This window comes from Psychromonas sp. SP041, from assembly GCF_000470315.2.
In the GTDB taxonomy this organism is placed as follows: domain Bacteria; phylum Pseudomonadota; class Gammaproteobacteria; order Enterobacterales; family Psychromonadaceae; genus Psychromonas.
In genome coordinates this window covers 1-50282 of the sequence record NZ_CBRF02000035.1, presented here as the reverse complement: position 1 = coordinate 50282, position 50282 = coordinate 1, and the positions used below count along the sequence as shown (strand labels likewise).

Sequence of the window (50282 nt, the reverse complement as noted above, 5' to 3'; positions counted from 1 at the left end):
CTTCAATCCATTTAGAATCAATCGCTGTTAATACATTGTCGTAAGCATCTTTATTTTCAAATGATTCATACACCAATTCCATTTCTTGATTAAACAAAAAAAATCCCCAACCTTAAATAAGAGTGGGAATTATGTTCTATCTGCAAGATCGTTCAAGTTTTCTTCTTAGATCCTTAACCGATCGGCATTATCACATTGTTGAGGCATTTTTGTATCCGTTTATCTATTTAAAGCAATCTCTTAATTGCTTACTTTTAAGTATGTAAATACAGCTCCAAGCAACAACCACTAATTGGATTGATGCCGTAACGGAATACATAAAGTGTTCTGTATATAGGTAATAGACTTGTAAGCCTAAGTCTCCCAATACTCCTGCAATGAGCAAATAAAAGCAAAACGGCCAACATTTTAAAGCCCAATTGGATTGAGCATGACGACGCCCTGAGACTAAAAATATAATTAACGGGAATAAGCCAATAATTAAACCCAGATAAAAGTGCACTTTATCGGGATAGAATACTTGTAATAACTTATTACCTGTTTGTTGTGATGCAACTGAGATAATGAGAAGCATCCAAGTTCTAGATAAAAACAATAAAATATACAATAAAAGTGGTGGTGCTTTTAAATCACCAGCTTCCGTATAATGTTGTAATGCATAGAGGCGTTGTTTCATAATTGACTCGATATTTTATAATTATTATTAATCAAATGTTCATTCATACTGTGTCGAATATCCCTATAAAAATACATCCTATAACCGAGTAATGGGGATCAATGTTAAATTTTACAAGTCTAGTCTTTCATCTCTAATACCGGTTAAATTAAATATGTTATCTAAATTTTTCGCTGGAAAAACAGCTCAATTCAAGGCATAAATTGAGCCTTTCGAAGATTAACTTCGTTAACCGGAGAATTAGCCAAAAGATGTTAATGCTTTAATGGCTGTTCCCTTTACGACATTTACAACGAGGAAGTGGGCTGTTTTAACAAGTAAAATAAATAATACCAATCTCAGTAATTATCCAGTCATTGATACTTGTTAAAATGAACCCTCGCTCGTTGTTAATTTTGTAATGAGAAGACTAGTTACTGCAATCAACGCCTTGCTATCATCTATTTTTCCTAACGCCTAAATAGACCATTTATTTATCAAGATTGGTATAAGCTATTTATTGTGATTAGTATAAAACATAAATAGGGAATGAATAGCGGATGTTATCTATTAGCGTCTTATAAAGCGTTAATACGGTAGAGAGTTAACTATGATGGATTAACTGACAGGTTGAAAGAGGTTTTATGTTGATAATAATGTGGGATATATTTCCCACCCATGAGTCATTTAGCATAACGTTGGGTGGGAGATAAATTAAAAGAAAACTATCCGATATTACATTCTTCGATATAACACTATTCGATATAGCATTGGGTACAATATACATAACGACTTTGTGGGTCATTCAGTCTCGTCATAAAGTTTGTTTGTTCTTCTAATTCTGAAAATATGGATATCCATGAGGGTTGTTTAATAACACCACTCGGGAGAAATGTAATAGAGCTTGTTAGTATCTGATTAAAAATGGCTTGTTTAGAAGATACTTTAGGCTCGATAGATATAATATCAAAATCACTTAAATCAGCTAAGTTTGCTGCTGTATTAATAGCAGACTGTAAATCTCCTAGCTGATCGACTAAACCATTTTCTAATCCGTCTACACCTGTCCAAACGCGACCTTGCGCGACTTTATCAACGTCTTCTACTGACATGTCACGTCCTTTTGATACCACTTTTAAGAAGTTAGCATATCCATTTTCAATACCTATTTGAAAGATCTCAGCCAGTTCAGGGCTTAATGGTTGTGTGAGTCCAAACCCTGAAAGAGGGCTCGTTGATACTCCATCTTGATGAACACCAATTTTATTAAGTGATTTATCGATAGTCGCAAACATACCAAATATACCGATAGAGCCCGTTAAAGTTGTTGGTGATGCAATAATTTCATCTGCTGCAGAAGCTATCCAATAACCACCTGAAGCAGTAACTGCTCCCATTGATACCACCACTTTTTTCCCTGCTATTTTTAGAGCAAGTACTTGTTGCCTGATATTTTCAGAAGCAAAAGCGCTGCCTCCTGGTGTATCTAGACGTATCACAACCGCTTTAACACGACTATCATTACGCGCTTGTTGTAACAAATCATTAAAGCTTTTATCTGCAATCGTCGTCCCATCAGTAAATCCGGATACGATTTCTCCGGTGCCGTGTATCACTGCTATTTGATTCTCTTCGCCTGTTGTTTTATATAAAGGAGATAGGGTTGAGCGATAACTGCTGTAGTCGATCACATTAACCGTGTCGTCTTCCGCCTTGGCAAGGCGTGTTAAGTTTGTGACAAAATCATCGTAAAAAGCTAATTCATCAACTAATCCAACGGAAAGTGCATATCCACTTGTGTCGCCAGATACCGCCTGTAATTGCACTTTAAGAGACTCTAAATCAGGATTTATAGAATTAGCGGTTATTAGTTTATTGTCCTTACGTTGCTCTAAGACTCGTGTTATATAGCTTTCCCATAGCTGATCTAACCAATGTTGATTCGCTTCTTTACTATATTGAGACATTTTAGTCTCAGTGAAAGGTTCAACAAATGATTTATAAGTGCCTACTTTAAATATATGTGGTGTTACTAATAACGTGTCGAGTAGATCTTTAAAATATAATCGATTAACCGAGTAGCCTTGTAAAAGCACAAAACCATTTGGTGGCAAGGTAATGTGATCTGCATAAGCGGCTAAATAGTATTGAGTTTGAGTATAATTATCTGCATAAGCAAATACAGGTTTACCATCCGCTTTAAATTCATTAATTGCTTTTCCTATATCAGAAAGCTGATCAAGACTTGCCGATTGTAAATTTGTTAATTCTAATACTAACCCAGTGATTCTAGTATCATGTTTCGCACTTCGAATTGTTTTGATTAATTCTTGTGCCTCGAATTCTTGTGGTATTTCTTGATCTAATCCAGCTAATTGTTTTGAGATTTCTTGCGAAATATTAATTGGCTGTTTTTTTTCTACAATATATCCATTTAAATCTAAACGAAGATATGAATTATCTGCGACTTTGATGGGGTCTTCTTGTGTTCGAAAGGAGATAAAAATAATTAAGAGTATTATTAAGAATAAGCCATTAAGAATGAACAAACGGATAAAGTTAATAAATTTAAAACCCTTAATAAACAATTGTTTAATGAAATTAAATAAGAAAGCCATACTCGGTCCTTGTGAGACAATAAAAATTCAATAGTGAAATAGCTAGCTCAACATATGAGTTACCTATTTGATTCAAGTGGTTATATAATTACACTCATTAACTGATCTATTTTACTTGTTAAAACAACTTATTTCTTGATTATAAGTTTAGTAAAAGGGAACAAGCATTAAAGAATTAACCTTTTTTAGTTAACTCTCCGACAGACGATTAACGAAGCTAATCGTCGAAAGTCTTTAGCTTACAGCTTAAACTAAGTCATTTTCCTGCATAAAATGTAGAACACTTATTTAATATAATTTAGACATGGTAACTTTATTTACCCGTTATCATTCAAGATGCAATATTCAGCGATTCTGAAATGAACAGATGCTAGGCAGAAAGAGGAAGATCTAACGAGTTAAATCGACACTTTCTAACAACGAAGTTGTTTACTTCACCATTTTCCTTCTGGGCCGTTAGCTGAAAACTAACTCTGCGTTGCCACCTTCGATAAAGACTCGTCATTGTCATCATGTTGCGCCTTGATTTAGAGTTCAAGCTAACGCCTGAACAAAACACCTTGAACGGTAACGGGTATATATAAATCAGTGTATCAAACTCACATAAATAATAGATAAAAAAAAGCACCGATTACAAACATAATCAGTGCTTTAAAAATAATAATCAGTCTTTCAATTTAAAAGCTTGATGTGTCCACGAATAGACCAACTTTTAAATCTTCTGCTGCATAGATAACTTTACCATCTACTTCTACAACACCATCAGCAATACCCATTACTAATTTACGCATAATTAAACGTTTCATTGTAATGCGGTAAGTTACTTTTTTAGCTGTTGGTAAAACTTGACCTGTGAATTTAACATTACCTACACCTAGCGCACGACCTTTACCAGGACCGCCACTCCAACCTAGGAAGAAACCCACTAATTGCCACATTGCATCTAGTCCTAAACAACCAGGCATTACTGGATCGTTTGGAAAGTGGCATTGGAAAAACCATAATGCTTTGTCGATATCCAGTTCAGCGATTAGCTCGCCTTTACCGTGTTCGCCACCATTTTCAGTAATACTGATAATACGATCTAACATAAGCATTTTGTCTATTGGTAATTGACAGTTGCCTTCACCAAATAGCTCACCTTGACCACATTTGATTAATTCTTCTTTATTGTAAGAGTTTTTACCCAACTCTTTTTGGGATACGATTTTAGTCATAATCACTTTTCTTAAAATAATTGATAAGGTGAGGTATTAAAATACACATAAAACTTAATACCACGAAATAATGAGCGCCACACTGTATATGAGCGCGTGTAAACAATCAAGAATAATCAATTTCTTGGTTGTTTTTACTTTTATAAACTAATGAAAAATAGAATATTTTATTCTAGAGAATAAACTACTCGCACTTTCTTCCATTTCTTCTTTAGCGGCAATATCGATTCGTAAGTTAATTGCTTTGATAACTTCATCAAAGGTTTTATCTAATAATAATGGGTAAGCTTGATGGCAATGAGAAATAGTATGTATTTCGATTTTACCTGCTTCAATTAAAGCTAACGTATTTGAATTAAGTGTTAAATTAATTTGGTTTGCTTTAGGCATGACAATTAATACTGTGTCAGTAATTAAACCTAACTCAAACAAACGCGTTACAGACTCTATTTTTTGATTAATGCCACCAATGGCCAATACATTACCATGTTGATCAAGCGATCCTGTAACAAATATGTTTTGTTTAACAGGGAATTGTGAATAGCAAGAGCTTGCTGCAATTAAAATAGCTAACGAAGCACTATCACCATCACTTTCTTGATAAGACTGTTCAAAGACTAAATTACAAGAATAAGGAAACGCACTAATATGACTAAAGAAGTGATTTAAATAGCCTTGTACGATGAGGGTACTTTTAGCATGAATATTACCTGCCAATTCAACTTTTCGCTCGACGTCGATAATTTCACCGTCACCAATCATATCACTGGCAGATATTCTAAATACCTCACCAAATTCACACGGGTAACCTAAAAGTTCTACAACAGATAATCCATTAATTTGACCTATGTTCTCACCGGTTAATTGCAGGTTTACTTGGCCTTCAATCAAAGATTGTTCACTGTATTTTCGTGCTAATGATTGTGCTTGATCTACTTCATCAAAGTAAGCGTTCAAATCTTGTTGACTAATTTGTTTATTATCACTGAATAAATTCGCATATTGTAGAGTATGCAGAATGGATTCTGGTGAAAATAACAGTTGATTTTGATGTTGGCATTCAGTTGCTAAAAAATTTAATAGAGTTGATAAAGCATCATTGTCTAAATTATCTAATCCAAGTTGATCTGTCAGGCTATGACAATAACTCACGATCGCATCAATAGATGGTTGTGACACGGGTACTTGACTCGCTAATTCACAAAATAAAGAAGAAACTTGTGAGTATTCAGGGTCAATTTGAATTAACTCTTCAAGCTGTAATCGATTAGCGACTAATATTATTTTTGTATTAATTATCTGTTTAGTCAGATCGGGCAATACTTGTTTTATTTTTTCTGCATTAACCGCATCGCTAGCTTGTAAATGACCACGTTGCAAAACAGATTTCAATTTAAACCATAAACCAGGTTCAACTAATAGCGGGCTTATATTTAGAACTAAAACACCTTGGTTGTATTGCGTTAAGTATCCATCGGCGAAGTCTAACTGCCCATCACTCCCTAATGACAATCGACCAAACAAACTTTCTTGGTTATAACTTAATAAATAACCTGTCGGTAAAGTATCTGCGATCGTTTGCTCAAGCATTTTTTGTGCACTTAACCAATGACGACTATTCACTAACAGTAGCGGAGTTGGTAGTTTTAAATAACGAGATACCACTGAGACTGCATCTGGAAATAATAACGTTAGTTCTGCGCTTTTAGGCTTTTGATAGGCCGTTAAATATTGCTCAAAATGTGTTGTGCATTGCTGTACTGTTAAAGGAATAGTTTTCTCACTAATAGAATTTATAGCACTAGAGACATCGTTTGAAGTTGAAGGGGAAATGTTATCGGTCAAAATGTCTGCTCTAGTTAAAGTTAAAGGAGGGCAATTTATCACATACCTCCCTATAAAGTTAACAATAAAATGCGCTTTATAACTTATAACCTTTTACTTTTTGTTGTTGATATTTTATTTCACAAGCAGTGCAGCGTTGTTTCGTTGGGCATTTAAATAGTTCTTCTATCTCAATTTCCACTTCGCAATCTGAACATAATCCATATAAACCCAGTTCAATCCCTTGTAATGCGGCATCGATATTTTGTATTTGTGTTTTGTACAGGTTCAATGAATGACTTTCACTGTGTATTAAGCTATCAATTAACGTGTCTGCATTCATTGTGTCTACATCTTTAACTAAATCGTTAAGATATTGTTTAGAAGACGCTGTTAATCTCACTTTTACCTTTTCTTTTAACTGCATAAATTCAGCTAATAGATTTTGTTGTAAAAGTTGTTGTTGTTCGGATGTGATTTGATGCATGACAATCGCCCCAATAATTTATAATTATTCATAATAGGTGAGGCGATATTAAAGGTATTGATTTATATCAAGTTTGATTAGTTTGTTAAAAGAAATATGTATTAAGTAAAATGCCTGTTACCACTTTTGTTTATCACCAAATAACATTTCTATATCTTTTTGTTTTGCATTTTCTTTCAATAACCTGTTTTTTTCGTGGTTATTATCATTTGATGTCGATCTATTATCAGATAAGTGAGAGCTAACATCATTTTGATGGTTAACGAGCAGTTGATGTTTCTGCAATAGCTCATTGTCTTTATCGGGGATTGAATCTAATATTTTCAATAGTTTGTCGATCATTTGTTTGGCAGTGCTATATTCTTTCATCGACTTAGCTTGAATAATACGCTTAATACTTGTTTCTAAATTTATCTTTAATTGTATTATTTCTAAATGACGATTCTCAGATACAAAAATATTCGTGTTTATTTTCCCTTTTGCGTGTTCTGAACGTAAAACGGCTCTTATTTTTTTGGTCGCCTTCACTAACGTCACTGCTTCTTTATCATTGGTAGGAAATTGAAAGGAATTTTCAGAAGGAGGAACATAATTATCTTTTATCTGTTTTATTTGCGCTTCTGTATCTGCAAAGTGTTCTTTATAACTTGCTGTGTGAGGAGACATATTCACCATAATAAACAATGCATTGCGTATTCTATTCTTGAGAATAAGTAACAATATTTTAGTAAATGGAATTTTCGTTGCAAATAATAAGAGCTCATCGACTTCGGAAATCACTGCATGCTGTTTCGCCACACTAATACGGCGCTCTGTCTCTACTTTTTGTTTATATTGCTGAATGATATTGTAACCAATCATGACGATAAGCAATAAAGCGACTAAAGAAATTATTAATGGGTACAAGATATAAACTCTTTATGTAAATAATAGAAAAAAGTACATTATATTAATACTTATACGGATTTTGTAACACTAAGGTAACTGTAAAGTGAATATACTGCCACTATTATCTGGTTTATTAGTGAGACTGATATTACCTTTTAGTTGCTTTAATTGGTGTGCTGCAGCAATTTTTTTAGCGAATAAAAGTCCTAAACCACTGCGCCCTTTATTTGCATTAAAAGTAGAGTACTCATCTTGGTCATTTACATTCATCATGTAGTGGGGGTAACCTTCACCATCATCTTCTATTTTGAATATTAAAAAGGGAGTGTCGTAGTGTGCAGAAATGTTAACAAAGCTTTTAGCATGACGTAATGCATTAATAAATATATCACCGATCAAGTAACTTATTAAATCAACATCATAATAACCATGTAAACTTTTTTCAACATCAATGGTTACCTTAATATGATGGCTATTCAAATATAATCGATTACGCTCCAATATATCGATTAATAACTCATTTACTGAATTTTCTTCTATAAAGATAGGTAATTGTTTTTTTTCATCACGGTAAAGTGCTAATAGCTGCATTAAAGTGCTATTAATACGCGATGTTTGATAATGTAAATTAGACACTGATTTGTGTTGTCGAGTCGTTAAGTTATCTGCTAAATCAAGGTCTTCAATGGACTGTAATACCATCGCAAGTGAGTTTTTCATATCATGTATGCTTGTCGCTAATATTGTACTGAAATCAAGCTGTTCATTATTCATATTTTTCATAATTTCACCGACTTATAAAAGGAAATAACATTTCAATATTAAGTATTAAAAGTAACTTGTTATTGGTTCTTAGGTAATTTTTATTGTTTATTAAGTAAAGAGTAATCTACTATAAATTGCTTCTATAGATAAATAACACTGTTATTAATATAGAACTAATAATACACAATACAAAAGTAGGGCTTTGTTAATAGTAGAAGTCTGATAGAATTAAATGGAATAAGCACTAACTAAACATGAGCTGATAACATTATGAAATTGCAACAATTACGCTATATTGTCGAAGTATTAAATCATAACTTAAATGTATCAGCGACTGCTGAAAATTTATTTACCTCGCAACCAGGCATCAGTAAACAAGTTCGTATGTTAGAAGACGAACTGGGCATTCAAATATTCGAACGTAGTGGTAAACACCTTACTAAGGTAACGCCAGCTGGCCAAGAAATTATACGTTATTCAACTGAAATATTGGGTAAAGTTGAAAGTATTAAAGCGGTGGCCAATCAATACACAATGCCTGATCAAGGTAAGTTGAATATTGCAACGACTCATACACAAGCACGATATGCGTTACCTGAAGTGATTAAAGGTTTTATTAAACGTTATCCAAAAGTGTCACTGCATATGCACCAAGGTACACCGACACAAATTAGTGAGTCGGTTGTGAAAGGCAAAACAGACTTTGCGATTGCGACAGAAGCTTTACACCTTTACCAAGATCTCATTATGTTGCCTTGTTATCATTGGAATCGTTCAGTGATTGTGCCAAAGGATCACCCTTTAGCTAATATTAAAAAACTCACTATTGATGATATCGCGCAGCATCCTATTGTTACTTATATATTTGGTTTTACCGGACGCTCAGAATTAGACGAAGCATTTAATGCTGCTGGCTATAAACCAAATGTCGTGTTTACAGCAACGGATGCTGACGTAATAAAAACCTATGTACGTTTAGGACTTGGTGTCGGCGTTATTGCAACAATGGCGATTAATGAAGATGATGATTTCTGCGTGCTCGATGCGAGTCATATTTTTAAATCTAGCTTAACCAGTATTGGCTTTAGAAAAGGTTCTTTCCTACGAGATTATATGTATGACTTCATGGTGAGGTTTGCTCCTCATTTAACTCGTCCATTAGTTGAGAAAGCGATCCAATTAAAATATACAGCCGAAGTTAATAAGTTATTTGAAGATATCGAATTGCCAACCAGGTAGGTTGTATATTCAATAATCTCTACTGTTATTCTTGAATTGTATGTACATCATTAAATTTAGCCCACTTTCGTGGGCTTTTTTGTATTTCAAAGAAAGTGCATTTAAAGAGATTTAAGGGGGTAATGGTGAGTTTATTTATTAAAGCTTACTCAGTATGGGAAGGATTTTACTGATTTTATCAAAACATTCTTGATACTCACTTTCAGCATTTGAGTCGGCAACAATACCGCCACCTGCCCAACAGTATATTTGATGGTGATGACAGACTAATGTGCGAATAGTAATACTACTGTCCATGTCTCCGTTACCATTTATATAAGCGATGCTACCGCAATAAATTTCCCGTTGAAATTTTTCAAGTTCAGAAATTATTTCCATTGAACGAATTTTAGGTGCACCAGTAATTGAGCCACCGGGGAAGCATGCTCTGAGTAAATCTTCACAAGAGTATTGTGCATCGAGTTGCCCTGTTACTGTACTGACTAAATGGTGCACAGCTGGGAAGCTTTCAATATTAAATAAGCTAGGGACTGAAACAGACCCTGGTTTACATACGCGACCAATATCATTTCGTAATAAATCTACAATCATCAAGTTCTCTGCTTGATCTTTCTCAGAGTGTAACAATTGTTGTTTATTCGCTAAGTCTTGTTCACTATTTTGACTACGTGGCATCGTACCTTTAATAGGTTTTGTTTGTACTTGGTTACCGTTTAATAATAAGAAACGCTCAGGTGATACCGAAATGATCACTTGGCCTGGTAAACGTATAAATGCGGCAAAGGGGGCTTTATTTTCTGTTAATAATGCTAAATAAGCTTGGTATTCATTACCTTGATAAACGGCTTGAAAACGTTGAGCTAAATTAACCTGATAACAATCCCCACTTAAAATGTACTCTTGAATTTTGTTAAAAGACTGTTTGTATTCTTGTTCACTGTAATTAGATTGCCATTGTTCAGATAAACTAAATGAGACAAGATTAGTGGGTGCGTTAAATGATAAATTTTCAAGCCATTGATGACGTTGTTGCCATCGTTCAGCGACATCTTGTTCTATGTTCTTAGTGCTTTGTTGCAATAAGTAATATTGTTTTTGTTTGAGGTTATATAAAATAGCCCAATCATAAAAACCACAGTGATAGGGACCTAAATTTAAGCCTGCGTTTTGTTGGTCTTTATTAACACGTTCAAACAGCTCACCCATTTCATAATGGTAAGCGGCAATCACACCACCCGTAAATGGAAAATCAGTGGTTGTTTCTTCATGAAATAATTGTTGTCTAATTTGTAATTGAGCAGCTAAAGGATCTCGTCCCATCTCGTGCGTTGTATTATTAGTTAAATCATGGAATGAAGTACGTTGATTCACATCGGTTAGCGTCGCGATAGGTTGTGCGCTAAAAATAGACCAATTACTATCAATATGTTCTGAACTTCCTGATTCTAAAAACACAGACCAATTTAAACAGGATAATTCCCCCTTAATGATAGTGATTATCTTTTCAGAGAAAAACAATGGTTTTATGAGTGTATTAGCTGATTTATAAGTCATTTTTTCGTATTTAGGCAACATTTTTGTAACAAAAAATTAGGCGGATAAGGCCAACAATATTACCATTGTTTTACAAAAACTGTTTACTATTTACTGGGAGCGACTGATGACAGTCATTAAAGAGCTGGATTTTATTAATAGCGTTAAGAACTCACTGCAATTCATTTCATATTATCACCCACTGGATTTTATCCAAGCAATGGATAAAGCTTACCAAGCAGAGCAAAATCCTGCCGCAAAAGATGCGATTGCTCAAATACTCATTAACTCTCGTATGTCTGCTGAAGGCAAGCGTCCAATTTGCCAAGATACTGGGATTGTGACGGTATTCGTTAAAATCGGAATGAAAGTCAGTTTTGATTCAGAATTAACAGTACAAGAGTTAGTTGATGAAGGGGTTCGCCAAGCTTATAACGATCAATCTAATCCGCTACGTGCTTCTATTGTTGCAGATCCTGCCGGTGCGCGTAAAAATACTAAAGACAATACGCCATCAGTTGTACATGTTGAAATGGTAAAAGGTAATAAAGTTGAAGTGATGGTCGCAGCAAAAGGCGGCGGCTCTGAAAATAAATCTAAAATGGCGATGTTAAACCCATCTGACTCTATTGAAGATTGGATAGAGAAAACAGTACCGTCAATGGGAGCAGGTTGGTGTCCACCAGGTATGTTAGGAATAGGCATTGGCGGCACGGCTGAAAAAGCAGCTGTAATGGCAAAAGAGTCATTAATGGAGCCTGTTGATATTTTTGATCTACAAGCTAAAGCAAAAGCAGACCCAGAATCATTGGATACCGATGAAAAGTTACGTTTAGAGATCTTCAAACGAGTTAATAACTTAGGTATTGGAGCGCAAGGCCTAGGTGGTTTAACAACAGTATTAGACATTAAAATAAAAAGTTGTCCTACTCATGCGGCATCAAAGCCTGTCGTTATGATCCCTAACTGTGCCGCAACAAGACATGCTCATTTCACCTTAGATGGCTCAGGCGAAGCCGTTTTAACTCCACCATCACTAGACCAGTGGCCAGAAATAACACGTGAAGTGGGTGAAAATGTGAGACGTGTTAACGTCAATGACTTATCTAAAGCTGATATGAGCGAATGGAAAAGTGGTGATACGATTTTACTTTCAGGGAAAATTTTAACAGGTCGTGATGCTGCTCATAAACGTATTCAAGAATTGATCACAAGTGGCAAAGGTTTACCTGAAGGTGTCGACTTTAAAGGTCGCTTCATTTATTACGTAGGTCCTGTTGATGCAGTGCGTGATGAAGTAGTGGGTCCTGCTGGTCCAACAACGGCAACCCGTATGGATAAATTTACTGACTTTATGTTAGAAGAAACAGGTTTATTAGGCATGATCGGTAAATCTGAACGTGGTCAAAATACAGTTGATTCAATTGCTAAACACAAATCAGTATATTTAATGGCTGTAGGTGGCGCTGCTTATTTAGTCGCTAAAGCGATTAAAAAATCACGTGTAGTTGCATTTTCAGACTTAGGAATGGAAGCTATTTACGAATTTGATGTAGAAGATATGCCTGTAACTGTCGCTGTTGATAGCCAAGGAAATAACGTTCACGAACAAGGTCCGGCTATTTGGAAAGCTAAAATCGCTGAATTAGACAGCAAATTGTCAGAATAGTTACTAAATTGATTGCTTGAAATAGTGAGGATGGTATAAAAGCATCAACGTAAGTATTTTTCATTATTCATAAAGGAATAAGTATGTTTGAACAAGTAAGTATGGCACCTGCAGATCCAATCCTCGGTTTAACAGATGCATTTAAAAAAGACGTCCGCACAGATAAAATCAACTTAGGTGTTGGTATCTATAAAAATGAAATGGGGCAAACTCCAATTTTAGCGACAGTTAAAGAAGCTGAAAAACGTCTACTTGCTGAAGAAACGACCAAAAGCTACCTTACCATCGAAGGTATTGCAGCTTATGGTGATGCTGTTCAAACATTATTATTCGGTGCTAATGCTGAAATAATTACTTCAAAGCGTGCTCGTACAGCACAAGTACCTGGTGGTACTGGTGCATTACGTACGGGTGCTGATTTTGCAGTGAGCAAATTAGGCATTAAAAAGATTTGGGTAAGTAATCCAACTTGGGCTAATCACGGTAATGTATTCAAAACATCTGGCTTAGAAGTGGTCGCGTATGATTATTATGATGCAGAGACTAAAGATTTAGATTTTGATGCAATGGTTGCTTCGCTTCAATCTGTTGAAGCTGGTGATATGGTGCTGTTCCATGGTTGTTGTCATAACCCAACGGGTATTGACCCAACAGCAGAACAATGGGAAGTGCTAGCAAAACTAACTGCTGAATTAGGCGCAATTCCCTTCTTCGACTTCGCATACCAAGGTTTTGGACATGGCGTGGAAGAAGATGCACAAGGTTTACGTACTTTTGCTAAGCATAACAAAGAATTGTTGATTGCTAACTCATTCTCTAAAAACTTTGGTTTATACAACGAACGTGTTGGTGGTATTACCCTTGTTGCAGAAGACAGTGATATTGCAGACAGTGCATTTAGCCAAATTAAAGCGGGTATCCGTTCTAATTACTCAAACCCTCCATCACACGGTGCTGCGATTGTAACAACTATTTTAAATGACTCAGAGCTTTATAAGCAATGGGTTCAAGAAGTTGCTGAGATGCGTAATCGTATCCAAGAAATGCGTGATTTATTTGTTGCAACGTTAAAAGAAAAAGGTGTAAAAGGTGACTTTAGTTTCATTAGTCGCCAACTAGGTATGTTCTCTTTTTCTGGTTTAACGGTTGAGCAAGTAAATAGATTAAAAGAAGAATTTGCAGTTTATATTGTAGGTTCTGGTCGTATCTCTGTAGCAGGAATGACTAAAAATAATATGCAACCATTATGTGATGCTTTAGCTAAAGTTATCTAATTAACCTTCTGGTTGTTAAATCATTAAACCTTTGTGCATTAATGCACTTAGGTTTAATGTTATCAAACTCACTGCTTTTTAGTTGTTATATAGTTAATGATTAACTATTTCTAAAAATAAATGCTAACGTAGTTGTCCGTTCAATTATTTGAAGATAACTGCTATATCAATACTTTACTTTATAGCGTAGCTTGTATCCGAATAGAGTACTTAATAGTGAAGTTGGTAAAATATGATAGAGATTTATGAGTAAAAAAATTAATCAAAACCTTTCATTTCTAACAAAATTGAAAAAGCTTCCAATATCTGCAGACAATGTAAGATGCTTATTAACGACTAAGGCATTTAAAGCAGAGTTATTTCAGCAGATCAATTCCGCCACTAAACGTATCTATATTGCTGCTTTGTATTTAGAAGCTGATGATGCAGGCGAAGAAGTTTTAGACGCGCTATATCAAGCAAAAAATAATCACCCTTCAATGGATATTACTGTTTGTATTGATTTTCATCGTGCACAACGAGGTTTAATTGGTGCTGAAAAGGGCGGAGATACTAATACGACTTGGTACCAGAAGGTTGCTACATTAAAAGGACGTGGCGTTAAAATTATTGGTTTGCCCGTTAAAAGAAAAGAACTTTTTGGTGTACAGCATTTAAAAGGTTTTATTTTTGATGATGTTGTCTTTTATAGTGGTGCAAGTATTAACAATATTTACCTTCATCAGCAGGATCGATATCGATTTGACCGTTATTGGTTAATAACAGATAGTGCGTTAGCTGATTCAATGGTTGACTACATTCAACAAGTTATTATCAATAGTGAAGCAGTTGTAGAACTCAATGCGCCTGTTGTACCTAAGTTCAATGAATTTAAAAAAGAACATAAAAACTTAAGTCGTAACTTAAAACTATCAGGCTATCGATTTGACCCTATTGGATTCAATGGCTTGGCTGTTAGACCTCTTACGGGAATCGGTACTAAGAAAAACTTATTAAATAAAGTGATTAGAGCTATCTTTCACTCTACCGAAAAAGAATTGATTTTATTTACGCCTTACTTTAATTTACCCACTGCATTATCTCGAGATATCTCAGCACTGTTAAAGCGTAAAGTTAATATTACTATTGTTGTTGGCGATAAAACCGCAAATGATTTTTATATTCCTGAAGATAAACCCTTTAAAACGATTTCCGCTTTACCTTATCTTTATGAAGTAAACCTACGTAATTTTGCTAAGAAGCATCATACTTCTATTTTGCAAGGTCACTTAAAGTTACATCTATGGAAACATGATTCAAATAGTTTCCATTTAAAAGGTATTTATTCAGACCAACGTTTTTCATTATTAACAGGCCATAACCTTAACCCTAGAGCATGGCGTTTAGATCTTGAAAATGGATTATTGATTGACGATCCAGAAAAACAATTATCTACTCAGTTTAATGAAGAATTAACCAATATTCTTTCTCACACGCGGTTGGTTGAAAGTTATCATGACATAGATGATATGGAAACTTATCCAGACAAAGTGAAACAGCTTATCTCTCGTTTAAAAAGAGTTAAAGCAGATAGAATTATTAAAGGAATTATTTAGTGCTAGTTTTAGTCTGAATATAGCAATTTAATATTTGTCCTTAATTTAGAAGGGTGGTTTCCTACCATCCTTTCTTTTTAAATTTTATTTCTCATTTGCTCTTCAATTATTACATCTTCATTTTTCGTGCTTTAATATCTCCGTTTTGCTCATAAACTATTCTTTATTTTAAGGTCCTTGTTGTAAATAATTATTTTCTTTTTCTGATTAATACATTTCATTAATTCAATCCTTGAATGAGATGAAAGCAATTTAAATTCTACTCATCTTTGGAACCAAACATTACTGTACTCAGATTACTTGTTTGTTTTAACAACGATTACGTTATTTATTTTTATATCGAACAACAATATTGAATAATATTAACTAAAATCGCTGACTATTTAATCGCTTAGACGTATATTACTCATTTACCTATTGAATTATATTTCTGCTTACGTATAATTCCTCGCATCAAGTGTTAAGGCTTGATGCAGTGACAATGGTAGGCCTCTTGGTTTCTCGCATTGATAACTTATTAACCTGGTCAGAGCCGGAAGGCAGCAGCCATAGTAGGTGATTCAAGTGCCGAGAGTTTGCTGGGAGGTCTACCACCCACCCAAATATCTATATATAATACAATCATCCTAAGCTCTTAAAGGTCTAACTATGACCCAATATAACTCTCGTTTCGATACATCACTTAAAGCAAAGCATTTTCTTCCAAAATACTGGGTGACTTGGTTACTATTAGCTTTATTATTTATTTGTAGTTACATTCCTGTTTCTGTAAGAGATAAAGTTGCAGCATGGCTCGCAGATAAACTCTATAACGCAAATTTTTTGAAGAAACGTAAAAAAATTGCATTTATCAATATTGGTTTATGTTTTCCTGAATATACTGAACTCGAAAAAGATGCGCTGATGCGTGAAAACTTTCGTTCAGTTGCCCAAATAGCATTTTCCTTAGGTGAAATTGCATTCAGAAGTAAATCATTTTTATATAAACGTATTAATTTTATCGGAGAACACTTTGTAAAAGAGGCAGAAAGTGAAGGCCAAGCAATCATCTTTTTAGCGCCACATTGTTATGGTGTTGATTTTGCTGGTGTCGCTGCTATTTCTGCTCGTGGTTATCCTTTATCTAGCATGTTCAATGATTATAAAAATCCAATTTTTGATTGGTTTGTTACCAATTACCGAACGCGTTTTAGTCGATTAAATGACAAAGGGACACTTTATCATCGTAGTGAAGGTTTAAAACCTTGTATTAAGAGTTTACGAGATAAAGCACATTTTTATTATTTACCCGATGAAGATCATGGGCGTGATAGCAGTCTTTTCTCACCATTTTATGCCACTCAAAAAGCAACACTGCCAGTAATTGGACGTTTAGCTAAATTAGGGCGTGCCGTGGTTATTCCTACTTATACATCTTATAACGCTAAAACAGGTAAAGTTGATGTGATTTGCCATGCGCCTTTAAAAGCGATTCCAAGTGGTGATGAACAGCAAGATACGGATTTAATGAATGCAGCGATCGAGAAGGTGATCAATGAAAATAGAGCGCAATATATGTGGACGCTAAAATTATTTAAGACAAGGCCTGAGGAAGGGTTAAAAATATATAAGTAACCACTAAAGTTTGTCGCACTCTCTTATTTACTAAATAAGGCAGCCTAGCTGCCTTTTTGTTTGTCTGTCAAAAAGTAACTACTTTAATCCCATGCCACTAAAAAATACCAAAAAAACATGTCGGGGATGAGAATGATTCATTCTAGTATAGTCGACTCACTGAGCGTTGAATCGTTGCCCTGTTACTTTAATGCTGTCATTTCCTAATAAATATAAATACACCGCTAAAATTTGTTCTGGTGTTTTAAGTAAACTGACATCTTCAGCAGGGTAGGCACTTGCTCGCATTGCAGTTTTAGTTGCGCCCGGATTAATCGCATTAAAGCGCAGAGAGCTATTTTCATATTCATCAGCCACGCATTGCATCATACCTTCCGTTGCGAACTTAGAAACGCTGTATGGCCCCCAGTACGCTCGACTTTTTAGACCGACACTTGACGTAGTAAAGATAGTACTGGCATTTTGAGCTTTTTCTAACACAGGAATTAAATGTTTAGTCATTAAAAATGCGGCGTTAAGGTTTGTTTGCATCACCTCATTCCACATTGTATTTTCAATTTGTATGAAAGGACTTAGTACACCCAGGTGGCTTGCATTATGTACCAACCCATCTAACTTTCCATATTCACGTAATATCGTATCGGCCATATCACGATAATGCTCTTCAGTGGCACCATTTAGGTCTACAGGTAAAATAGCCGCAGATTTTTTATTTAATGCTTCAATTTGATCGTAGACAGCTTCTAGCTTCTTAACTGTTTTTCCTAATAGGATCACATTCGCGCCCAATTCAGCACATTTGATTGCGAGTGCTTTGCCAATACCAGCCCCTGCGCCAGTGATCAGGATAGTTTTATCTGCCAATAAATTATCAGGTGCAATGTAATCCATTTAATAGTCTCTTCTCAGTAAAAAGTGGCATGATAACTTTTTTTTAAAAAAAACACTCAAACTCTTTTGTACGTTGGGACATTTTTTGTCATGATAAGCGCATATATTATATAAAGAGGATTTATTTTGGATTATTTATTGCAGTACGGGCTATTTTTAGCCAAAGCTATTACATTTGTTATTACTATTGTTGCTATTTTAATTGCAATTATAGCTTTAACCAGTAAACAAAAAGCCAAAAAAGGTGAGTTAGAAATAACAGATTTATCCGAACAAATTAACGATACAAAAAAATCTATATCAGAACAATTATTAACCTCTGCACAGTTAAAAGCAAAACAAAAAGAAGATAAAAAAGCACTTAAAATAAAGCAAAAAGAAGAAAAGAAATCTGCAGGTAAAACGTCACAACCTGAAAACTCACCACAACTTTATGTGGTTGATTTCAAAGGAAGCATTGACGCAAAAGAAGTCGCGTCATTACGTGAAGAAGTCACTGCTATCATAAGCGTGGCATCTGAGAAAGATGAAGTGTTTGTACGCCTAGAAAGTGGCGGTGGTATGGTCCATGGCTACGGACTGGCAGCATCACAATTACAACGTTTAAAAGATAAAAATATTCCACTTACTATTTCAGTTGATAAAGTGGCGGCAAGTGGTGGTTATATGATGGCTTGTGTTGCAGACAAAGTTATCGCCGCACCTTTTTCTATTATTGGTTCAATTGGTGTCATTGCTCAAATCCCTAATTTTAATAAATTACTTAAAAAACATGATGTTGAGTTTGAACAACTCACTGCGGGTCAATACAAACGAACGTTAACTATGTTTGGTGAAAATGATGATTTGGGTCGTGAGAAATTCAAGCAAGAGTTAGAAGAAACACATCAGTTATTTAAACATTTTGTGAGCGAACATCGTCCACAATTGAATATTGATAAAATTGCAACCGGTGAGCACTGGTACGGTTCACAGGCGTTAGATTTGGAACTCGTTGATAAAATTCAAACAAGTGATGATTATCTACTAGAACAGCTCGATTCTAGACATATTGTGCAAGTTCGTTACCAAAAAAGTAAAAAATTAGCTGAAAAAATAGGAAAAAGTGTCGCTTCGTCTGTAGAATCCAGTTTTTTAACTATAATGCAAACGAATGTATCAAGAATGTTTAAATAACGTTATGCATTAAAATATGTTAAAAAGCCGACTTTTAACGAGTCGGCTTTTTATTTGTATCTTCCAAAAATAAAAGAAATAGGTTGCTATTAGTTAAAACTTTGGATTATATAAAAAAGAGAAATTCATTGGACGAGTTAACATTCTTTCTGAAACAGACTATTTATTAGGTACTAAAGCAATATGAGCAAATCTCTGGTTATCGTAGAATCACCTGCCAAAGCAAAAACAATCAATAAATATTTAGGCAAAGATTTTATTGTAAAATCAAGTGTTGGACACGTACGTGATTTACCAACAAGTGGTAGTGCTAAAAAATCTATCGATGCTAAAAAGAAAAAATCTTTAGCTGGTTTAACCCCCGCACAAAAAGCAAAAGAAACAGCAAAAAGAACACAAGCTGCGTTAGTTACTCGAATGGGTATAGACCCGAAAAATAACTGGGCTGCAAATTACGAGATATTACCCGGCAAAGAAAAAGTTGTTGATGAATTATTAAAACTTGCTGAAGATGCTCCCACTATCTATCTCGCAACCGATTTGGATAGAGAGGGGGAAGCAATCGCTTGGCACCTTAGAGAAATTTTAGGTGGCGATCACAGCAAATATCAACGTGTGGTCTTTAACGAAATAACAGAAACTGCTATTCAAGAAGCTTTTAAACACCCTACGGAATTAAATGTCGATGGTGTCAATGCACAACAAACACGTCGTTTCTTGGACCGATTAGTTGGCTTTATGGTTTCACCATTACTTTGGAAAAAAGTAGCGCGAGGCTTATCTGCTGGCCGAGTTCAGTCTGTGGCTGTTAAATTGTTGGTTGAACGTGAACGTTTAATCAAAGCATTTAACCCTGTAGAGTTTTGGGACCTTCATGCTCAAACTATCTCACAAGACAAAACCTCTTTACGTTTAGAAGTTTATAAACAAAATGATAAAACCTTTGCGCCTGTTAATGAGCAAGAAACATCAGTTGCAGTAGAAGCATTAAAAGATGCGACTTATAAGCTGCATTCTCGTGAAGATAAACCAACAACCAGTAAAGCAAGTGCGCCATTTATCACTTCAACTTTGCAACAAGCCGCGAGTACACGTTTGGGTTTTGGTGTTAAGAAAACCATGATGCTTGCTCAACGTTTGTATGAAGCAGGTTACATTACTTACATGCGTACCGATTCAACTAATTTAAGTAAGGATGCTGTGGCATCGGCGCGTGAATTTATTGAAAAAGAATTTGGTAGTAATTATTTACCAGAAAATGCAATGTCATACAGTAGTAAAGCAGGGGCTCAAGAAGCCCATGAAGCAATCCGTCCTTCGGATGTTTCACAGCGTGCTGAATTAATCGATGTTACAGACAAAGATGCAAAACGTTTATATGAACTTATTTGGCGCCAATTTCTAGCATGTCAAATGCTACCTGCGTTATATGATTCATCAACATTAGTTATTGAAGCAGGTGATTACAAGCTTCGCGCTAAAGGACGTACATTACGTTTCGCAGGTTGGACAAAAGCACAGCCAGTAACAAAAAGTAAAGCCGATGAAATTCATCTACCTGATTTAAAAGTGGGTGAAGAATTAACATTAGTTGAACTAGAGCCGCTACAACACTTTACTAAACCACCTGCCCGTTTCTCTGAAGCTGCATTGGTTAAAGAATTAGAAAAACAAGGTATTGGCCGACCATCAACTTACGCAAGTATTATTTCAACCATTCAAGATCGTGGTTATGTGAAAGTCGATAAACGTCGTTTCTTTGCAGTTAAAATGGGTGAAATCGTGACAGACCGTTTAACTGAAAATTTCACCGATTTAATGAGTTACGATTTTACTAAAGCAATGGAAGAAAAGTTAGATGCCATTGCAGAAGGTAATGCGGATTGGCATAAAGAGTTAGATAGATTCTACAAGAATTTAACAACACAACTTGATCAAGCTGAATTACCTGTTGAAGATGGCGGAATGCGTCTTAATGATCCTGTTATTATTGACGAAGTAGCTTGTCCAACATGTGATCGTCCTATGGGCATTCGTACGGCGAGTACTGGTGTTTTCTTAGGGTGTTCTGGTTATGCATTACCACCGAAAGAACGTTGTAAAACCACGATTAACTTAGTTGATGGTGAAGAAGTTGAAGATCTTCTAAGTTCTGAAGATCTTGAAACGGCTGCTTTAATGGCGAAACATCGTTGTCCTAAGTGCGACACCGCAATGGATAGCTACTTAATCGACGAGACACGTAAACTACACGTTTGTGGTAATAATCCACTGTGTGATGGTCATACGGTTGAAGTTGGTGAGTTTAAAATCAAAGGTTACGACGGTCCGATTGTTGAATGTGATAAATGTGGCACTGATATGCAGCTTAAAGATGGCCGCTTTGGTAAATACATGGATTGCACCAATGAAGAATGTAAAAACACACGTAAGATATTACGAAGTGGTGAAGTTGCTCCGCCAAAAGAAGATGCAGTGCATTTACCTGAATTAGAGTGTGAACAAAGCGATGCTTATTTCATTCTACGTGATGGTGCTGCAGGTATCTTTTTAGCAGCAAGTACTTTCCCGCGTTCTCGTGAAACGCGTGCGCCTAAAGTGATCGAATTAGCTAAATTCCGTGATAGAATTTCAGAAAAATTCTATTACTTAGCTGATGCTCCTCAAAAAGATCCTGAAGGGAATCTCGCTGTTGTTCGTTATAGTCGTAAAAATAAAGAACAATATGTTATGACCGAAATTGATAAAAAAGCAACGGGTTGGACTGCTAAATATATTGATAATAAATGGGTAGAAGACATCCCTAAAAAGAAAGTGGCTAAAAAAGCGAAAGCTAAAAAGTAGTCTTTTACACTTTCTTTAAATGGCAGCCAAGGCTGCCATTTTTATATCTTCAATTTATTGATTGATTTTTCAGCGACTAACAGTGTTGTTCATACCTAACATCTTGTTGCTGGTTTAAATTTTTAAACATTTGTATATACTAGCGTTTTTTCAAAGGATGGTTTCAAATGCGCATAGCTTTAGGTATTGAATACGATGGTGCTAATTATTATGGTTGGCAAAGACAAAAAGAAGTTAATTCTGTTCAAGAAGAGCTAGAAAAAGCATTATCTAATATTGCAAACCATCCCGTAACGGTTAATTGTGCAGGTAGAACCGATGCTGGTGTTCACGGTACAGGACAAATTGTTCATTTTGATACCGATTCAGATCGACAAGTGAGTGCTTGGACATTAGGTGTGAATGCTAAATTACCCGGTGATATAGCCGTGCGTTGGGTTAAAGAAGTTGATGATTCATTTCATGCGCGATTCAGTGCAACTGCGCGTCGTTATCGTTACATTATTTATAATGGTGTTTACCGTCCAGGTATTCTCAGTAAAGGTTTGAGCCATTATCATTGTGATTTAGACGCCGATATAATGCAGCAAGCAGGGCAATTTATAGTTGGACAACATGACTTTACTTCTTTTAGAGCATTACATTGCCAAGCTAACAGCCCAGTCCGTACTATTGAATATTTAAATATTACACGACGCAGTGACTTTATTATTATTGATATTAAAGCTAATGCCTTTTTACACCACATGGTGCGTAATATTGCGGGTAGTTTAATTGAAGTAGGGCAAGGCAAACAACCTGTTGATTGGTTAGGTACTTTGCTTACTTATAAAGACAGATCAAAAGCGGCAGCAACCGCTAAACCAGGTGGTTTATATCTCGTTGAGGTGGATTACCCAGAACAATTTCATTTACCAAGACCTGCTTGCGGTCCTTTATTTTTAGACATTTAATGTGACAAAACACTATGACAACTAAAACATCAAATATCCCTTTTTCAGCAAATGATTTAACGACTTGGTTAAAGCACCTAGAGCAATTACATCCTAATGTTATTGAATTAGGATTAAAACGAATCACTGAAGTCGGTAAGCGTTTAAATCTAATTAATTTCGATGCTAAAGTCATCACAGTCGCCGGTACTAATGGTAAAGGAACGACTTGTGCTTACTTAGAAAAAATATTGATTGATGCAGGTTTCAAAGTGGGTGTTTACAGTTCACCTCATATTCACCGTTATAATGAACGTCTTCGTATTAACTTTCGTGAACTTGATGATCAACGACATTGCGAAGCGTTTGCTGTTATTGAAAAAGCACGTCTTGATATCTCTCTGAGTTATTTTGAATACGCAACATTAGCGTGTTTATATCTTTTACAACAACAGCAATGTGATTATATTTTATTAGAAGTGGGATTAGGTGGACGCTTAGATGCAACCAATATGGTTGAGTCGGATATTAGTGTAGTGACAACGATTGGTATCGATCATATTGATTGGCTTGGCAGCGATAGAGAAGTCATTGGCTTTGAAAAAGCAGGTGTATTCAGATCAAATAAACCAGCTATTTGCGGCGAGCTCGATGTGCCACAATCAGTTATTGACCATGCTGCTGCTATTTCATCACAATTAAAATTGGCTTCTCGAGATTTCTCTTTTGAAGTACTTGATGAAAATACTTGGGCATGGAATGGTAAACAAACATTATCGCCAATTAAGCAAACATTAATGCCAATGCAAAACGCATCGACAGCACTCGCAGTAATCGAAGCTTTATCCATTGATATTGCACCTGAAAAATTGATATCCTCTATTGAAAACGCATCATTAGTGGGACGTTTACAAGCATTAGCAGGTTATCATTGCGATCTTTATATCGATGTCGCTCATAACCCGCAGTCCGCAGAATATTTAGCGTCTCAATTAAAACGTTTAAAAGAAGCTAAAGGTGAGGGCTGTAAAGTGCATGGCGTTGTTGGGATGTTGTCAGATAAAGATATGACTGCCACTTTGTCTGCCATTAATTTACACATTTCAGAATACAGTTTTGTTGACCTAAATTGTTATAGAGGCGCTTCTGCAGAGCTGCTTTTAGAAGCTTATAAAAAAAGTTTAAATAATGATCATACTGTGACCTGTTATAAAAATGTCACCTGTGCAGTTGATAAGGTAGTTAAGAATAGCGATGCATCTGATATAGTGATTGTATTCGGTTCTTTTCATACCGTTTCAGATATTTTAACCCATTAGCAAGGTATAGAACGTGGATTCTCAGTTTAAAAACCGTTTAGTAGGCGTCACAATATTAGTTGCACTTGTTGTTATTTTTTTACCGTCATTAATTGATGGTAAAAAAACAACGTACCAACAAGAATTTGTAGCCACACCGATTAAACCTGAATTAAAAGAACACTCTAAAACTTTCCCTGAAACAACTGCAGTCAATAACGAACAACTTATTATTGAAAATGAACCTAACGGTGATGATCAAAGTGAGACAGAAAGCACTTCTGACTGGAAAGTTGAAGAAGTCGCTTCAACAGTGGTTATAGACGAACCAACAGCACAACCAGCAGAAATTAAATCAGCACCGACTCCTAAACCCGTTACTGTTAAAGCCCCTGTATTTGATGACCCTGCTTGGACGATACAATTAGGGGCTTTTCAAAACAAAGCCAATATTAATACATTATTGAAAAAATTGAATAAAGCTGGCTTTCAAGCTCATACGGTTCCTAAAGAAGTCATTGATGGACAACTGACTCGTGTGTTTGTTGGACCTGATATATCAAAAGAAAAATTAGAAGAAAAACTACCAAGATTGAAAAGCTTAACAAGTTTAAATGGTAAGTTAGTGCCATTTAACCCAATTGCACCTTAGTTTTTGAAGCCTTTTAAAACATTCTCTGATAGAATGCGCGCGTTAAAGACTCACTACAATATTTAGGGATAGTATGAATTGGTTTGATTTCGCCATACTGGGTGTAATTGGTTTATCATCATTAATTAGCTTAATCCGAGGCTTCACTAAAGAAGCTGTCTCCCTCGTCACTTGGTTCGCTGCCTTTTTTGTCGCCAGCAACTTTTATCCCGAAATGGCACAGTTCATTACTGGCATTGAAGACCTTAAAATACGTAATAGTGCAGCTATTGCGATCCTCTTCATCGCTACATTATTGATTGGCGCTCTCGTCAACTACATTATTAATCGTCTTGTTGCAGTCACAGGTTTATCAGGTACCGATAGGTTACTTGGTGTTATCTTTGGTGCGATACGCGGTATTTTGATTGTTAGTGCATTATTATTTTTCGCTGACTACATAACCTCATTCGAAGAAACACTATGGTGGAAAGAGGCTCAATTACCTCCTCATTTTGCTATTGTCATTACATGGTTTTTCGAACATTTAGAGAGCTCATCAAGCTTTCTAAAAAATATACAATCAACCAAGATATAATCGTTGATTAGCAAAAATTAGTCCTCAATTAAAAAGCACATTTGTTTGTGCTTTTTTGTGAACTCTCTTAAAAATAGAAAGGCTTTAATTTATGTGTGGAATAGTGGGTATAGTTGGTTCAACTCCTGTCAATCAAAGTATTTATGATGCGTTGACCGTTTTACAACACCGTGGACAAGATGCCGCTGGTATTGTGACAACTTACAATGGTAACTTTAAACAACGTAAAGCAAACGGTTTAGTGAAAGATGTTTTTGAAACTAAACATATGCAACGTTTAAAAGGTAACAGTGGTATTGGCCACGTTCGTTATCCTACTGCAGGTAGCTCTAGTGCTGCTGAAGCTCAACCATTCTATGTTAATTCACCTTGGGGTATCTCATTAGCGCATAACGGTAACTTAACGAATGCAAAAGACCTACGTGCTGCATTAGTTAAATCTCGCCGTCATATCAATACCACTTCAGATTCTGAGCTGCTATTAAACACATTGGCTGCTGAATTAGGTAAAACAAAAACGGATCACTTATCACCAGACGATATTTTCCATGCTATCGCTGAAGTGCATAAACAAATTAGCGGTGCTTATGCCGTAACTGCATTGATCATTGATCATGGTTTAATTGCTTTTCGTGACCCTGATGGTATTCGTCCTTTAGTGCTTGGCTCTCGCCAAACTGACGAAGGTGATATCGAGTATATCGTTGCCTCAGAAAGTGTTGGACTTGATACTATTGGGTTTAGATTTCTACGTGATGTTGAACCGGGTGAAGCGGTATACATTACAGAAAATAGAAAATTATTTACGCAACAATGTGCTGAAAAAACATCATTAACGCCTTGTATCTTTGAGTACGTTTACTTTGCTCGTCCTGATTCAACATTAAATGGTATTTCGGTATATGAAGCACGTTTAGAAATGGGCCGTAAATTAGGTGCTAAAATTAAACGTGAATGGTCTGATTTAGAGATCGATGCGGTTATTCCTATTCCAGAAACGTCAAATGATATTGCATTAGAAATTTCTGTTGAATTGGGCCTTCCGTACCGTCAAGGTTTTGTAAAAAATCGCTACATCGGTCGTACTTTTATCATGCCAGGGCAAACTCAACGTCGTAAATCAGTACGTCGTAAATTGAACCCAATCTCTGCTGAGTTTAAAGGTAAAAATGTACTGTTAGTTGATGACTCTATTGTACGTGGTACAACATCGGAACAGATTATTGAAATGGTAAGAGAAGCTGGTGCTAAGAAAGTTTATTTAGCGTCAGCGGCACCAGAAGTACGTCACCCAAATGTGTATGGTATTGATATGCCAACACCGGAAGAGTTGATTGCACATGGTCGTAACGCTGAACAAATCAGTGATTGCATCGGTACTGATAAGCTGATTTTCCAAGATCTACAAGATTTAAAAGATGCAGTTGGTAAACAAAATCCTGCAATCAAAGAGTTTGAATGTTCAGTTTTTGACGGTAAATACGTCACGCCTGGTATCAACAAAGAATACTTTGATTATTTAGCAAGCCTACGTAGTGAAGATGCTAAAAAAGTACAAATTCAAAAAGAAGAAATTGCTAATTTAGAGATGTATAACGAATCATAATTTAGCCTTATCGTTTTATGAAAAGCACAGCTCAGGTTGTGCTTTTTTGTATCTGTCATTTAATAAGCTGTTGACCCAATGCTTGATAAATAAATAAATAAATAAATAAATAAAGAAGAGTCACTATAAAATGATGATCGATAAAGAACGAATGCACTAGTTTAATCATCTACTTTTGTTTAATAATCAACTTTGTTTAATCATATCGGAATGAGGGTTGTACATTAATGAAATAGATTAATATTCTTTAATCTAATAACATCGATCGATTCAATGAAGAGAAGTGACGAGTCAGATACTTTGACGTCGTGGTATCGAAGGTGGCAGTACAAATTTAAGGTAAATTATACCCATCACAATAAATAGCTTATCTATTTTTTTTGTTAAAACAGTCCACTTTCTCGTTGTAAATTTCGTAAAGGGAACAGTCATTTACGTCTGAATTGAACTGTTTTTACAGCGAAAAATTTAGATAACATATTTAATGTAATCGGTATTAAAAAAGAAACATAAAAAAACCAGCGAGAAGCTGGTTTTTTTGATTTCTAAAGTTAAAAAATAAAAGTTATTCAATCATTGATCGCTCAGTTGATAATTCAATCAATAGAACAGTTAATAAGTCACTTTTAATCTTCAAACTTTAAAATTCAGCAGTACCTGGAGCACGAGGGAATGCAATTACATCACGGATGTTTTGTACACCTGTTACATAAGAAACTAGACGCTCAAAACCAAGACCAAATCCAGCATGAGGTACTGTTCCGTATTTACGTAAATCACGGTACCAGCTGTAATCTTCTTTATCTAAGCCCATTTCTTCAAGGCGTTTATCTAAAGCGACTAAGTCTTCTTCACGTTGACTACCACCGATGATTTCACCGATACCTGGCGCTAATACATCCATTGCCGCTACTGTTTTACCATCTGCATTTAATTTCATGTAGAAAGCTTTAATATCTTTAGGGTAATTTTGTAGGATAATCGGTGCGCCAACATGCTCTTCAGCTAGGTAACGTTCATGCTCAGATTGTAAATCTACACCCCATTCAACAGGGTATTCAAATGTTTTGTCACATTTTTGTAGAATATCAATGGCATCGGTGTAATCCATGCGAACAAACTCAGAGTTAACCATGTTTTGTAATCGTGTAATTGCTTCTTTATCGACACGTTCTGCAAAGAACGCCATATCATCTGCACGTTCAGTTAATACGGCGTTAAATACATATTTCAACATATCTTCAGCTAATTGTGCAGCATCTGATAAATCAGCAAAAGCAATTTCAGGTTCAACCATCCAGAATTCAGCTAAGTGACGTGTTGTATTTGAATTTTCTGCACGGAATGTAGGACCAAACGTGTAAACATTACTTAATGCACAAGCATACGTTTCAGCATTTAATTGACCAGAAACCGTTAAGAATGTTTCTTTACCGAAGAAGTCTTTTTTGTAATCTACTTTACCTTCAGCGTTGAGCGGTAAGTTTTCCATATCTAATGTACTAACTTGGAACATTTCACCAGCACCTTCACAGTCACTACCTGTAATGATTGGCGTGCTGATCCAGTTAAATCCACGTTCATAAAAGAAGTTATGAATAGCATGTGATAAACAGTTACGAACACGTGTTACTGCACCAAACATGTTAGTACGAGGACGAAGGTGAGCATGTTCACGCATGTATTCAATACTATGTCGCTTAGCTGACATTGGGTAAGTATCTGGGTCTTGTACAAAACCATGCACTACTACTGATGTTGCTTGTAGCTCAAACTGTTGGCCTTTTCCTGGGCTTTCAACTAATTCACCAGTAACGGCAACGCTACAACCCGCTGATAAATTTAATACATCAGCAGTATAATTTTCTAATTCTGAAGGGACAACAGCTTGAATAGGATCGAAGCATGAACCGTCATAAATATTTAGAAAAGAGATGCCAGCTTTTGAATCACGTCGAGTGCGGATCCAACCTTTTACTGTTACTTGGCTGCCTAATGCAAATTTGCTGTTGAAAATATCAACAATGAGTGTTTTTGACATCTTAAATAGTGCTCCATAATCACAGTCTTAACTGTTTTATACTAAAAATATTGATAGCTGCATATATTACCTCGGACAGATTTAGATACAAGCCTCTCATTCTATATTAATGGCACTATTGACCTTTAATCGTGTATATAATCTTAAGCTTTCGTCGGTGTAGTGTGTAACACGGGTTTTACCACTGTATTTTAACTAACAAACGTCACTTGAAATATAGGATTGGAGTGGTTAGTCCATGGTTTTGCACACTTGGTAAATGGCATCACATAATTTGTTTATTTGTTGTTCTGATGCAATGTAAGGTGGCATCAAATATATTAATTTACCAAAAGGGCGGATCCATACCCCTAAGTCTACAAACTGTTTTTGTATCTCCACCATATTCACAGCTTGATTTAATTCAACAACGCCAATCGCACCTAACACTCTCACTGAATTTACACTAGGTAATGTTTTGCAACGACTAAGTTGGTTCTGTAATTGCTCTGATAGGGTAGAGACTAATTGTTGCCAATTTATTGTTAATAACATTTTTAAATTTGCATTTGCGACTGCACAGGCCAACGCATTACCCATGAAAGTAGGGCCGTGCATAAAGACACCCGCTTTACCCTCACTAATGGTTTTTGCAACATGTGTTGTGGTTAATGTTGCTGCAAAACTCATATAACCACCCGTTATTGCTTTACCTAAACATAATATATCAGGACTAATATTCGCGTGTTCACAAGCAAATAATTTCCCTGTTCGGCCAAAGCCGGTAGCGATTTCATCAGCGATTAATAACACACCGTATTCATCACATAATGCCCGAGCTGCTTTTAGGTAGTTTGGGTGATAAAAATACATTCCACCAGCACCTTGAACAATAGGTTCTAAAATTAACGCTGCTATTTGAGTATGATGTTCTTTTAATAGTTGTGTTAAATCATCCATGGCATTCTCATGCCAAGGTTGATCAAATGTGATGTTAGGTTGTTCGGTAAAGAAATTTTTTGCTACAAAATCTTGATAAAGCGAATGCATAGACCCTTCTGGATCAGTGACACTCATGGCTGCAAAGGTATCACCGTGATATCCCTTTTTTAGTGCTACAAACTTTGTTTTGTTTTTACCTAATGACTGCCAATACTGAAGTGCCATTTTCATTGCCACTTCTACCGCCACGCTCCCTGAATCGCTAAAGAATACTTTATCTAATCCTTTGGGTGTTATTTCTACTAATGTTTTAGCAAGATCAACAGCGGGTTGATGAGTTAAACCACCAAACATAATATGCGACATTTTAGACAGCTGATCAGTTGCTGCTTTATTCAACTCTTTTACGTTATAACCAAATAAGCAAGCCCACCAAGATGACATGCCATCTATTAATGTTTCACCAGATTGTAAAGAGATTAAACATCCATCCGCACTTTCCACAGGATAACAAGGAATAGGTGCCGTCATTGATGTATAAGGATGCCAAATGTGTTGTTTATCGTAAGACAAATCGATTTTAGTACTTAATATATTTTCATTGTTCATTTTATAATCACATGTAAAGTTAATTGGTTATTTTAAGTTGACAGTGTATCTTTCAACATTAAACTAACCAAATACTTTTCAAGCTAGGTTATTAGATAATGTTAAATACGATGCAAAAGACAACAACAAGCACTACGTCAAATGTAATGGCAAGTACTATGCCTGAGAGCATAGTTAATAACTCGCAAGTTAGACGTGATTGGACGGTGACAGAGGTGAATGCCTTATTTGCGTTACCGTTTATGGATTTAATGTTTCAAGCACAAACGGTACATCGTGCGAATTTTCCTAATAATCAAGTGCAAGTCAGCACATTGTTATCTATAAAAACCGGTGCTTGCCCAGAAGACTGTAAATATTGTCCACAAAGTGCGCGTTATGATACGGGTCTTGAAAAAGAAACGTTAATGGAAGTTGAGAAGGTGATTAAAGCGGCTAAAGATGCTAAAGCAACCGGTTCAACTCGTTTCTGTATGGGGGCGGCTTGGAAAAATCCAAAACAAAGAGATATGCCTTATCTAGTTGAAATGATAAAAGAAGTTAAATCATTAGGGCTAGAGTCATGTATGACTTTAGGTTCGCTTGATGATCATCAAGCTCAGCAATTATCTAATGCGGGTTTAGATTACTACAACCATAACTTAGATACGTCACCTGAGTATTACGGTGAAATTATTACTACCCGTTCGTATCAAGAAAGACTGGATACCCTAGATAATGTTCGTAGTGCTGGCATGAAAGTATGTAGTGGCGGCATTGTAGGATTAGGTGAAGAAGGTAAAGACCGTTCTGGATTATTAGTTCAATTAGCCAATATGCCAGCGCAGCCTGAAAGTGTGCCTATTAACAAATTAGTTAAGGTAAAAGGGACTCCTTTAGAAAATGTAGATGATCTCGATGATTTTGAATTTATTAAAACAATCGCTATCGCACGTATTTTAATGCCTAAATCGCATGTTCGGTTATCTGCTGGACGTGAGGATATGTCAGAGCAAACACAAGCGCTCTGTTTTATGGCGGGTGCAAACTCCATTTTTTACGGTTGTAAATTATTAACCACCGCTAATCCTGACGAAAATTCAGATATGCGTTTATTTAATAAATTAGGCATTAATAAAGAAGAAATTAATTTTTCTCCTTACGAAACTGAAAAGAAAGTCGATGCTGCAATAGTACGCCATGCAGAAAAAGACGAACTTTTTTATGATGCAACAAGTCAGCTCTAGCCATAACCTTTATTACAGTGATGAAAGCGATGAACAATAAGATAGAAAATATGCCTATTAAACCTTTCGCTTTTATTAATGATCAACTCGAACAGCGAAAGTCACAACATTTATATCGTTCTTCTGTTCCTATTAATGGTAAGCAATCTCGCTATATTGACGTTAATGGAAAGCAATACCTTAATTTTTCAAGCAATGATTACCTTGGATTAGCGTCAGATCCTGCTTTAGTTAATGCATGGAAAAAAGGGGCTGATTTATTTGGTATCGGTAGCGGAGGCTCATACTTAGTGACTGGATATAATCAGGTTCACCGTGATGTTACTCAGCAATTACAAGAATGGTTAGGTGTTGAGTCTATCGCTTTATTCAGTTCTGGTTATTCAGCTAATCAAGCAATAATAAAATTATTACTGTCTAAAAATGATTTATTAATTCAAGACAAGTTAAATCATGCTTCTTTAATGGAAGCAGGGGCAAATAGCCCTGTGAAAATGCAACGCTTTAAACATAACAATATGCAACATTTGCAGACTATTTTAAGCGCTAATGCTGAGATCGATAATAAATTGGTCATTTCAGAAGGCGTGTTTAGTATGGATGGTGATTGTGCTCCAATCGATTCATTACAACAACAATGTCAATCTCATCAGGCATGGTTAATGATTGATGATGCGCATGGCTTAGGTGTTTTAGGGAAAGAGGGGACAGGCAGCGTATCAGCCCAAAATATTAACAATAACGATATTGATATTTATATGTCGACCTTTGGTAAAGCATTAGGTATTGGTGGTGCATTTGTTTCTGGTTCTAGTCAGTTAATAGATTATATTACAAACTTTTCAAAACCTTATATCTACACTACAGGATTACCGCCTGCCATGGTTTATTGTATCGGGGAGTCCGCTCGGATAGTACAAACACAACAATGGCGCCGCGACCACTTATCTGAATTAATTGCTTATTTTAAATTATTAGCAATGAAGTTTGAACTCCCATTAATGCCTTCAAATACAGCTATTCAACCTATATTGATCGGGTCAAGTGATACAGCAATAACGATCAGTCAGACTCTTAAAAAATCAGGTATTTGGACGACGGCGATTCGGCCTCCTACAGTACCTAATAATACGGCAAGATTAAGGGTGACATTGACAGTAAATCATCAAAAGCAAGATATAGAGTTCTTGGTTAAACAAATAAAACAGGCCATTGATGCAAACCTTGATCAGTAATAAGTGGATTAACTCAAATTCAATCAATAAAAAAATTAATAAAAAAGCCGTTCAAGCTTCTTTCTCAAAAGCGGCTGCACATTATGATCAGTTTGCTGATTTACAACGCGATATTGGTCATCATTTAATTGATTTAATACCCAATTCAATAAAGCAAGCCAATACCATATTAGACCTTGGCTGTGGTACAGGTTATTTCTCTGCTTTATTCAACGAAACCAATGAATCTGCTCAATTAACTTGTTTCGATTTGTCACCTGAAATGTTAAAGCAAACGGCTGAAAGAGGAATGACTCGTTGTCAATTTGTACAGGGAGATATTGACGTACTTCCATTCACGACTAGACAATTTGATCTTATTTTTTCTAACTTAGTACTACAGTGGAGTGAACAGTTAGTAACTTGTTTAGAACAAGCCAAAAAAGCCTTAAATAAACAAGGACAATTATGTTTTTCGACGTTATTAAATGGTTCGTTAATTGAGTTGCAGCAAGCTTGGAAAGTAGTCGATCGTAACTCACATATTAATCATTTCTTAACACAAGAAAGTGTGCAAAGTGCACTCGCATTATCAGGCTTTAATAATGTACGAATTACGACACAAACCCATGTTAAAAAGTATGCAGATGTCATTGAAGTAATGAAGGCGTTAAAAGGTATTGGTGCCAATCATGTTCACGATGGGCAAAAAAATAGAACCATGGGCAGACAGTTATTAAAACAATTAGAACAAGGCTATCAACCATTTATCGATAATGATGGCTTATATAACTTAAGCTATCAAGTGTGTTATGTCATAGCTGACGCAAAAAGTTAATAGAACAGAGAATAAAAAATGACTGAATTACAATCATTAACAAATTTAAAATCAGGCACTTATTTTGTAACGGGGACCGATACTGATGTTGGAAAAACAGTCTGTACTAAAGCGTTATTACAAGCTGCTAATCGTCAACTTAAAAGCACTTTAGCTTATAAACCTATTTCAGCTGGGTGTGAACATACAAAAGATGGTTTACGTAACGAAGATGCATTAATACTACAGCAACACTGTAATATTAAGGTAAGTTATAACGCGGTTAATCCGATTGCTTACACGCAACCTATAGCCCCTCACATTGCTGCAATAGAAAATAAGCGACCTATAAATCTGACATTAATCGACCAAGGGTTAGATTTTTTACAACAGCAACAACCGCAATTTTTATTTGTAGAAGGAGCTGGAGGTTGGCATCTACCTATTAATCATCAACAACTATTCTCTGAGTGGGTGATAGAAAAGCGATTGCCAGTCATTGTCGTTATCGGTTTAAAGTTAGGTTGTTTAAATCATGCATTATTAACCGTGCAAAGCATTCAACAAAGTGGATTAACCATAGCGGGATGGATTGCTAATCATTTACAGCCAAAGATGCCTTACGTAGAACAGAATATTGATACATTAAAAACGTTCATTAATGCACCTTTATTAGGAACGATACCCTTTTTAGAAAACATAAATGAACAGGATCTAAGTTTACATATTGGTATTAACTTTAATGATTAATGTTAATACTAACATCTTCCTTTTTTAGCTTGGCCAGGCGGGCAAAAATTTCCGTTACTTTTAGACTCTTTCACGTGAATAACCTCATTATGACCTGAGTCACCTACAATCACTTTAGGGCCCGTTACTTTTACTGAAGGACCTAGTACTTCACAACCAGTCAGTGACATTAAAAATATAAATGGTAGAAACTTAATAACTTTCATCGTACATCCTTTGTTATTTTTATTTTTCTTCTACCTTTGGTGAATTAACTCATCAATAGAAAGATAAATAATGTTATTAAAAATTTATCTGAAAGTACGCGAATCAATTATAAATAGCAATGTAAGCAAGTAATAAACATGTCGCTTGTAAGCCTTTTGCATCATGAATGTTAACAGCCTTTTTTAGTGTATTATTGTTAAGCTTTTGTTATCCATTTTTTCCAAGGAAGTGGCATCATTGGAATAACAATTAACAGTATGCCTAAACCCGTTAATAGATCTGGTATTTCATCAAACCACATTATTCCAAACAGTGTTACAAATGCTAATCCAGAGTATTCTGCTAAGGCAATATTACTGACATCTGCTTTTTTATAGGCAATAACCACTATTGCGTGGTAACCCAATACAAATATATTAATCGCTATAATCCATAATATATTTGTTAACGATACAAATTCCCATTCGAATAACGCTAAAAATAGAGCCAGTGGTAAAGTCATTACCGTCGTCCAAAATAAGGTAGATAGTAGATGTTGTCCTGCGGGGAGGCGGCGAATAAACACATTACAAAAAGCCATTGTTAATGCGCTACCTAAGGCAACAATAGCTGCCCAATGGAACTGATCAGGTCGTAATACAATCAAAACGCCAATAAAACCAATACCCGTCGCAATATATTTACTAAGTGGGGGCGTTTCTTTGAGCAGAAAAATAGACATCGGTAACATCATGAGTGGGGCAACATAAAACATGGCATTTGCTGTTGCTAATGTTAAATGAGTAATGGCAATCATTGCACAGGCACTTCCGCCAACAATGAATTGTGCTCGCCAAAAGGTAATCATATCAAAACCCTCTTTGTATTTTATTTTTGGCAGTCTTATCCAAAATGGAAGAATAAAAAACAAACTGATCATTTGACGGATAAACACATATTGAAAAGTAGGTACTTCACCATTCAACACTTTTAATGAAACATCAGACAAAGAAGCCAGTAAATTCGCAAGTACTAACAGTAAAATAGCTTGTGTGGTTGATTTATGTTGCATGTGTATTCCGAGAAATTAACTAAAAGTATCAATAAAATGGGTAATTCATAAGGACAAAAAATAGGGCGAGGCATTATATACAAAAGTCTATTTTGATATAGTTTTATTTGTATTACTTAATCAAGTTTAGCAATGGTAAAGCTTCCTTAACGTTAATAGTTTATTTTGTAAGTTGACGTTGTACAGTCAATTTAGAGGTGCTTTATTTGAAGGGGATAATTATATGAAAGAGTTTTCGAAGTGAAAGTAAAATGGTTGCTATTGTTACTGTGGCATACCGTTTATTTGTAATTAGGCCTATCTGAAATTAAACCTATTTGAAATTAAGTCTATCTCAAATAACTATATCTAAAATAACTCGATGTAGCGTTGAATAATTAAATGCAGCTTTATATTATTAAAGCTGCATTTAAATCAGTTAATACAACAAGCTATAAAGTTTACGGCGATATTCAGAAACTAATGCGGCGTCATCAATGGTTGCTAAAATATCTAACATTGTTTTTTTAGCATCGCCATTCTCATAACCAAGATCTTTGCTTAACAAGCTATATAGCAAATTAAGTGCCTCTTGATAGCGTTTAACATGATGGTATTGAATAGACAGTTGATATTGGATAGGCAATTTATCTTCTGCACTTAATAAGTCAGCTTCTAATGCCGTTATTTCAGGTGTTTGTGAAGATTGCTCTGCTAATTCTAATTCAGAGATTAAACTATGATAGATCATATTTTGATCTGCCATTGGGATCTCTGCAAGAATAGGTTTGGCATTTTCAAACTCACCTAATGCTAAATATATTTGTGCCAATGCGAGTTTAATTTGATTATCGGTGGCATTAAGCTTTTGTGCTTGGATAATCGTTGATTTGGCTTCCTCAAGGTTACCTTGAGCAAATAAAGTTTGTGCGTCACCTAGTAGAGCCATTGCAGGATCGGGTAAATGTTTATTAATAAAATCATTAATAAATGCCGGTGTTTGTTCTCCTGCAAAACCATCAACACCTTGTCCATTTACAAACATATAAACAGTTGGAACACTTTTTATTTCAAAGTGCTGTACAATTTGATGCTCGGTATCACAATTTACTTTTGCTAGCGTAAAACCGTTCGCATGCTCTCTTTGTAATTGTTCAAGCAAAGGTAATAACGATTGACAGAGTGTGCATTGGCTAGACCAAAAAGCAACTAATACAGGTTTATTGACTGAACCTTGGGCAATTACCGTTTGAAAATCTTGCGCGGTCACATCAAAAATATCTGCTTGCATTTTAACCTCTTTCTTATTTAAAAATATTTAAATGATGATACGTGAAATATGAAAGTCATCAAAGCCTATAGTCGGTGTATATTCAAGCAATTAGCTTACAAAAAGGTGAGTATAAGCAATAATGTCATAAATATTCGCTAAGAGTGTTAATCAGTTCATTTTTCTTCTTGTTTTTAAAGCCTTGCAAAAGTAACATTGGACGCTCAATAAAAGGAGCATTTACATGTTAACAGGTAGTATTGTAGCACTCGTGACCCCAATGGATCAGACTGGCGAAATTGATTATATTGCATTAAAAGAACTAGTAGAGTTCCATATCAAATCAAAGACAGCCGCTATTGTAGCCGTAGGAACGTCTGGTGAATCAGCAACATTTAGTGTTGATGACCATGTAAAAGTGGTTGAGCGAACTATTACGTATGCTGCAGGTCGAATCCCTGTAATCGCTGGTAATGGTGCAAATTCAACATCAGAAGCGATTGCATTAAGTAAGTTATTTACTAATAGTGGTATCGTTGCGGGTTTGAATGTAACTCCTTATTACAATAAACCAACACAAGAAGGTTTATACCTTCATTACAAGGCGATTGCAGAGTCTTGTGAATTACCACAGATTTTATATAACGTACCTGGGCGTACTGCAGTTGATATGTTGCCTGAAACGGTTGCTCGTTTAGCTAAAATTCCAAATATTATTGGTATTAAAGAAGCGACAGGTGATTTAGAGCGTTTAGCTGAGTTAAAAGCAATCTTACCTGCTGATTTTTTACTTTACAGTGGTGACGATTCAACGGGTTGTGACTTTATGTTGCAAGGTGGACACGGCGTTATTTCAGTAACGACTAATGTTGCCCCTGTTGAAATGGCGCAGATGTGTGAGTTTGCACTAAGTGGCGAAGTCGAAAAAGCACTTGAAATCAATAAACAGCTAATGCCAGTACATACTCATTTATACCATGAAGCGAATCCAATCCCTGTTAAATGGGCTTGTGCGGAACTAGGATTAATTCCTACTCCTACATTACGTTTACCATTAACGACATTGTCTGAGCAATATCAAAGTATTGTTCGTAATGCATTAATTGAAGCAAAATTACTTTCATGAAAAAAAATAAAGCGTTAACTCAAATTGCTAGTTTAATCATTCTTACTTCTACCGTGGCGGGTTGTGCTCGTTTTCAAGACAGAGCAAAAGCACAGGGTGAATTTAATTATCAAGATGTAACTTTAGTCGATAAATTTGATAATGGTGATTTTTCAAAGACAGAAAATCGTTCTAACTTTGAAATTCCAGCGATAACAGATGAACAAAACCAAGTAGGTCTAATGGGGGAAGATGTTGATGTTCGTCCTCCAACTCAGTTAATGGCTGTTTTAGATGGTGTGTTACTAGATTCTGATTTAACTCAAACCAAAGTCTGGTTTAATGCTTTTAAACAACAAAGAGATACACAGTTAACAGTGTGGGATTTAGCGCTTGAATATTTAGCCTCTAAAAACGCCACTTCAGTTAACAGTGATCTCGATGCTTTAACCATTGAGACGGGACCTATCGTTACTGAAAGAAAGTATGGTTCTATTAGTACTAATACTTATCACGAAGAAGGCGCGTATAAATTACAAATAGCCAAAGGTGATGATGGTCGAAGTGTTTCGTTAGTGGTCGATGTACAAAGTTATGAAGCATTAAATGATGGTGAAGAGATAAAACATATTCTAAAAGGGCGTGCTAAACGTAATATAGAACTTCGTTTTATCAATAATATGTTGCAATTCGCTTATCTAAAACAACAATCTGAAGCGCTACAAGCTGCAAACAATAAACCATTGCCGATAAAACTTGGTTTTGATGATAATAATCAAACAACTTGGATTATTGATTCAGAGTTTATTGATGTATGGAATAAGTTACCTTCTTTATTAAGCTTAATGAGCTTTAAGCCAGTTGATAATGATAAAAACTTAGGTTACTTCTTAGTTAGATTTGTATCTCAAGATGATGAATATTGGTCAGAAAGAAACTTAAACCCAATTGATTTAGAAGAAGGTGAGTACTTTGTACAGCTTGGAGATTTAACGGGTGATGACACATCATTAACTTGGTTAGACTCTGATAAGAAACCATTATCTGATCAACAAGTGACTCAATTATATCTAAGTATTACGGATAATGTTCGTAGCGTTATTTTAGAAAATGACCAAAAAGCGAAACCTTTATAAACTGACGAAACTAACATTAACGTTGTAAATATTAGTTTCGCCGTTTTTATTACAGTCTCTATTACTTTTTAACGTCAATAAAGAGTAAGCCTGATTAATTTTTTAATCAGGCTTTTTTATGTGCTTTACTTTTTCTTTTCTTCTTGTTCAAGCTGTTCCCTTGCTTCTCGTTCATTCTTTTCGTGTATTGCTTTTACAACGCTGTCTGGTATTTTCATTTTAGCACTTTGTTTTAATAGCAATATATTACTCAGAATAATGCCTAGCACTAATACAATGATAAATATAACCCATCCCATTGACATAATTATTCTCCTAAAAAGTAGAAAGCGGTAGACACAAAAAAGCAGGACAATGTCCTGCTTTATAATAGCGTTAAATAGTAGAGAACACCTTGCTTATTAATGCGTTTGTTATTTATTAACAAGGTTGTTAGTTAACATTAGTCTATTAAATTATATTGCTCACGTAGAATGTCGATGATTTCTTGTTTTGGATTATCTGAAATAACGATTTTCTTACCAATCACTTTTTCTGCAATCTCAGTATAAGTTTTAGATATTTGCATCAACACTGATTCTGGTAAAGCATTGTCTTTTGCTAATGCAAAACGTTCAGTCATACGATCTTTGTTTAATAGAATATCTGGATCAGGAAAGTGCTTAAGCAACAATTGACGGAAATCTTCTTTTGAGTTTTCAACAATTTCACCTTCACGGAAAGCAGGGCCATCCCAAATACGTGATGAGTCAGGTGTACCGACTTCATCCATGTAGATTAGTTTTTCATTACCCGCTTTATCTGTTACGTATCCAAATTCAAATTTAGTATCAACAAATATTTGATCGATTTTAGCGAGCTCTGCACTGATCACATCAAAACCTTCTTTTAATAGTTTTTCGTAATCATTGATATGAGCAGGTGAAGTAAAGTTAAAGGCCGCAAAGTTGTCTTCAATATTTTGACGAGTAATGTTTACATCATCGACTTCTTGAACACCTGGAACTCCTTTTAAAATACCTTTAGTTGAAGGTGTTATTAATAATTCAGGCAGTTTTGTATTGTTTGATAATCCTTCAGGGATGTTAATTCCACAGAATTCTCTTTCACCTTTTTCATAAGCTCGCCACATTGAGCCAGTGATGTATTGACGAGCGATGGCCTCAATCATAATCGGGCGTGCTTTTTGAACAATCCAAACAAAAGGATGTGGGATATCTAAAATATGACTATCTGCTAAGCCTTGCTCTTTAAATAGTCTAAACCAGTGATTTGAGATAGCATTGAGCGCCGCACCTTTACCAGGAACACCATTCAGACCTCCTTCACCGTGCCAAATACAGTCAAACGCTGAAATACGGTCACTAATCACCATAATAGCTAATGGCGCATCAGCCGCAACATTGTAGCCTTTTTCTTCAATTAAACGTTTGCTATCTTCAGCTGTTAACCAATAAACTGAACGCACTTTACCACTGTGGACTGGCTGATCTGTACGAATAGGTAAATCGTTGTTTACAGCTAATACTTTGTCGGCGAGACTCATAAAAATATCCTATATAAAGCCAAAGTGAGCAGAAAATTCTGCAGGGAATATTAAAGGCAGAATGATATCAGATTGTAACTGACTTATCATGACAAAAAGGTTTATGATATTTATTCTAATTATTATGGCGAATAGTTAGACGGGCTGTTAAAAGGATTTATTAATGTCACCTTTGATATTTAATTTATTCAACTCAAGCATATTAAACTGAACTATATTAAACAATGCACCAATCAATACGCCAATCAATACACTAATCAATACACTAATCAATAAGGCTCAACTTGTCATGGCTAAAGATTTTACTTTTAAACAATTCCATATTAATGCGGCGCAATGTGGGATGCCTGTGAGTACTGATGCTATTTTATTAGGCGCTTGGGCAAAGGTAGAGTCGGTTAAAACGATTTTAGATATCGGCTGTGGGACAGGGCTGCTAGCAATTATGTGTGCACAGCGTAATTCAACTGCTTACATTAGTGCGATAGAAATAGAAGAAAAAGCTTTTAATGCCGCGGTCAATAATTGTCAAAGTAGTCCATGGTCGCCAAGGTTATCGGTGAGTCATTGCTCATTACAAACCTTTACTAAAGGTAATAATACTTTTGACACTATTATTTGTAATCCGCCTTATTTTAATTCTGGCGAAGAATCTAAAACCACTCAACGGGCAGTGGCTCGACACACTTCAATGCTTTCACATCAAACTTTAATTACTTATTGCCAACAATTATTAAATAATGAAGGTGTCGCAAGTTTTGTATTACCAAAACAAGAAGGGCTTGCATTTATTAATTTACTTGAGAATGAGTCAAATAAGGGGGCTTATTTGCAACTTTCACGACTTACTTATGTTAAAACCACCATAAATAAATCGGCAACACGTGTGTTAATCGAGTTAACCAAATCTACTTTATTACCCGTTTTAAAAACCAGTGAATTAACTATTCATGACGGCCAAGGCTACTCTTCTGATTTTATTGAATTAACGAAAGATTTTTATTTGAAAATGTAAGCGCGACTCCTTTATAAAAGTTATCCATAATAAATGGGTTGAAAACTACGTGTAATCAAAGAATTGACGGTGCTCTCTCCCTGCACTAAAGCTACTGACTTTGTTTTTATGTTTGTAAGCTTTCCAGTTTGCCACACTTGAACCTTGATTGAGGTGTGGGAATACATCCCCATCTTGGAAAGGTAATGACAAAAAAGAACATAGTTTATAAAAACTATCATGTTCGCTTATGTTAATTGACAGCAAATCATCTCGATTTTTAAAATACTCTTGTACTTGTTCTTTATGTTTTAAATAACAATGGGTTAAATGCTCTTCGGTTAATGAGTTCTCATTATTAATGCCAAAGGTAGCTATAAATGATCTTTTTAATACAGGGCTAAAGCTACCTTTTTTGGGCGCAAGGTCTGGTGCCATTTTATTTAATAAACGCTGCATTGAAGGTAACCAATGTTGCAGCTTTCTGTCTAAATAAATAAATACTGAGTTTGGAAATAGTCGGTCTAACTGTTTAAAATCAGAAAAGCAGGGGGCATCAGAGATGACATCAGCCAATCTAAAAGCCTCTTTAGTAAAGGCGGTATGAGCCACTTTAAAACCTGCATCTAACATAGCAACACTGATACTTGTTGTGCCAGTACGAGGTAAGCCGATAATGAATATTTTTGTCTTAGCTTCATTCGTCGTTGAAACTGCTTGGTATTTTGTTGAAGTTGGCATAGTCGTTACAATTTGCTTTTAAGTCGATGAATGGGCTATAGATAAAATTAATGTATTAAAAACAGGTTATTATGGACTAATAACTGTCATGACCTAAATCACATTTATAATGACATTGATAGTTGAATCTACTACATAATAAGCATATCAATAATACTGATACTTTATATGGGATTTATCTCAGTTTTCGTCAAATTGCTTCTTACATTGGTGCTTTTGTCGATTATTGTAAACAATACTTTAGGAAAGAGTGCATTTAGAAAAGTAAAAATTCTATGAGTTAACCCCTCATTTAATTGGTCATGTTAAATAGTGATTCTTGTTATTTAACGTGACTAATTAAAAAGCAGGAAGGTAGGCACTCGATATTATTATTTAAGGATTTTTAATTAACGGTTTTTTAAGAGAGTGAAAGTAATGATGGGAAGTCACTTTTCAATTCATTATTAACAATGCAACACCTACTCTTATAGCGTTAGGCATACAGATAGATGATTAATGAAGGGGGCATTATTTAACTAGACCTACTTATGGATAATACAGTTAATTGCTTAACATTATTACAATAGCAATATTTTAATAAATGTATTTATCTGACGAAACTCACAGTACTGAACTTCCTTTTTTCATGTTTTTCTTACTAAAATTAATGATAAAAAATAATCTTTTTTATATAACATAAATGTAAGTTATTGTTTATAAATTATTTTTGTCTAGTGACCTATCAATTTGATCGCTATAATCTAGCGCCTTAAAATACGATTGAGGGTCAAAATGCCTTTATCTTTGTGATATCAAAGCATTGCCTGATTTTACTTTAGTGGTAATCTTTTGTGCAACAAAGCTATAACAAAAAAGTGCAATATGGCTGAGAGACTAAAGGACTCTATTACTCGACTCTTAATAAGAGCATTAAATACAGAACATTTAGCTTAATAGAAAATATCATTTAATAATAAGAAGGATTACTTATGAAACATATTTTTAAAAATGGAATAATCGGACTCGCATGTTTATTTTCTTTCAATGCAATGGCAGAAAACTATACGATTGGAACGGGTAGCCAAAGCGGTACTTACTATCCTCTTGGTGGCATCTTAGCTAAAATTTGGAGTGAAAATATAGAAGACTTTGATATGCGAGCAGAAGTGACTGCCGCATCAGTCGAGAATACAATTAAAGTTTCGTCTAACAAACAACTTGCAGGTATTGCTATGGGCAATGTCGTTTTGCAAGCACATGAAGGTATTAAACCTTTTCCTCGCAAAATGGATGTATCTGTTTTATTTGCTTTATATCCTAATGTCGTTCAATTCATTGTACCTGCAGATTCAGATATCAAATCAATTAAAGATTTAAAAGGTAAACGTATCTCTTTAGGTGCGCCAGGATCTGGTACACGAGTGAGTGCAACAAATATCCTTGCCTCTTTGGGGATTACTGATAAAGATATTGATGCTCAATCATTAAATTACACTGCAACGACTAATGCTATCTCAGCAGGACAAATTGATGCCGGTGTTATTGTTGGAAGTATTGGTGTTGGTGCAATCACTGAATTAGCATTTACACATAACATTCGAATTTTATCATTTAGTCCAGAAGAGCTTAAAAAAGTATCTGATGATAATGCCTCTTACCAGGCAATCGAAGTTCCTGTGGAAAGCTACAAAAGCGTTAACGCATTTAATGCACCTGCAGTTTGGAATATCTTGATTGTTAATAAAAACATGGATACTGATTTAGCTTATCAAATGACTAAAGTCGCTTTTGAAAACATGAGTCAAATCAATCAAATTATCAGTGTTACTAAATTTACAACGCTAGAAAACATGAATAAATTAAATGGAATCGATTTACACCCTGGTTCATTAAAATACTTGAAAGAAAAAATGTAACTTCTGTTCTTTATTGTTTAAGCCTCTCTCATTGCTTAGCTATTAGAGAGGCTTAAAAATAGAAAACACAACACATAGAAGTAAAAGTAAGGAACGGGTACAAATAATTAATAACGTTAATTGCACTCTTAATTGCACTTCTAATAATCGCTCTTAAAAGACTTTATTAGACTCCACTGCAATTAACTAAAAACCTTCATATGAAGCCATCGTAATAACAATCATGATTGAGGAGGGCGCAATGACTGCTACCTTCGGAGAATTAAATGAGTAAATCAACAACAAGTAAATGGGTCTCAGATAAAATGGTGTTAGTTGCCGCACTGGCTGCTATTTCATTATCTATATTTCAAATTTGGCAAGGTATTACCGCTGATTTATCAGCCCCTGTATTTAGACCTATTCATTTAAGCTGGGCATTAATTTTAGTTTTTTTTACTATCCCACTAATTAAATCACAACAATCCAATCTGGTTTACTTATTAGGACGTGTTGTCGACATCGTGTTTATCGCAGCAATTGCTTGGGCGTCTTACCATATTATTTCTTTTGACTACGATGATATCTCTTTTTTAATGGATGGATTAACGTCACTTGACCAATTATCAGGTTTAATCATCCTGGTATTATTACTTGAAGCCACACGTCGTACTGTTGGTACTGTTATGGTCTTAATTGCCGCATTATTTTTAGCTTACGCTATTTTTGGTAACTATTTACCTTCTGCTGTTGCTAGTAAAGGGTTTTCAATAGAGGAAATCGTTCGATTCCATATCTACTCAACAAACGGTGTTTATGGAGCGCCGTTAGCCATTGCAGCAGGTGTTGTCTTTATCTTTGTGTTGTTTGGTGCATTCCTGCAAGTAACCGGTGCAGGTAAGTTCTTTATTGATGCTTCATTCTCTATCGCGGGTAAATATCGTGGTGGTCCCGCTAAAGCCAGTGTATTAGCTTCTGCTGCATTAGGTTCTATATCAGGTTCAGCTATCGCGAATACCGTTACAACGGGCGCATTAACCATTCCAATGATGAAAAAGCTTGGTTATAAGCCAGAACAAGCTGCAGGTATTGAAGCTGCTGCATCAACCGGTGGACAAATCATGCCACCAGTAATGGGTGCGGGTGCATTTGTAATGGCACAATTTACAGGTATTCCTTACAGTGAAATCCTATTGGTTTCTATTGCACCGGCTATTTTATACTTTGCTTGTACTTTGTTATATGTTCATTTGATGGCTTGTAAGTTAGGTTTACAGGGTATGGAAGTCACTGAGAAAATATCTGCAGTGTTAAAGAATGGTTGGCATTTTTTAGTTCCTTTAATCTTAATTACTAGCCTACTGTTAATGAGTTATTCACCTATTTTGGTTGGTATAGCAGGTTGTGTTGCTATTTTAGTGGCTGCTATGTGCAGAAAGCACAGTCGCATAACGATTTCTGTCTTTTTTGAAGGTTTAAAAGAAGGGGCTTTATTAGCATTACCTATTTCAGTCGCTTGTGGTACCGCAGGTATCGTTGTTGGTGTGGTGGGGCAAACCGGTATTGGCTTACAATTTACACAGTTCTTAATGGCATTGTCAGGCGGTTACCTTTGGTCTGTTTTAGGGCTAATCGCAATTGCGGCTGTTATTTTAGGGATGGGATTACCGGTAACGGCGGCTTATATCGTATTATCAATTATGGCTGTACCAAGTTTAACTGAATTAGGTGTTGGGCTATTAGCTGCACATATGATTGTTTTTTGGTTATCTCAAACATCGAATGTAACACCTCCTATTGCATTGGCTGCATTTGCCGCCGCAGGTATTGCCAATACTTCTCCCATGAAGTCTGCTATACAAGCCTTTAAATTGGCTCAGGGCTTCTTTATTATCCCTATTATGATGGCATTTTCTGGTCTTATTTGGATGGAAGGTCAAAACATAGATTTTGTGATTGCGATTATTTTAACCATTGGTTTAATCATTGCTTTTGCAGGAACCATTGAAGGACGCTTAGCAACTAAATTGTCGATACCTGCTCGTGCTTTGTTACTCGTATCAGGTTTTGCCATGTTAGTACCTTATTTGTATATCAATATCACAGGTGTTGCTGTAATTGTAGTGACAACCTTAATCAATTATCGTTTGTCACAAAACGAGTTGAAACAACAGACTGCAGTGAACGTTTGATATTTTATTAAACGCTTATTGAGCTATTATTAACCTATCATTAATCTGCTAATCATTAAGCTATTGGATTGTCACAATTCAATAGCTTTTTTGTAAATTGTGTCTACATGCTCAAATTATCTTTAAAACTAATGACACTGTACAATAGTAAGTTTAACCTTATGATTCTAAATGTGATTTCTATCTCATCAACTAAAAACGAGGTTAAATACACAATTTTTCCTTTATTATAAAGTACATCATCATCTCATTAAAAATCAAAGTAGAAGATTAATCTAAGCGTTATTTACAACTTCTTTATAAGAAAAATCAATGAGTAAATATTGTTCTCATCTATGTTCAATCATTCAATTTTTGTAGTTTCTTTAAAAACAAACTTGAACGATCGTTACTTTCATGTTTGAATAAGTGTTCAAATATTAAGGAGCGTTACATGATCAAATTTTATTTTCACCATACACCTAATCCAATGAAAGTTGCTCTTTTCCTAGAAGAGACGGGTCTTCCTTTTGAACTGATTCCATTAGATACTTTAAAAGGTGAACAACATACACCCGAATATCGTGCAATTAATCCAAATGCTAAAGCGCCGGCTATCGTTGATGGTGAAACTCGTGTATTTGATTCAAATGCGATTCTTATGTACCTCTCTGAAAAAACAGGTAAATTAGCAGGTAAACCTGAAGATCGGGCTGAAATGTTATCTTGGTTAATGTTTATCGCATCTGGTCTTGGTCCATATTCTGGTCAATCTGTGCACTTCAGACATGCAGCTCCAGATAATTTAGATTACGCTGTTAACCGTTATTTACGCGAAGCACAACGCCATTATGAAGTATTAGATGAACATTTAGCAGGTCGTGAATTTATTGTAGGTGATTCATACACGATTGCTGATGTGTCTGCTTGGGGTTGGATAGATAAAGCACCGGTTGTATTAGGTGAAGAAGGTTTAACACCTTATCCAAATCTACAACGTTGGTTTGATAGTATTAATAGTCGTCCAGCAGTTGAACGTGCTCGTAATATAGGTCAAGATATTACATTCAAGAAAGAGTTTGATGAAGATGCAAAACGTGCGTTCTTCCCATCTAACTACCCTAAAGTTTAACTTTTTATTTGCCTAAGGAATTAAAATGACTGAGCAATATGTACCACCTAAAGTCTGGGTTCATGACACAAGTGGCGGCAACAAATGGGCGAGTATTAATAGACCAGTTTCTGGCTCTACACATGATAAAGAATTACCTGTCGGTGAACACGATTTACAACTTTATTCACTTGGTACGCCGAATGGTCAAAAAGTAACAATTCTTTTAGAAGAGTTACTAGCCGCAGGTGTTAAAGAAGCTGAATATGATGCTTACCTGATTAATATTGGCGAAGGTGACCAATTTTCATCTGGATTTGTTAGTGTTAACCCAAACTCTAAAATTCCTGCTTTAGTTGATAAATCAGGTAATGAGGATGTTAACGTATTTGAATCTGCATCAATTCTTGTTCATTTAGCTGAAAAATTTGGTCGTTTCTTGCCTGAAAAAGGAGCTGCTCGTACAACAACATTCAACTGGCTGTTCTGGGCGCAAGGTTCTGCCCCATTTTTAGGCGGTGGTTTTGGTCATTTTTATGCTTATGCAGATGAAAAATTTGAATACCCAATCAATCGCTTTGCGATGGAAGCTAAACGTCAGTTGGATGTTTTAGATAAACAGTTAGCTAAAAACACGTTTGTTGCGGGTGAGGAATTCAGTATTGCGGATATCGCTATATGGCCTTGGTACGGAAATTTAGTACTTGGTAAATTATATGATGCAGCAGAGTTCTTACAAGTCGATACTTACACAAACGTAGTTCGTTGGGCTAAGTTACTTGAGAAACGTGAAGGTGTTCAACGTGGCCGTATTGTAAACCGTTCTTTCGGTGAAGAGTGGGAACAAGCACCAGAGCGCCACTGTGCTGCTGATATCGATGTAGTATTAGCTAAAAAACCAAAATAAGTTGAAGGTTCTGAATTTAAAAATAATGTATCTTAGACTCAAATAAGTAAAAATATAAAAAAGCCAAATGTTTATGCATTTGGCTTTTTTGTTGATGATACTCCATTTATACCAATCAAAATAAATCGCTTATTTATTTTACTTGGTAAAACAGCCCACTTCCTCACAATATATTGATTCACTTTATTGAAATAAAGAGAGGGGGACTAGAAATATTCTGTACGCAATGTCGATTACCATTTTCTTCGCTGGTGCTTCTAATAAATAGGCTCAATAATCTCATTTATAATAGGGCTACAAGAAGTATAATAGGTATTTTAATCCAATTGGTAATATTTTTTATGATTGCTAAGTTTAATAAAAATCTAGTCGGAAGTGACTATATTTGTTCTGATATTCATGGTCACTTTTCTATTCTTCAATTGCAATTAGACGCGATAGGTTTTGATGAAGAAAAAGATAGACTTTTTAGTTTAGGCGATCTTATTGATCGAGGAAATGAATCTGACCAAGCCTTATTGTGGTTGGATAAACCATGGTTCTATGCTATTCAAGGCAATCACGAAAGAATGTTAATTCATTCAGTAGCTGAAAACTCCGATGAATGGTCGGAACGTTGGCTTCGTTGTGGTGGAGCCTGGGCGAAGGAATTATCAAATGAACAATTGAATGTTTTTTGTCAGCGTTTTAGGGAATTACCAGTAGCCATTGAACTAAGTTTATCTTCAAATAAAAAGATAGGGTTAGTACATGCTGAGTTACCGTTTCGTTGTGATTGGCATGATGTAGTGAAGTTATTAAATACTGTCAATCCTAGTGAATTAGATGATATATTGGAAACTAAACGAATGATGTGGAGAAAGCGTCAATCACTTAGAATGGAGGAAGATATCAAAGAAATAAAAGACGTTACTAATATAAATCATGTTTTTCATGGGCATGCGATAGTATCTCAATATGTAACAATCGGTAATCGGACCTTTATGGATTTAGGCAGTTATCAAACAGGAAAAATTGGATTAATTGAACCAAATGTTTTTTTAAACTAATTACCCTAACTGTATATTATATTGCTTGTATCTCTCTTTTGTGAAAGTTATACGCAGACAATAAGATAAGTGCATCTATCTAGGGCGTGTTGATCTTTCAAGAGTGATTTTTGAACAGCATGGTGGAAATGTATAATGGTTTCGCCAAAAATCAACATACAAGAATACCACCATGCCAAGAACAATGTTAACAGATGCACTGTGGC

At 35.4% G+C, this 50282-nt stretch carries 41 protein-coding genes and 1 other RNA gene; 25 read left to right on the top strand and 17 right to left on the bottom strand.

Features of this window, described 5'->3' with window-relative positions:
- Positions 1–223: 223 nt before the first annotated feature.
- The 7 genes from SP041_RS16625 to SP041_RS16595 all read right to left on the bottom strand — a co-directional run bounded on the left by SP041_RS16625 (position 224) and on the right by SP041_RS16595 (position 8472).
- The gene (locus tag SP041_RS16625; RefSeq protein WP_137297949.1) at positions 224–676 is read right to left on the bottom strand and encodes a DUF2919 domain-containing protein; all 453 of its coding nucleotides are present in this window, start codon (positions 674–676) and stop codon (positions 224–226) included.
- 734 nt (positions 677–1410) lie between these two features.
- Positions 1411–3273 carry a signal peptide peptidase SppA gene (gene sppA / locus SP041_RS16620; protein ID WP_137297948.1) on the bottom strand — a complete coding sequence of 621 codons (1863 nt, stop codon included), beginning with the start codon at positions 3271–3273 and terminating at the stop codon, positions 1411–1413.
- 677 nt (positions 3274–3950) lie between these two features.
- The gene (gene fabA, locus SP041_RS16615; RefSeq protein WP_137297947.1) at positions 3951–4490 is read right to left on the bottom strand and encodes a bifunctional 3-hydroxydecanoyl-ACP dehydratase/trans-2-decenoyl-ACP isomerase; all 540 of its coding nucleotides are present in this window, start codon (positions 4488–4490) and stop codon (positions 3951–3953) included.
- 147 nt (positions 4491–4637) lie between these two features.
- The gene (locus SP041_RS16610; protein WP_137297946.1) at positions 4638–6335 is read right to left on the bottom strand and encodes an AAA family ATPase; all 1698 of its coding nucleotides are present in this window, start codon (positions 6333–6335) and stop codon (positions 4638–4640) included.
- Between the two features lie 76 nt (positions 6336–6411).
- Positions 6412–6801, bottom strand: a complete 390-nt coding sequence (locus tag SP041_RS16605) for a TraR/DksA C4-type zinc finger protein (RefSeq protein ID WP_137297945.1) — start codon at positions 6799–6801, stop codon at positions 6412–6414.
- A gap of 117 nt (positions 6802–6918) precedes the next feature.
- Positions 6919–7707 (bottom strand): DNA repair ATPase, encoded by a 789-nt coding sequence (locus tag SP041_RS16600; protein WP_240791489.1) that lies wholly within the window; start codon positions 7705–7707, stop codon positions 6919–6921.
- A gap of 69 nt (positions 7708–7776) precedes the next feature.
- Positions 7777–8472 (bottom strand): HAMP domain-containing sensor histidine kinase, encoded by a 696-nt coding sequence (locus SP041_RS16595; protein ID WP_240791488.1) that lies wholly within the window; start codon positions 8470–8472, stop codon positions 7777–7779.
- Positions 8473–8724: 252 nt separating this feature from the next.
- Here SP041_RS16595 and cysB point away from each other — a divergent pair, with 252 nt between their 5' ends.
- Entirely contained in the window at positions 8725–9693 is a 969-nt protein-coding gene (cysB, locus tag SP041_RS16590) for an HTH-type transcriptional regulator CysB (RefSeq protein WP_137297943.1), read from the top strand.
- Between the two features lie 138 nt (positions 9694–9831).
- On the opposite strand, the gene pabB is transcribed toward cysB, so the two are convergent.
- Positions 9832–11247 carry an aminodeoxychorismate synthase component I gene (gene pabB / locus SP041_RS16585; protein ID WP_137297950.1) on the bottom strand — a complete coding sequence of 472 codons (1416 nt, stop codon included), beginning with the start codon at positions 11245–11247 and terminating at the stop codon, positions 9832–9834.
- A gap of 106 nt (positions 11248–11353) precedes the next feature.
- On the opposite strand from pabB, the gene SP041_RS16580 reads away from it, so the two are divergent.
- From SP041_RS16580 to SP041_RS16560, 5 genes are all read left to right on the top strand, one after another.
- Positions 11354–12895 carry a fumarate hydratase gene (locus tag SP041_RS16580; protein ID WP_137297942.1) on the top strand — a complete coding sequence of 514 codons (1542 nt, stop codon included), beginning with the start codon at positions 11354–11356 and terminating at the stop codon, positions 12893–12895.
- 83 nt (positions 12896–12978) lie between these two features.
- The gene (locus SP041_RS16575; RefSeq protein WP_137297941.1) at positions 12979–14169 is read left to right on the top strand and encodes an amino acid aminotransferase; all 1191 of its coding nucleotides are present in this window, start codon (positions 12979–12981) and stop codon (positions 14167–14169) included.
- Between the two features lie 245 nt (positions 14170–14414).
- The gene (gene pssA / locus SP041_RS16570; RefSeq protein WP_137297940.1) at positions 14415–15764 is read left to right on the top strand and encodes a CDP-diacylglycerol--serine O-phosphatidyltransferase; all 1350 of its coding nucleotides are present in this window, start codon (positions 14415–14417) and stop codon (positions 15762–15764) included.
- Positions 15765–16255: 491 nt separating this feature from the next.
- Positions 16256–16351: signal recognition particle sRNA small type (gene ffs / locus SP041_RS16565), an RNA gene on the top strand.
- 61 nt (positions 16352–16412) lie between these two features.
- Positions 16413–17378 (top strand): lauroyl-Kdo(2)-lipid IV(A) myristoyltransferase, encoded by a 966-nt coding sequence (locus tag SP041_RS16560; RefSeq protein WP_137297939.1) that lies wholly within the window; start codon positions 16413–16415, stop codon positions 17376–17378.
- A 156-nt stretch (positions 17379–17534) separates the two neighbouring features.
- Here the strand turns inward: SP041_RS16560 and SP041_RS16555 are convergent, their stop codons facing one another.
- Complete coding sequence (locus tag SP041_RS16555; RefSeq protein ID WP_025566028.1) at positions 17535–18269, bottom strand: YciK family oxidoreductase; 735 nt, start codon at positions 18267–18269, stop codon at positions 17535–17537.
- Between the two features lie 126 nt (positions 18270–18395).
- Between SP041_RS16555 and sohB the strand changes: the two genes are divergently transcribed.
- The 7 genes from sohB to purF all read left to right on the top strand — a co-directional run bounded on the left by sohB (position 18396) and on the right by purF (position 27354).
- A complete protein-coding gene (gene sohB, locus SP041_RS16550) occupies positions 18396–19445 on the top strand; it encodes a protease SohB (protein ID WP_025566027.1) in 1050 nt (349 codons plus the stop codon).
- A gap of 183 nt (positions 19446–19628) precedes the next feature.
- Entirely contained in the window at positions 19629–22289 is a 2661-nt protein-coding gene (gene topA, locus SP041_RS16545) for a type I DNA topoisomerase (protein WP_025566026.1), read from the top strand.
- A gap of 167 nt (positions 22290–22456) precedes the next feature.
- Complete coding sequence (gene truA / locus SP041_RS16540) at positions 22457–23242, top strand: tRNA pseudouridine(38-40) synthase TruA (protein WP_025566025.1); 786 nt, start codon at positions 22457–22459, stop codon at positions 23240–23242.
- Positions 23243–23256: 14 nt separating this feature from the next.
- Entirely contained in the window at positions 23257–24540 is a 1284-nt protein-coding gene (gene folC, locus SP041_RS16535) for a bifunctional tetrahydrofolate synthase/dihydrofolate synthase (protein ID WP_037050752.1), read from the top strand.
- Between the two features lie 13 nt (positions 24541–24553).
- Positions 24554–25171 carry an SPOR domain-containing protein gene (locus SP041_RS16530; RefSeq protein ID WP_025566024.1) on the top strand — a complete coding sequence of 206 codons (618 nt, stop codon included), beginning with the start codon at positions 24554–24556 and terminating at the stop codon, positions 25169–25171.
- Positions 25172–25244: 73 nt separating this feature from the next.
- Positions 25245–25748 carry a CvpA family protein gene (locus tag SP041_RS16525; RefSeq protein WP_025566023.1) on the top strand — a complete coding sequence of 168 codons (504 nt, stop codon included), beginning with the start codon at positions 25245–25247 and terminating at the stop codon, positions 25746–25748.
- 91 nt (positions 25749–25839) lie between these two features.
- A complete protein-coding gene (purF, locus tag SP041_RS16520; protein WP_025566022.1) occupies positions 25840–27354 on the top strand; it encodes an amidophosphoribosyltransferase in 1515 nt (504 codons plus the stop codon).
- Between the two features lie 640 nt (positions 27355–27994).
- Here purF and asnS read toward each other — a convergent pair.
- Both asnS and bioA read right to left on the bottom strand, forming a co-directional pair.
- A complete protein-coding gene (asnS, locus tag SP041_RS16515) occupies positions 27995–29395 on the bottom strand; it encodes an asparagine--tRNA ligase (RefSeq protein ID WP_025566021.1) in 1401 nt (466 codons plus the stop codon).
- Positions 29396–29626: 231 nt separating this feature from the next.
- Positions 29627–30925: an adenosylmethionine--8-amino-7-oxononanoate transaminase gene (gene bioA, locus SP041_RS16510; protein ID WP_051368654.1), complete on the bottom strand. Its 1299-nt coding sequence runs from the start codon at positions 30923–30925 to the stop codon at positions 29627–29629.
- Between the two features lie 146 nt (positions 30926–31071).
- Here bioA and bioB point away from each other — a divergent pair, with 146 nt between their 5' ends.
- From bioB to bioD, 4 genes are read left to right on the top strand one after another with little or no spacing between them, the layout of a single operon-like run.
- A complete protein-coding gene (gene bioB, locus SP041_RS16505; RefSeq protein ID WP_205961211.1) occupies positions 31072–32151 on the top strand; it encodes a biotin synthase BioB in 1080 nt (359 codons plus the stop codon).
- A 29-nt stretch (positions 32152–32180) separates the two neighbouring features.
- A complete protein-coding gene (gene bioF, locus SP041_RS16500) occupies positions 32181–33386 on the top strand; it encodes an 8-amino-7-oxononanoate synthase (protein ID WP_240791487.1) in 1206 nt (401 codons plus the stop codon).
- Positions 33367–34203, top strand: a complete 837-nt coding sequence (gene bioC / locus SP041_RS16495) for a malonyl-ACP O-methyltransferase BioC (protein ID WP_037050748.1) — start codon at positions 33367–33369, stop codon at positions 34201–34203. Before bioF ends, bioC begins: the two co-directional genes overlap by 20 nt.
- Positions 34204–34221: 18 nt before the next feature.
- The gene (bioD, locus tag SP041_RS16490) at positions 34222–34932 is read left to right on the top strand and encodes a dethiobiotin synthase (RefSeq protein WP_025566016.1); all 711 of its coding nucleotides are present in this window, start codon (positions 34222–34224) and stop codon (positions 34930–34932) included.
- Positions 34933–34940: 8 nt separating this feature from the next.
- On the opposite strand, the gene SP041_RS16485 is transcribed toward bioD, so the two are convergent.
- The 3 genes from SP041_RS16485 to SP041_RS16475 all read right to left on the bottom strand — a co-directional run bounded on the left by SP041_RS16485 (position 34941) and on the right by SP041_RS16475 (position 37460).
- The gene (locus tag SP041_RS16485) at positions 34941–35138 is read right to left on the bottom strand and encodes a hypothetical protein (RefSeq protein WP_025566015.1); all 198 of its coding nucleotides are present in this window, start codon (positions 35136–35138) and stop codon (positions 34941–34943) included.
- Positions 35139–35335: 197 nt separating this feature from the next.
- Positions 35336–36190: a DMT family transporter gene (locus SP041_RS16480; protein ID WP_037050746.1), complete on the bottom strand. Its 855-nt coding sequence runs from the start codon at positions 36188–36190 to the stop codon at positions 35336–35338.
- 418 nt (positions 36191–36608) lie between these two features.
- Positions 36609–37460: a tetratricopeptide repeat protein gene (locus SP041_RS16475; protein ID WP_025566014.1), complete on the bottom strand. Its 852-nt coding sequence runs from the start codon at positions 37458–37460 to the stop codon at positions 36609–36611.
- Positions 37461–37683: 223 nt separating this feature from the next.
- Between SP041_RS16475 and dapA the strand changes: the two genes are divergently transcribed.
- Both dapA and bamC read left to right on the top strand, forming a co-directional pair.
- Positions 37684–38565 carry a 4-hydroxy-tetrahydrodipicolinate synthase gene (dapA, locus tag SP041_RS16470; RefSeq protein WP_025566013.1) on the top strand — a complete coding sequence of 294 codons (882 nt, stop codon included), beginning with the start codon at positions 37684–37686 and terminating at the stop codon, positions 38563–38565.
- Entirely contained in the window at positions 38562–39680 is a 1119-nt protein-coding gene (gene bamC, locus SP041_RS16465) for an outer membrane protein assembly factor BamC (protein ID WP_025566012.1), read from the top strand. The genes dapA and bamC overlap by 4 nt, the downstream gene beginning before the upstream one ends.
- Positions 39681–39805: 125 nt before the next feature.
- Here the strand turns inward: bamC and SP041_RS16460 are convergent, their stop codons facing one another.
- Both SP041_RS16460 and SP041_RS16455 read right to left on the bottom strand, forming a co-directional pair.
- Complete coding sequence (locus SP041_RS16460; RefSeq protein ID WP_025566011.1) at positions 39806–39985, bottom strand: DUF2897 family protein; 180 nt, start codon at positions 39983–39985, stop codon at positions 39806–39808.
- Positions 39986–40122: 137 nt separating this feature from the next.
- Positions 40123–41226 carry a phosphoribosylaminoimidazolesuccinocarboxamide synthase gene (locus SP041_RS16455; RefSeq protein ID WP_025566010.1) on the bottom strand — a complete coding sequence of 368 codons (1104 nt, stop codon included), beginning with the start codon at positions 41224–41226 and terminating at the stop codon, positions 40123–40125.
- Positions 41227–41515: 289 nt separating this feature from the next.
- On the opposite strand from SP041_RS16455, the gene SP041_RS16450 reads away from it, so the two are divergent.
- On the top strand, positions 41516–42241 hold the full coding sequence (locus tag SP041_RS16450; protein ID WP_025566009.1) for a methyltransferase: 726 nt from the start codon (positions 41516–41518) through the stop codon (positions 42239–42241).
- A gap of 45 nt (positions 42242–42286) precedes the next feature.
- On the opposite strand, the gene SP041_RS16445 is transcribed toward SP041_RS16450, so the two are convergent.
- Positions 42287–42961: a sulfotransferase gene (locus tag SP041_RS16445; protein WP_025566008.1), complete on the bottom strand. Its 675-nt coding sequence runs from the start codon at positions 42959–42961 to the stop codon at positions 42287–42289.
- Between the two features lie 971 nt (positions 42962–43932).
- On the opposite strand from SP041_RS16445, the gene SP041_RS16440 reads away from it, so the two are divergent.
- The 5 genes from SP041_RS16440 (at position 43933) to SP041_RS16420 (ending at position 50076) form a co-directional block, all read left to right on the top strand.
- Positions 43933–44859, top strand: coding sequence for a TAXI family TRAP transporter solute-binding subunit (locus tag SP041_RS16440; protein ID WP_025566007.1), 927 nt, complete (start codon positions 43933–43935; stop codon positions 44857–44859).
- A gap of 266 nt (positions 44860–45125) precedes the next feature.
- Entirely contained in the window at positions 45126–47030 is a 1905-nt protein-coding gene (locus SP041_RS16435) for a TRAP transporter fused permease subunit (protein ID WP_025566006.1), read from the top strand.
- A 433-nt stretch (positions 47031–47463) separates the two neighbouring features.
- The gene (locus SP041_RS16430; protein ID WP_025566005.1) at positions 47464–48141 is read left to right on the top strand and encodes a glutathione S-transferase N-terminal domain-containing protein; all 678 of its coding nucleotides are present in this window, start codon (positions 47464–47466) and stop codon (positions 48139–48141) included.
- Positions 48142–48166: 25 nt separating this feature from the next.
- Entirely contained in the window at positions 48167–49027 is an 861-nt protein-coding gene (yghU, locus tag SP041_RS16425; RefSeq protein ID WP_025566004.1) for a glutathione-dependent disulfide-bond oxidoreductase, read from the top strand.
- A 341-nt stretch (positions 49028–49368) separates the two neighbouring features.
- Positions 49369–50076 (top strand): metallophosphoesterase, encoded by a 708-nt coding sequence (locus SP041_RS16420; protein ID WP_025566003.1) that lies wholly within the window; start codon positions 49369–49371, stop codon positions 50074–50076.
- The last annotated feature ends 206 nt before the right edge of the window (positions 50077–50282 follow it).

Coding starts and splice junctions, on each gene's coding strand:
- SP041_RS16525 (WP_025566023.1), top strand. CDS start 25,245: ATGAATTGGTTTGATTTCGCCATACTGGGTGTAATTGGTTTATCATCA.
- SP041_RS16445 (WP_025566008.1), bottom strand. CDS start 42,961: ATGCCAACTTCAACAAAATACCAAGCAGTTTCAACGACGAATGAAGCT.
- topA (WP_025566026.1), top strand. CDS start 19,629: ATGAGCAAATCTCTGGTTATCGTAGAATCACCTGCCAAAGCAAAAACA.
- purF (WP_025566022.1), top strand. CDS start 25,840: ATGTGTGGAATAGTGGGTATAGTTGGTTCAACTCCTGTCAATCAAAGT.
- SP041_RS16475 (WP_025566014.1), bottom strand. CDS start 37,460: ATGCAAGCAGATATTTTTGATGTGACCGCGCAAGATTTTCAAACGGTA.
- SP041_RS16435 (WP_025566006.1), top strand. CDS start 45,126: ATGAGTAAATCAACAACAAGTAAATGGGTCTCAGATAAAATGGTGTTA.
- fabA (WP_137297947.1), bottom strand. CDS start 4,490: ATGACTAAAATCGTATCCCAAAAAGAGTTGGGTAAAAACTCTTACAAT.
- SP041_RS16575 (WP_137297941.1), top strand. CDS start 12,979: ATGTTTGAACAAGTAAGTATGGCACCTGCAGATCCAATCCTCGGTTTA.
- SP041_RS16580 (WP_137297942.1), top strand. CDS start 11,354: ATGACAGTCATTAAAGAGCTGGATTTTATTAATAGCGTTAAGAACTCA.
- bioC (WP_037050748.1), top strand. CDS start 33,367: ATGCAAACCTTGATCAGTAATAAGTGGATTAACTCAAATTCAATCAAT.
- bioF (WP_240791487.1), top strand. CDS start 32,181: ATGAACAATAAGATAGAAAATATGCCTATTAAACCTTTCGCTTTTATT.
- SP041_RS16440 (WP_025566007.1), top strand. CDS start 43,933: ATGAAACATATTTTTAAAAATGGAATAATCGGACTCGCATGTTTATTT.
- pabB (WP_137297950.1), bottom strand. CDS start 11,247: ATGACTTATAAATCAGCTAATACACTCATAAAACCATTGTTTTTCTCT.
- sppA (WP_137297948.1), bottom strand. CDS start 3,273: ATGGCTTTCTTATTTAATTTCATTAAACAATTGTTTATTAAGGGTTTT.
- truA (WP_025566025.1), top strand. CDS start 22,457: ATGCGCATAGCTTTAGGTATTGAATACGATGGTGCTAATTATTATGGT.
- SP041_RS16595 (WP_240791488.1), bottom strand. CDS start 8,472: ATGAAAAATATGAATAATGAACAGCTTGATTTCAGTACAATATTAGCG.
- SP041_RS16460 (WP_025566011.1), bottom strand. CDS start 39,985: ATGTCAATGGGATGGGTTATATTTATCATTGTATTAGTGCTAGGCATT.
- SP041_RS16450 (WP_025566009.1), top strand. CDS start 41,516: ATGGCTAAAGATTTTACTTTTAAACAATTCCATATTAATGCGGCGCAA.
- yghU (WP_025566004.1), top strand. CDS start 48,167: ATGACTGAGCAATATGTACCACCTAAAGTCTGGGTTCATGACACAAGT.
- SP041_RS16430 (WP_025566005.1), top strand. CDS start 47,464: ATGATCAAATTTTATTTTCACCATACACCTAATCCAATGAAAGTTGCT.
- bioA (WP_051368654.1), bottom strand. CDS start 30,925: ATGAACAATGAAAATATATTAAGTACTAAAATCGATTTGTCTTACGAT.
- asnS (WP_025566021.1), bottom strand. CDS start 29,395: ATGTCAAAAACACTCATTGTTGATATTTTCAACAGCAAATTTGCATTA.
- SP041_RS16480 (WP_037050746.1), bottom strand. CDS start 36,190: ATGCAACATAAATCAACCACACAAGCTATTTTACTGTTAGTACTTGCG.
- SP041_RS16455 (WP_025566010.1), bottom strand. CDS start 41,226: ATGAGTCTCGCCGACAAAGTATTAGCTGTAAACAACGATTTACCTATT.
- bioB (WP_205961211.1), top strand. CDS start 31,072: ATGGCAAGTACTATGCCTGAGAGCATAGTTAATAACTCGCAAGTTAGA.
- bamC (WP_025566012.1), top strand. CDS start 38,562: ATGAAAAAAAATAAAGCGTTAACTCAAATTGCTAGTTTAATCATTCTT.
- SP041_RS16560 (WP_137297939.1), top strand. CDS start 16,413: ATGACCCAATATAACTCTCGTTTCGATACATCACTTAAAGCAAAGCAT.
- pssA (WP_137297940.1), top strand. CDS start 14,415: ATGAGTAAAAAAATTAATCAAAACCTTTCATTTCTAACAAAATTGAAA.
- SP041_RS16485 (WP_025566015.1), bottom strand. CDS start 35,138: ATGAAAGTTATTAAGTTTCTACCATTTATATTTTTAATGTCACTGACT.
- SP041_RS16555 (WP_025566028.1), bottom strand. CDS start 18,269: ATGGATTACATTGCACCTGATAATTTATTGGCAGATAAAACTATCCTG.
- SP041_RS16420 (WP_025566003.1), top strand. CDS start 49,369: ATGATTGCTAAGTTTAATAAAAATCTAGTCGGAAGTGACTATATTTGT.
- bioD (WP_025566016.1), top strand. CDS start 34,222: ATGACTGAATTACAATCATTAACAAATTTAAAATCAGGCACTTATTTT.
- cysB (WP_137297943.1), top strand. CDS start 8,725: ATGAAATTGCAACAATTACGCTATATTGTCGAAGTATTAAATCATAAC.
- folC (WP_037050752.1), top strand. CDS start 23,257: ATGACAACTAAAACATCAAATATCCCTTTTTCAGCAAATGATTTAACG.
- SP041_RS16625 (WP_137297949.1), bottom strand. CDS start 676: ATGAAACAACGCCTCTATGCATTACAACATTATACGGAAGCTGGTGAT.
- dapA (WP_025566013.1), top strand. CDS start 37,684: ATGTTAACAGGTAGTATTGTAGCACTCGTGACCCCAATGGATCAGACT.
- SP041_RS16605 (WP_137297945.1), bottom strand. CDS start 6,801: ATGCATCAAATCACATCCGAACAACAACAACTTTTACAACAAAATCTA.